Raw genomic sequence first — 57,671 nt, 5'->3', positions numbered from 1 at the left:
TACTTTCGCCGCAAGATGGAAAGATAAGTGTTGATATTTCAGGAGAAGCAAGTATAGTAGATAAAATAACAGCTGCTCAAATAACAGCGGTAATTAATCTGCAAAATGTATCTCCAGGAACGAAAGATATTTCAATTCAAGTGAGTGGTCCTGGTAATATTTCAATAGAGCCAAAACAAAAAAGTGCTAAAGTTACTATTGTGAAGAAAGAAAAACCAGATAAAGAAGTACAGGGTAACGGTCAACAACCGGATTCAAACACCGATCAAGAAAATCAAAATGAGAAACCAAAAAATCCTGAACCTGATTCAGAAAAAGAACAGGAAAAGAATCAAAACCAAAATCAAAATCAAGATAAAGATAAAGAAACGAGTCAAGAACCAACAGTAGATAATCACAATCAAAAAGAGCAAGAAAAAGGAGCGAATCATAATGGGTAAATATTTTGGTACAGATGGAGTACGCGGAGTTGCAAATAAGGAGTTAACACCTGAATTAGCTTTCAAAATTGGACGTTTTGGTGGTTATGTATTAACAAAAGATACAGATCGTCCAAAAGTAATTATCGGTCGTGATACACGTGTATCTGGCCATATGTTAGAAGGAGCTTTAGTAGCAGGGCTATTATCAACTGGAGCAGAAGTAATGCGCCTTGGCGTTATTTCTACACCGGGCGTTGCTTATTTAACAAAAGCACTAGACGCACAAGCGGGTGTTATGATTTCTGCATCTCATAATCCAGTACAAGATAACGGTATTAAATTCTTTGGTTCAGACGGCTTTAAATTAACAGATGAGCAAGAAGCTGAGATTGAAGCTTTATTAGACAAAGAAGTTGATGAACTACCACGTCCGACAGGTACTAATCTTGGACAAGTGAGTGATTACTTTGAAGGTGGACAAAAATATTTACAGTACATTAAACAAACTGTTGAAGAAGATTTCTCTGGCCTACATATCGCTTTAGATTGTGCACATGGTGCAACTTCTTCTCTTGCTCCATACTTATTTGCAGACCTAGAAGCTGATATTTCAACGATGGGAACTTCCCCAAATGGTATGAATATTAATGAGGGTGTAGGATCTACACATCCAGAAGGCTTAGCTGAATTGGTAAAAGAAAAAGGAGCGGATATCGGACTTGCTTTTGATGGCGATGGCGACCGTTTAATTGCTGTAGACGAAAAAGGAAACATCGTTGACGGTGATCAAATTATGTTCATTTGTGCGAAGTACATGAAAGAAACTGGTCAATTAAAACATAATACAGTTGTTTCAACTGTTATGAGTAACTTAGGTTTCTACAAAGCACTTGAAGCAAATAATATTACAAGTGATAAAACAGCAGTTGGTGACCGCTACGTAATGGAAGAAATGAAGCGCGGAGGTTACAACCTAGGTGGAGAACAATCAGGCCATATTATCTTACTTGATTACATTACAACTGGTGATGGAATGTTAAGTGCACTTCAACTTGTAAACATCATGAAAATGACGAAAAAGCCATTATCTGAGCTTGCAGGGGAAATGACGAAATTCCCACAATTGCTAGTAAACGTTCGTGTAACAGATAAAAAATTAGCATTAGAAAATGAAAAAATCAAAGAAATTATTCGTGTTGTAGAGGAAGAAATGAACGGTGATGGTCGTATTCTTGTTCGTCCATCTGGAACAGAGCCACTTATTCGTGTAATGGCAGAAGCACCAACACAAGAAGTTTGTGATGCATATGTACATCGCATTGTAGAAGTTGTGAAAGCCGAAGTTGGCGCTGAATAATTAGCTGAATTTATATGAAAAAGGAGCACAAAAAGTGCTCCTTTTTCATATGTTTTATAGACGATGAAAAAAATTTCATTGACGGTTTATCCATGTTTGTTATAAGATGGTCTTGTTCTTTTTCTCAAAGGAAATATTGTAAATTATAAAAGCGCCAGAACTACAAATAGTGTAGTTGACGAGGTGGGGTTTATCGAGATTTCGGCGGATGACTCCCGGTTGTTCATCACAACCGCAAGCTTTTACTTAAATCATTAAGGTGACTTAGTGGACAAAGGTGAAAGTGTGATGAGAGAAGAGGAACGGATGAAAACTAGCTGTATAAGTATATACGGACTTAAACCCAATCGAGAGGAAGGTGAAAGCCGTTACAAGCTTACAGGGCTAGCAATATGTAATCCGTTTTTTAGTATAAATAAAAATGGTATCGGACTATGTCGTTACATGTTCGCAGAGCAGTGTAAGCATTTGTAACGGCGACTAAACATGTGTGGAATCGTAGGATTTATTGGAGAGCAAGATGCAAAGGAAATTTTATTAAAAGGTTTAGAAAAGCTAGAATATCGTGGATATGATTCAGCAGGTATTGCAGTACAAGCAGAGAACGGTGTTGTTGTATACAAAGAAAAAGGCCGTATCGCAAAACTTCGTGAAATCGTAGATGAGAACGTAGCAGCAAGCGTAGGTATCGGACACACACGCTGGGCTACACACGGTGTTCCAAGTAAAGTAAACGCGCATCCGCATCAAAGTACATCAAAACGCTTTACATTAGTTCATAACGGTGTAATTGAAAACTATGAATTAGTGAAAAAGGAATATTTACAAGATGTAACGTTCGTAAGTGAAACAGATACAGAGGTTATCGTACAGCTTATGGAACAACAAGTGAGCACAGGATTAAGTGTAGAAGAAGCGTTCCGTAATACGCTATCTCTTTTACATGGCTCTTATGCAATCGGATTACTTGATGCTGAAAATCCAAACATGATTTATGTTGCTAAAAACAAAAGCCCGCTATTAGTAGGTGTTGGTGACAACTTTAATGTTGTGGCAAGCGACGCTATGGCGATGTTACAAGTTACAGATCAATTCATTGAGTTAATGGATAAAGAAATCGTAATCGTAACGAAAGAAAGTATTACAATTAAAAACTTACAAGGTGAAACGATTGAACGTGCACCGTTTACAGCGGAATTAGACGCAAGTGATATTGAAAAGGGAACATATCCTCATTTCATGCTTAAAGAAATCGATGAGCAACCACTTGTAATCCGTAATATAATTCAAAAGTATCAAGATGAAAATGGCGAAATTGAATTAAATCAAGACATCCGCAATGCGATTTTAGATAGCGATCGTATTTACATCATTGCATGTGGAACGAGTTATCATGCAGGTCTTGTTGGAAAACAATTTATCGAGAAGTTTGCAAAAATGCCAGTTGAAGTACACGTGGCAAGTGAATTCTCTTACAACATGCCATTATTAACAGAAAGACCATTCTTCATTTACATTTCACAAAGTGGTGAAACAGCTGATAGCCGTGCAGTACTTGTACAAACAAATGAAATGGGTCATAAAGCATTAACAATTACAAACGTGCCTGGTTCTACGCTTTCTCGTGAAGCTGATTATACACTTCCGTTATACGCTGGACCAGAAATTGCAGTTGCATCAACGAAAGCTTACACAGCACAGCTTGCAGTACTTTCAATTTTAGCGGCTGATATTGCTAAAGCAAAAGGTGAAGTTCTTGATTTCGATTTAACACACGAACTAGGACTTGTAGCAAATGCAATGATAGAACTTTGTGATCAAAAAGAAGAAATGGACGCATTAGCAAAACAATTTTTAGCAACAACGCGTAACTGTTTCTTCATCGGCCGTAGCGTAGACTTCTACGTAGGATTAGAAGGTGCGTTAAAACTAAAAGAAATCTCTTACATCCAAGCAGAAGGATTCGCTGGAGGAGAGTTAAAACACGGTACAATCGCTTTAATTGAAAATGGTACACCAGTTATCGCACTTGCTACACAAGAGCACGTAAACCTTGGAATTCGTGGTAACGTGAAAGAAGTAGTAGCACGCGGGGCTAACCCATGTATCATCTCAATGAAAGGCTTAGAAATGGAAGGTGACAGCTTTGTATTACCAGCTGTACACGAAGCGCTAGCACCGCTAGTAGCAGTTATTCCATTACAACTTATCTCATACTACGCAGCACTTCACCGCGAGTGTGACGTTGATAAGCCACGTAACTTAGCTAAGTCTGTTACTGTTGAGTAGGAGATTGGTAGGTTAATAAATATAGTTATGCGTTTGAAATAAATTTTGATAGTTTATAAAAAAGTCTGATCGTTTATAATAAATTAAAACTAAGAAAAGAACTCTGTAAAAATCATTTTACAGAGTTCTTTTAGTTATTTATTGTTTTACATAACAAATTGTTACTTGTTCGTCTATGTGGAAAATCTGTAATGCTTTACCATCTAAATTTTTAACCTCATATGATGAATAAATAGGTCTTTCCAATTTCACTTCTTGACCATTTTGAGTTCCTTTTTCCACCATTAGCGTTAACTGATGGGAAGAAACGTCTGCTTGGTATGTTCCTGTTAAGTAATTATCTTTATTTGGATAAGAACCATTTGCATATGTTTCAAATGTCTTATCTGCTTTTAGGACTAACGTAGTTTTGACTCCGTCTCCGTAATCAATACCCCAATTACCTACAAGCTCTGTACCGTCTTTATAGTTGTTCTGTACATTCTTAAACTTAGCCGAATCCTCGTCTGGTGTATCAATTTTTCCTTTGAATATACCAGTTTTATTTTGGGTACTGTATGTTTTAACTGTATTACCACTAGATAAACTCGGTGAGTTAGAAGAACTAGTACCACTTGTTGTAGAAGTAGTTGTTGAACTACCCTTAGCTTCCGCTTTTAACTTATCAAATACAGGTTTCCAAATGCGTTTTGCTTCATCTAATTTATTGTTTGCTTTATCTATGATTGCATCATCCGTATCTTTAAGTGTTTTAGAGTAATCAAATAATTTCGATACTTCTTTGAAAGATTCTTTTAACTTTTGAACAGCTTTTACAATTTCCTTATGATCTTCCTTATATTTTCCTGGTGCATCTATACGCTCTATTTTATTAAATACTTTATCTAAGTCTTTAATACTATCTCGTACCTCTTCATTTGACTTACTTCCCTTTTTATTATCCCTCACAGAAGCATCATAGTAATCTAGACGTCTTAATAAGTCTTCTTCAATGTCTACCATAAGTTGTGGGTAATCCTCAGGTAAAACCATAATCATCTTAACATCTTTACTTTCTTCTTTTGAGTTAGTTGATTTTTCCTTTGTTTCAGATGATTTACCTTCTGTCTTAGTTTCTTTACTTTCTTGTTTACCAGATTCAGTATTTGTTTTTTCTTTTTCTCCAAATAAATTAGTTACACTACAAGCTGACATAGAAACTACTAATCCGGATGCTAGTAAAATTTTACCTGTACTCTTTTTGAAATTCTTCATATGATTTTTCAATTCTCCCTCTAAAAACATAAAATAGATGTGCTTTAGCCCCTTTAAAACTAAAAAACATACCCCTTCTATATTTATTTTATAATACCTTTCTATGTATAATATTTTACAATTAATTACAGATTCGGTCAAAATTTATCTTAGTTTAACGATGTTCACAAAAAAGATGCGAAGCTTTATTCTTCAAGTAAAGATTCTAAGTGAGTTTTGATTAAAATTTTTTTATGAAAATCTCATACTTAGTTAAAAAGAGTAATTCTATTTTGATCAATCGTTTTTTCAAAATGAATTTTTTTGTTGTTAAATAAAGATTTGTGACTTCATTTTTATCAAATTTTATTCCAAACCAACATATAGTTATAGCTTTAAAATAAATTTACAAATTTGTATCTAAAAGGGGTGTTTTTGTGTCGAAAAAGAACATCTAAAATTGATAAGCGGAAAGAGCCCTATAGATTAAAGTTTTACTTTATCGGATTCACTTTTATTTATCTGAATTTTCCGTTACTATTTTAAGTATCCGTGAACAATTTCCTTTATTACGACAAGAAGAGACGGTAGATTCATGGACATTACAAGGGGGCTTATTATATGAAAGTGAAAGCAAAAACATATTTAAGTATAGAAGAGATTATTTCATTACCAACCGTATCAAGTACAAACATAAGTGATGATGGTAAAAACGTAGCATTTGTTAAGAAGACGGCTGATTGGAAAGACAATACATATAGGAATCATGTATGGATATATGAAAAAGATAAGAAGCAGAGTTACCCATTATCAAATGGGAATATAGATAGTACACACCCATTATGGTCTCCAGATGCTAGGTGTATCGCATATCTTAGTCCAGTTGGTGATGGGGAAAATCAGATATTTGTTAAGTCGCTAGATGATTATAGCGAAGTTCAAATTACTGATGAGAAAGAAGGAGTCAGTACATTCGAATGGGGGCCTACTGGCAAGGAGCTTTATTATGTTACGCAGTCAAAAGAATGTGAGGAGATAAAGAAACGTAAGGACCTATATGGAGATTTTCAACATATTGGTAAGGAACACCAGAATAATTGTTTATATTACATTGAAATAGAAAAGGTGATACAAAGTGATACAGATGAACACGAGAACAGAGTTGTTTATCAATTAACGGATGGTAAGGATTTTCATATCCATGAATTTGATATTTCAAATGATGGTAAAAAGGTTGTATTTATGGCGACACCAAGCTCAAATATGGCAGATTATATAAATGGAGATCTATACATACTCCATATTAAAGCTGGAGAGCTACAAAAGCTAAATGTGGATAAATTGTTGGGAGGGAGTGTTTGCTTTTCTCCTGACGGCAGTAAAATATGTTACACAGCAAGCATAAGAGAGAAGGATTACTATAGAAACCATATACAAGATAGTACGTTAGAGATATATGATATAAATACCGGAGAGGTAATTCAACCTGTAACAGATTTTGATAGTACGGTTATGCCATTACAGTGGACAGCTAAAGGGATTTTAATTAGGTGGCAGAATAAAACGAATTATCTTATTGGATTGCTAGCCGAAGATGGCACTGTGGAAATATTAAGCGAAAAAGTAGATGGCTTTATAATGGATGCTTCTATAACAAAGGATGGAAATCATATAACCTATAATAAGGCTATAACAAATGAAACCTTTGAAATCTATTTAGACGATAAAAAAATAACGGATGAAAATAGCTTTTTCAAAGGGAAACTTAAAAGTAACAGGGAAATCATCTCATGGAAAAGTAGTGATGGTCTTGAAATAGAAGGTGTTTTATCAACGCCAGTAGAGTTTGACACTAATAAAAAATATCCTTTATTAGTAGTAATTCACGGTGGTCCGGCTTGGGCATCTTTTCCGATATTTTCAGACTGCTTCAATGAGAAATATCCGATTGAACAGTTTGTTGAAAAAGGCTTTATCGTTTTAGAGCCAAATTACAGAGGAAGTTCAGGTTATGGTAATGAATTTTTAAAAGCTAACTATAGAAAACAGGGGATTGCTGACTACGACGATGTTATATCAGGAGTTGATAAACTAGTTGATCAAGGGATAGTAGATAAAGATAGAGTAGGAGTTATGGGATGGAGCAACGGTGGATATGTATCAGCTTTCTGTTCTACATTTAGTAGCAGGTTTAAAGCTATTTCAGTTGGCGGTGGAATAACTAACTGGAGTACCCATTACGTAAATACAGATATACCTTACTTTATTAGAATGTATTTAGGAAATACTCCATGGAATGATCCAGATATATATACGAAGACATCACCTATGACGTATATTAAATCAGCTTGTACGCCTACCTTAATTCAACATGGGGAAAAGGATGCAAGAATTCCAATTACAAATGCATATGATCTATATCAAGGATTAATGGATATGGAAGTTGATACAGAATTAATTATATTTAAAGGAATGGCATATAGTTCTGACCAACCAGGAGTTCATGTGGCTATTATGAAGCAGAACTTGAGGTGGTTTTCACACTATATGCTTGAAGAGAGTATGGAGGGTTTTAGGACTTTGTAATAGATGTTTGTACAAGATATATGATCGAAACGGTCTTCATATTGAGATGATTTATTATAAAATATATACTTAAACTACTATCAGTACATATATCAGGGAGGACTAATATGACAGGAAATAAAAATGACTTATTAGTAGAAAAACGTGAAGAGTTATTGAAAGTATTGCAAGCTCGTTTTGAGAAAAACATGAACCGCCATGAAGGTCTTGAATGGGCTAAAGTTGAGGCGAAGATAGAAGCTAATGCTGAAAAATTATGGTCACTTAACGAAATGGAAGTAACTGGTGGTGAGCCGGATGTTATTGGTTATGATGAAGAAAAGGACGAATATACTTTCTATGATTGTTCAAAGGAGAGTCCTAAAGGCCGCAGAAGTCTTTGTTATGATCTTGAAGCGTTAGAATCAAGAAAAAAGCATAAACCAGAAAATAACGCTATTGATGTTGCCAATGCTATGGGCATTGAACTATTAACGGAAGAACAATATCGGGAATTGCAACAACTTGGAGATTTTGATATGAAATCATCGAGTTGGGTACAAACACCTTCAGATATTAGAGAGCTTGGTGGTGCTCTATTTTGCGATTATCGCTTTGGACATGTTTTCGTGTACCACAATGGAGCAGACTCTTACTATGCTGCCAGAGGTTTTCGTGGTTCGTTAAAAGTTTAAATTAGGATAAATAAGAAAAAGAGCCTATATTCAGGCTCTTTTTCTTATTTATATTTTAAAAGTAAATTCTTACTACGCAGTTTTACTTAATTTATATATTCCGTGGTTGTTTTTACGGAAAAGTTTAGGGAAAACATAGCCATCTAATCCAATACGTCCAGCGTTCTGCCCTGCAACTAAAATGAACATAGTCAAAATAAGCAGGTTTGGGTTTACACTAACAGTTCCGCTTAATAAAAATGAAAGATTCATTATGATTCCGAAAAATGCAGCTGTTTTTGTTAATCCGCCTAAAATTAAACCTAGACCTACTAAAATTTCTCCCCATTGAACTAAAAAGCTAAATAGGTCTGCGTTTGGAAGGACAAAATGTTGAAGGAAATCTGCCCACCAACTTTGTACTGCAGGGTGGTCCCCTGATGCTTGAGCAATAGCACCCTTTAGAAAGCCACTTGCGTCAAAAGATTGTCCGAAGACTTTGCCTATCCCAGCAGCGAACCATGTATATCCTATGTAAAGCCGTAAAAGTAATAATATGAAAGTAGCACGTTTATCAGTTCTTAAAAAATTGATAACCATTGAAATCCCTCCAATATTGTATTTACACGTTTATTATATATCCAATGTGAAAAGATTCACAATGGAGAGAATGTGAACAAGGATAGGTTGTGAATAATTGTTTTATTTTTTGTAACATTTTATCTGCTTTGATAAACTAAGAATAGAGATATATGTAAAGGAGACAAAGACTCAATATGTGGATGAACTTGTAATGATTAGAAACTACTAGATAGATAAATTTTGCTCTCATAAGCGAGGGTTTATTTAGTTATCTGTAAATCATTCAAGGAATGCATATTTGGCTTGTACATCCCTTTTATAAGGATAGGTGTCTATTTTATGTATCTGTCTTTTTTGTGGGAAAGTTTATATCTCTTATATAAAATATGCGTCCTTTAAACTTGGAGGAGTATATGATGAACCAATTAAAAAATAAAGTAGCAGTTATTACAGGGGTAAGTCGTCTAGATGGTATAGGGGCAGCGATTTGTAAAGAATTAGCTGAATCAGGATACGATATATTTTTTACGTATTGGACAGCTTACGATAAAGAGATGCCTTGGGGCGTTGATAAAAATGAACAAATACAATTAAAAGAAGAGTTACTAAAAAACGGTGTTAAAGTATCAAGTATGGAGTTAGATTTAACTCAGAATGATGCACCAAAAGAGCTTATAAATAAAGTTACTGAACAATTAGGGTACCCTCATATATTAATTAATAATGCAGCATATTCTACGAATAATGATTTCTCTACGTTGACTGCTGAAGAATTAGATAAGAATTATATGGTAAATGTTCGTGCGACTACATTGCTCAGTAGTCAATTTTCCCGGGGATTTGATAAGAAATCTGGTGGTAGAATTGTTAATATTACTTCGGGGCAATTTCAAGGTCCTATGGCAGGAGAACTAGCTTATGCGACAACGAAGGGAGCTATTGATGCTCTTACTAGTACGTTGTCAGCAGAGGTAGCTCATTTAGGAATAACAGTGAATGCAATTAATCCAGGACCAACCGATACAGGATGGATGACTGAAGAGATAAAACAAGGGTTAAAGCCGATGTTTCCTTTTGGCAGAATTGGTGAGCCAAGGGATGCAGCTAGACTCATTAAATTTTTAGTAAGTGAAGAGGCCGAGTGGATTACTGGGCAAGTTATTCATTCAGAAGGTGGATTTAAAAGATAAAAAAGAAGGCATCTCACCAGGGTGAGATGCCTTCTTTTTTAATCTTTCTTCAATCTTCGTGCAACACCATTCCCTAAAGACTGTAATCCTTGAACGAGGATAATTAAAATAAAGACGGTTGCATACATTACTTCAGGCTCGTAGCGTAAATGTCCGAAGCGGTATGCTAAATCCCCTAGCCCGCCAGCACCTACAAGGCCAGCCATTGCTGTTGCGCCGATTAAGCCGATCGTTGCGATTGTTAATCCGAGTACAAGGGAGGGACGAGCTTCTTTCACCATGACGTGCCAAATGATTTTTATAGTAGAGACTCCCATCGCTTGGTAGGCTTCAATGACACCGCGATCGACTTCTAGTAAAGCTGTCTCCATTAAACGTGCGATATAAGGGGCTGTGAAGACGACAAGCGGTACGATAACACCTTGCACGCCAATGGACGTTCCCATTAGAAATTTTGTAAAAGGTAAAATAAAGAATAATAGAATGATAAATGGAAGAGAGCGAATGATATTAATAATTGTATTAAGAATAGGATAGATGATTTTATTTTCACGCTGCCCACCAGGTCTCGTTAAAACAAGTGTGACGCCAAGTGGTAATGCAATAAGGATCGAGATGAGTAATGAGATAGATGTCATTTGAAAGGTTTGGATTGTGGCTTCCCATATGACTTTACCCCATTCATCCAAAAAGGACTTGTTTCCCATAATCTGTTCTACCTCCTTCTACGATGATTCCTTGCTCTTGTAAAAATGATAAAGCATGGTGGATTTCATTTTGTTCCCCTTGCATATGAACGACTAGTTTCCCATATGCTTCATGTTTTAACTGCGTAATATTACCGGATAAAATATTCGGATACACTTGGAAACGTTTTGTGGCAACGGCTAAGGCAGGTTCCCCTGAAGTAGTGCCAATAAATGAAAGTGTTACAATTTCTCCAGTACTTTGTAGTTCTTTCTGTACCTCTTTTGGAATTTTCGCTGCAAATGCGCTATTTACAAATTTCTTCGTGGTTACATGTTGTGGGTTTGTGAAAATATCTTTTACAGTCCCACTTTCGACTACAGATCCATGTTCCATAACAGCAACGCGGTCACATATACGCTGGATGACATTCATTTCATGTGTAATGAGTAAAATCGTAATTCCGATTTCTTCGTTAATCTTTAATAACAAATCAAGGATAGAATCGGTTGTTTCGGGATCTAATGCGCTCGTTGCTTCATCACTTAATAACACTTCAGGTTCATGTGATAGCGCACGAGCAATTGCAACACGCTGTTTTTGACCACCAGAAAGTTCGCTTGGATACGCATCTTTTCGATTAAAAAGATCGACAATGCGTAAATACTTTTCTACTCTTTTTTCAATTTCTGCTTTTGGAATGCCAGCAAGCCGTAACGGTAATGCGATATTTTCATAAACGGTAACAGTTTTAAGTAAATTGAATCCTTGGAAGATTATTCCGATTTTTTGTCTCGCTTTTGCTAGTTCTTTTGTCGATAACGTTGTTAAGTCTTGTTCGTTTACAATGATATTTCCTGTCGTTGGTTTTTCTAATAAATTTACACATCGAATCAATGTACTTTTACCAGCGCCACTATATCCAATGATTCCAAATACCTCGCCTTTTTCTACTTTAAGGGAAGTAGACTTAAGAGCCTCAACATTCCCTTTTTTTGTTGTAAATACTTTGGATATGTTTTTTAATTCAATCATTATCGTCAGCTCCTACCAAGATGGTAAAACTGAACCATCAAATTTTTTCTCGATAAACTCTTTTACTTCCTTAGACTGATAAGCTTTCTTTAATTTATTTACAACGGCATCATCTTTATTTTCAGTACGAACAACGACCCAGTTCACATATGGTGAATCTTTTCCTTCGCGGAAGATAGAATCTTTCGCTGGACTTAATTTTGCACCTAATGCAAAGTTTGTGTTAATTGCAGCTGCTTTCACTTCACTTAGTTGCGTTGGTAATTGAGATGCCTCTAATTCGACAATCTTTAATTTTTTTGGATTTTCAATTACATCTTTTGCAGTCGCTTTTTCTGTAGCCTTTGGATCAACTTTTAAAACCCCTGCTTTTTCAAATAATTTTAAAGCTCGAAGTTCATTCGTTGGGTCATTTGGTACAGCAATTGCGTCGCCCTCTTTTAAGTCTTTTACATCTTTTATATCTTTAGAATATACGCCCATAGGGAATGTTACTGTTGAAAATACTTCAGCTAATTTCATATTGCGTTCAGCTTTAAATACATCTAAATACGATTTCGTTTGGTAGCTATTTACATCAAGGCTTTTTTCATCTAAAGATACGTTTGGCGCTACATAATCATTAAATACTTTTATATCAATTTCGAGACCATCTTTTGCTGCAACTTCTTTTACCTTTTCAAAAATTTGTTCATGTGGTCCACCTGTTACACCGACAGTAATCTTTTTCTCGTCTAATGCTTTTACCTCTTTATCTGAACTCACGCTACATGCGCCTAATAATAATACTGCTCCGCTTACAATGCTTAATAATACCTTTTTCATCTATAAATCCCCCTTCATATACGTTCCAAAATAAAAAGCACCTCCCAAAAATAAGAGAGGTGCCGAATAGACGAAATAGATTCCTCTCTTATCTTCCAAAACGAAAACTCGTTTTGCAGGAATTAGCACCTTAGCTTATACGTCATAAGCTCGGTTGCTGGGCATCATCGGGCCAGTCCCTCCGCCACTCTTGATAAGAGTATGTGTATGTAGTTTTGAATATGGTACTAATAGTAAATCGTACAAAAAGAATTGTCAATGATATTTTCTGAATATATTTTATTTTAAGATAATCGAAACATTCCCCTTTTTATGTCCTTTTTCTACATATATATGAGCTTCAGCAATTTCTTCTAATCGGTAAGTTCTATCAATAACAGGTTTTAGCTTTCCTGTTTCAGCTAGTTGTTTTAGTAGGTTCATATCTTCTTTACTGACCTTTGCCATCATTCCGTTCACAGATACATATTTTCCATTAGGCATTAATGCATCTGTACAAAGAGACTTTTTATATTTTCCAACTGCATCAAATATAATATCGTAGTGCTCGCCCTGCTTAGTAAAATCTTCTTTCATATAATCAATTATGTTGTCTGCCCCTAAAGTTGTTACTAAATCGAAATTCGAACTACTACAAATGGCTGTGACAGTCGCCCCGAAGTATTTAGCAAGTTGTATGGCAGCTGTCCCTACTGACCCAGAGGCGCCGTATATAAGTACTCGTTGCCCTTTTTTTATCTGTCCTTTTCTAAGGAAGTGCAATGCTGAAGTTCCGCCGAAAGGAATAACGGCAGCTTCTTCATATGTCACATTGGTAGGTTTTAATGCTATTAATCCACTTTCATGCACGCATGTGTATTCCGCATAACCACCAAGGTTTAGTTCTGTTAATGCAAAAACTTGATCTCCTTTTTTAAATTGTGTTACATCTGTTCCAATGTCTTCGATTTCACCGGATAACTCTACGCCAAGTATAGGTTTTCTCGGTTTTCTGAAACCTAATATGATCCGCATAGGAATCCAAAATAAGAGGGGGCTATTAAAGCCACGTATTCTACAATCTCCAGTCGATACACTTGTTGCGTGAATTTTAACTAATACTTCATTTTTTTTAGGTTTAGGCTTTTCTACATTTTGAAGCTGGAGAACATTAGGTGGTCCGTACTTTGTACAAATAATCGCTTTCATAATGACCTCCTGAAATGAGTTGTTATTATTTACATCATATTTAAACTTTTTCTCAAACATGTTGTTATATAGGAAATAAATTTAAAGATAAATATTACGAATTATATAGATTTCATAGGAAAAGAGATGATATTATTTTTGGGAAGGAGGGGACGTTATGAAAAAACTTATTTTAATTTCAAGTTTAGTACTTGCAGTCGGTCTAGGAGTAGGGTGTAGTAATGAGAAAACAAAAAAGACTGACGAACCGAAAAAAGAAGCTGTGCAGAAAGAAAAGGAATTAACAGCGAAGGATGTTTTTAATAAAGCGAATGAAGCTTTTAAAAACGAAGAAAATGTAACGATGACATATGATGTGGGAATAAAGGCTGAAGGAACAGAGATGAATGTAATAAAGGCTAAAATGCAACTAGAGCCGAAGAAAAGAAATTCTCGTTCTGAAATGAATGTTTCTGGTACAGAGGTTGTTGTTTATGATGTGGGTGGCAAAATTGCTGGTCAGTTAAAAAATCCTAATACGGGTGAAATTATGTCTGTACCAGAGGAACAATTGAATGCTAACGGAATGAACGCGACTCAAGGAATGGTAGATAATTTAGAGATTCCATCGGAAATTTTAAATAAAGTGAAGATGGAGAAAATTGGAGATAATTATAAGCTGAAGTTTGCATTAAAAGGGCAAGAGACAGAGAGTATGCTAGCTAGTATGGATGAAAAGCAGAAACAAATGCTACAAGGCCAAAATGCAAAGATAGAAGAAATAGATGGGGAATATATTATTACAAAAGATTTTAAATATGAATCAGCAAAGATAGATATGGTTATGAGTAGCAATGGTGAGGATAAAGCGCACATTATTACGGATGCAAAGTTTACATCGTATGATAAATTTGATCCAATACAATTGCCAGCAGCAAAGTAATCACTGTCAAGAGAGGTACCTGAAAGAAAGGGTATCTCTTTTTGTTGCTAATAAGGAGAGTGTCCTTTGAAAAAAAGAAAGATAGCAGCGGTCATTGTCGCATATACGGTTTTGCTTGCAACGTCTGTACATACGTATAAAAAACAAATTGATCATCCTATTATGAGTGATGTAGGTAAATTGCTTCCGACAAAAATAAAACGTGTTGAAGGTGCTACGGAAGAGCACTCGTTAATAAAATTAGTGCGAGATGCAAAAGTTTCAGGAGAGAAAATTTCCATTGCAGGCATGCAACATAGCCAAGGAGGACAGACATATTATCCGAATGGCACGATGCTCGATATGAAAGGATATAATAAAATATTAGAATTTGATCCAGAGAAGAAGCGGATTACAGTTCAAAGTGGTGTCACCTGGAATGATATTCAGAAGAAAATAAATCCTTATGGCCTTGCGGTACAGGTCATGCAGTCTCAAAATATTTTTACTGTTGGCGGTTCATTAAGTGTAAATGTACACGGGCGTGATATTCGTCATGAGGCACTGATTGATACAGTAGATTCATTTAGATTGTTAATGGCAGATGGCACGGTACGTAATGTAAGTAGAGAAGAAAATGCAGAGTTATTTCCATATGTCATTGGGGGTTACGGTTTATTTGGAGTTATTTTAGATGTGACGCTGAAGTTAACAGATGATGAATTATATGAAATGCACACGAGAATGATAGATTATAAAGAATACGCATCTTATTTCAAAGAGAAAGTGAAAAGAGATGAGAATGTTCGTATGCACTTAGCGCGTATTTCTGTTGCTCCAAATTCATTTTTAAAAGAGATGTATGTGACAGATTATACTTTGGCACAAAATCAAAATATGAGAGAAGAGTACAGTGAATTAAAGGAAGAAAATATTATAGCTGCACCGAAATTTTTACTTGGTTTATCACGTTATAGTGATTGGGGAAAGAATACATTTTGGGATATACAAAGAGGTTATTTTGAACGTACAGATGGAAATTATGAGACGCGTAATAATGTTATGAGATCAGATAGTGCTTTTATGGAATATGAAAATCCAAATAGGACCGAAGTGTTACAAGAATACTTTGTGCCTATAGATGCTTTCACAGAGTATATAGATGATTTACGTAACGTATTAAATGAAGAAGAGTTTAATTTACTCAACATTACGATTCGTTACGTGGAAAAGAATGAAAATGCAGTTTTGTCCTATGCGAAAGATGATATGTTTGCGCTGGTTCTTTTGATTAACCAGGGACGCTCAGAGAGTGAGATAAAGAAAACAGAGGATGTCATTCGAAAGATGATTGATGTTACTTTAAAGCATAATGGTAGTTACTATTTGCCGTATTATTCTTATCCAACGAAAGAGCAGTTAAAGAGGGCATATCCTCGCATTGAAGAATTTCTCAAGAAAAAGAAGGAAGTAGATTCAGAAGAGAGATTTGTGAATTTATTTTATAGGGAGTATACGAAATGACATATAGAAGATTTGTGGCTTCGCAAAGTATCATCATGATGGCAGGAAGTATGGTATTTCCTTTTTATATATTATTGCTTCGAAACGTTGGAAATAGCTTCTCGCAATTTGGCTGGGCGTATGGCTTATTTGCTTTAACATCAGCACTTGTATATCCACTAGTGGGAAAGGTATCTGATCAAGTAGGGGATAAAAAATTATTAATCATATACGCTTGGTCCATGGCAATCTTAATGCTTTGCTTTCCAATTGCCACGGAAGTTTGGCATGTGTATATTCTTCAAATTGTAATGGGCGTTTTAGGTGCTGTGCAGCGTAATACTGAGAAGACTTCGTTAGCACGAAAGGTTGCGCAGGAAAAGGCTGGTTATGAGATTGGAAAATACCATGTGTGGACATCCATTGGCGGAGCAGTAGCGGTTATTGCCACGGGATATTTAGTAGATTTCTTTACAATTGGTACAATTTTTTATATTGCATCTATTTTATATGTAGTGAGCGGGATTGTATTAAGTAGTAAAAAAATATAACTATTCCTATTTTCACCTTAATACCCTTTATTTGTTATACTAAAAGGGAATACAAAAGAAAAGGGGACAGTGCCTTTGATGAAATTTGTAGTTTTAGCTATTCTTACTTTGTTTTTGATTCCATGGACAAGAAGTAGTAGTAAGCTTCGAGCAGTGGATAAGAAGGGAGATAAGAAGGTTGTAAAGGGTAAGAAATCATCTATTTTAGTTATTCCTGTTTTATTTTGGATAGGTATTGCAATCTATGAATACTTTTGGCTAATTGATGATCGAGTAGATTCGATTCTTACTCATTATTCTGTTGCAGTAGCAATTTTAATTGGGCTTGTTTTATTTTCACAAGATCAAATAGGGAAATTAGAAGGTACATTAAAAGGACTTCTAATGTTTATTTTACTCGCAAGTTACGGCTACTTTGGTTATTTGCACGATATAGTAATCTCGCAAAAGAAATATGATTCTGTTGTTAAGGTAGAGAAAGATATTTCAGAGCCATTTACTGAAAATGACCAGCCGTTTACAGTGCCGCCAAAGACAGCGGAGAATAAGATGAAAAAAGTATTTGGTGATATTCCAAAAGTAGCTTATTTTGAGCTAGGAGAATTAACGCCACAAATGGTAAACGGCGAAGCTTTATATGTAGCGCCGATTGAAGTTTCAGGTTTTTTTAAAGCACGTAAAGCTGAGACAATTCCAGGGTATGTAACGATGTCAGGTACGAATCCTGATGCGGAAGCGAAACTGCACCTCGGTTATAAAATGAAATATGTGCCAAGCATGTTTTTTGGTAATAATTTAGAGCGTGTGGTAAGGCAAGCAGAACCAAATTTAATCTTTAAAGGAAAACCTAAATTTGAGGTTGATGATAAAGGAAAACCATATTATACAATGACGTATGGTGAATTTATTTCAGGAAGATCTGGATTTGAGGTAGAAGGTGTTGTCGTAGTAGATGCACAAACAGGTGAAGTGAAAAGATATGATAAAGGAAAGGCACCTAAATTTGTTGATGGTGTATTAAATCATGAGACTGCATCTACGTTAAATACGTACTTTGGTAAATATATTCACGGATTTTGGAATACGAAATTTTCACAAACAGATATGAAAATTCCGACTGAGTGGGGAACGAAAGAAGGCGTGACCCCGATTTTTGGTAAAGATGGAACACTGTATTATTTTACAGACTTTACTTCTCCAAAAGAAGGAGTAGATTCAGCTCTAGGCTATTCATTAGTAGATGCACGCACAGGCAAGCTATATTATTATAATGGAAAAGAAGTAAAGGGGATTATGGATGGTTCAGCAGCTACAGAAGTAGTGGATAATTCCTTTAAGAGAGAGAAATGGCATGGGACAATGCCTGTCATTTATAACGTATACGGTAAACCAGCTTGGATTATTCCGGTTGTTGATGACGGAGGCCTAGTACGTGCGCATACAGTTGTATATGCTGCTAATGCAAAAATATTTGCGACAGGTTCTTCGCAGAAAGAAGCGCTTGAGAATTATAAAAACGTAATGAGCGGTAATGGTGATACATTTAGACCAACCTCAACAGGAAAAGAAGCGCAAAAAGAAGGTATTGTACAACGTGTATATAAAGAAAAATCTGGTGAAAATACAATCGTGTACGTACTTTTAGAGAATGAACAAAAGGTATTTATGATACCAGTGAAGAAATTTCCATATGCTATGTTTACAGAAGTAGGAGATCCAATTCAAATTACATATTTAGATACGGGAGAGACGATGGCCTCGGTATCTAAATTTACGAATAGCAATGTGAAAAAGTAAAGCGGTAGAATTTCTATCGCTTTTTTTACATTATGAAAGAGGAAAATGCACTGTACTTGACGTATGTTTATGATGTAACTATAATTGTTACGATTCAGTGTGTATAGGAAAGGGTGAATTGAAAAAGTGAATGAAGTTAATCACGAAATATATAAACCTGTAAAGGCAAACAGGTTGTGGATGATTCTTGTATTAGGGACACTTACGGCAATTGGGCCATTATCTATTGATATGTATTTGCCTTCATTACCGAAGTTAACGGATGACTTGCAAACAGGTGCATCCCTAGCGCAGCTTACATTAACAGCTTGTTTACTTGGGCTTTCAGTAGGGCAATTATTTGTTGGCTCAATTAGTGATATTTACGGAAGACGCAAACCACTTATTATTGCTCTTATTATTTATGTTGCTTCTTCTTTACTTTGTGCTGTTGCGCCATCTATTTGGACATTAGTATTATTGCGCTTCCTACAAGGAGCTTCAGGATCAGCCGGGATTGTTATATCACGTGCGATGGTAAGAGATATGTACTCAGGTTCTGAAATGACGAAGTTTTTCTCACTGCTTATGTTAGTAAACGGAGCAGCACCTATTTTGGCACCGATTATTGGGGGGCAATTGTTACAGTTTACAACGTGGCGCGGTGTTTTCATCGTTCTTGGAGCAATTAGCGTATTCATGTTAATCTCAGCTACTTTTGTATTACGTGAAACATTACCTCCTGAAGAAAGAGAAACGGGTGGTTTGTCAGGGACTTTGGCGACGTACGGAAAATTGTTAAAGGACCGTCTGTTTATGGGATATGCATTGTCACAAGGATTAGTAACAGCGGCAATGTTTGCATACATTTCGGGCTCACCATTTGTGTTGCAGAACATATACGGAGCATCACCACAGCAATTTAGTTTATTCTTTGCGATTAACGGCATCGGTATTATTATTGCTAGTCAGGTAACGGGTCGTTTAGCGGGGAAAGTGAATGAGAAGACATTATTTGTTGCGGGTATTATTATCGCAGCTGTTGGTGGTCTATCTTTACTACTGACAATCGTACTAGGAATAGGTTTAATTGGTGTTTTATGTTCGTTATTCCTTGTTGTATCAAGTGTCGGGGTTGTATCAACAACTGGGTTCTCATTAGCGATGAGAAATCAGAAACAAGCTGCAGGAACAGCATCAGCTTTATTAGGTTTATTACAGTTTATTTCAGGAGCTCTTGTTGCTCCGCTAGTAGGTATCGGTGGAAGTAATACAGCATTACCGATGGGTATTGTTATTGCGCTTTGTGAAGTAGGAGCAGTGTTATGTTATCTATTTATGGCCAGAAGAAGTGAGAAACAGTTTGAACTGCAACAAAAACAAAATCTAGAGGCTTAACAAAAAAGAACTGATTCAAAGGGAATGTTTGAATCAGTTCTTTTTTCATTTCTTTGAAATACCTCATACAGTTTTGTAAGGTGATGTAGTAAAGCATTGCAAAAATTATTTGTATAAAGTGACGATACTGTGACAAACATGTTGGTATATATATTACGGTGTCGTCTTAAGTGTAAAAAGTAGGATGTTCTCGGTATAATAACAAGTGGAGATAAAAGAAACTATAATGAGTAATAGTTGTAGATAAAAGGAGAAGAAGAGATGAAGAAGGTTTTGGGTATTGCCGTAATGGGAGGAATGCTCCTTCTAGCAGGATGTAATGGAAATAAAGATACGAAAGAACCGAAAGAAAAGGTAGAGCAATCTACAGAACAAACAGAAGAGATGAAAGAATACCGTGCAGTACATGAAAAATACGATATGAAAATGAATAAAGAAATTAATAAAGCACTGCAGTTATTTGAAGTAGCAAAAGAAAAGGGCGGTAAGGAAATAACGACTGCTACATATAAAGAAGATGTGCAAAAGGTAACAACGAGCATGTTAGAAGATATTGATCATATACGTAAAGAAATTCGTGTGCCGAAGTCGAAAGAGCAAGAACATGAAGTATATGTTGGTTTCTTGAATGAATCGGAGCAAGCAATGAAAAAATTACAGAAGTTAGCTAAAGAAGAAGATTCATCGTTGATTCGTGATATAGAAATTAATTTTGCAACAGCATCAACATACTATAAACGTTTTCAAGCAGAAATGAAAAAATAACCTTGCCTGTGCAAGGTTATTTTTTCTTCTTACTACCGCCTACTTCTTTATTTTATTTCTCTTTTGTATTCTTTTTTCGTTCCATCAGAGAAGACAACTTCTAAATCAAATTTTTGATAGTCTTTATCAAGTTTGAACACGTTCACTACTTGATCGATTACTTCTTGGTCAGCAGTATTTTTATCAAATTTTAATTCTTGTAAGAGTGGGCTTAATTTTGTGATAGCCTCGTCTCCTGTTAATTTTACATCTGCTTTATGATCTTCAATTTTTGCTTCCATTTTCTTATCAGCTGCTACATTTTTATAGTCTGCTTCGTAGTCTTTCTTTGTATCTTGGTAGTCTGCCTTTAAATCGAATTCATTGAAGTTTAGTTTTAAATCTGCAGGAGCCTCATTTTTTGCTTCTTCAGTCGTCTTTTTATTAGAAGTTGTGTCTTCTTTTGCAGGAGCTTTACATCCTGTTAATGCAGGTACTAGCATAAGAGCTAATAAAACTGATAGTAGAATTCTCATTATAAATTCCTCCTTATGTAAATTCGTTCTATACAAGTTTTTCCCAAAAACATGTAATTATGTATGTGTTGAAAATAAATTATTATTCTGTAGTTGCAAGGGCTAATCCGCAATTTAAATCAAAAAAGATTTGTATGTATATGGTAAATTGAAGTTGTGAGGAGGGGCTAAAATGCATGAAGAATATAAAGAGATAATAAAAAAATCAATTGAATATATAGAGAATCACTTACATGAGGAGCTTACAACAGAAAGAGTGGCATCTCACAGTGCAGTATCGATGTACCATTTTCATCGCATCTTTCAAAGATATGTTGGGATGAGTGTAACAGATTATATTCGAAAGAGAAGGTTAACTCATGCTGCGCAAGTTTTAGTGTCAACGGAGAGAGCTGTTATTGATATTGCAGTGCAATACGGTTTTTCCTCACAAGAGGCATTTACGAGAGCTTTTAAAAGAATGTTTCAATTGCCACCAAAGAAATATCGAAAGTACTTTCAGTCATTTTATATAGAAAGAGAGGGTGTTTCAATGCAAAAAGGTATACCGAAAGGATGGATCTTAAGTGGAAGTCATCCTGCTGAATATGAGATGGGTTTAGATTATGAAGTTGTCCATCAGGGGAAAGTATCTGCATACATAAAAGCAAAAGAGAATGTTACGCACGGAGGATTTTCAACATTAATGCAAATGTTCCGAGCGGATAAATATGTAGGAAAGAGATTACGTTTTACAGCATTTATTAAGAGTGAAAATGTAAGAGATTGGGCAGGATTGTGGATGCGAGTAGATGGAAAAGATACAGAACCGCTCGCTATGGATAATATGCAAAATCGCCCCATTAAAAATACGAATAACTGGCAATCGTACTCGGTTGTATTAGATATAAAAGAAGAAGCACTTGGTATTGCATTTGGTGTTTTATTATCAGGAGAAGGTTGTGTGTGGCTAGATAGTATTCGATTTGATGAAGTAGATGAAAAAATTCCTTCAACAGATTTGGCAGAGAACTTTTATGAAACACTTTTAGAAGAGCCAGTGAATCTACAATTTGAAGAAGTAGAAAAATAAAAAACAAGGAGAAAAGATATGCTCAAATATGTAAAACTAATAAGTATTAGTTTAGTAATATCGTCTTGTATTATGGGAATTAATTATTTAGTTAGCTATCTTTGGTCAGGGCATATACCTTCTTTGACGTGGAGAACATATTTGATGTTTGTGTTTATATTTATGATGAGTTTTGGTTCAATGCAAAAAGAAGGAAAAGAGGATTATTGACAATAGTCTTCTTCGCCTTTCTTTCATTAACACAAATGGTTGTAACTGTTTTTGGAGATGCAGGTATGATTTTCAATATCATCTCACTATCGTTACAACTTGTAAGTTTGGGTGTAATTGTACCACATGAAATGCTTTCTAAAACATATCAAACAATCGGTGAATTATTTCCTGCAATATATGCAGGAAATGGCTATTATACAATAATATTTGGAGGAGTTAGTTTAGAAAGAAATATTATTTCATTATTAGTTATTGTATTGGTTATACAATTAGTAGCAGGTATGATTTTAGCTATAAAAGGAATGGCAAAGGGAAGAGGAAGCTCTGTAGTTAAAGTTGTATAAAAGTAAAAAGGTATCCTTCATGGGATACCTTTTACTTTTGTTACTTTGCAACTTCTGTCCACTTGTAGTTAAACTCACCACCGAAGTCAGTTGTTACAAGTCCTTTAATGAAAGAGCGTTGTAAGTAAGAACGACCTTGTTGGTATAAAGGAGCGACAGCGCCGTCTTGTAATAGAATTTTTTCAGCTTGCTTCATTGCTTCAAAGCGTGCTTTTTCATCGCCAGCTAAATCTGTTTTCACTTTATGAATTAGCTCATCGTACTCTTTGTTAGAGTATTTATCGAAGTTATAAGCACTATCTGTTGTAAATAGATCTAAGAATGTAATTGGATCAGCGAAGTCAGGGCCCCAGCCGTCAATACCAATTTCATAGTCACCACTTAATAGTAGTTTTAGCTGTTGTTTACGTGGTTGTGGTTTTAAATTCACTGTTAATCCGTCTAAGTTTTTTTCTAATTCACCTTTTAAATATTCACCAGTCTTTTTAGCTAAAGCATTGTCACTTGTTAATAGTTCGATTGTTACTTTGTCAGTACCAAGTTCTTGTTTTGCTTTTTTCCAGTTTTCTTTCGCTGTTTTCACATCATCCTTGACTAGATTTCCATTTTCTTTACGGAAGTCGTTGCCTTCTGGGCTCTTTGCGAATTTCGCAGGAACCATTCCTTCAGCTGGAACAGCGCCGTTATTTAAAATTGTTTCTACGTAAGCTTTTTTATTCATTGCGCCGTTAATAGCAAGGCGTGCATGTTGATTTTTTAATGTTTCATTTTTCTGATTTAGTCGTAAGAATTGAATGCCGACTTCAGCGCGTTCCTTGAAGTTTGGATCGCTCTTATATTTATCAACAAACTCTGCAGTTAAAGCAACGCGATCAATTTGTCCTGAATCATATAAGTTCACTTCTGTAGACTTATCTTTAACGACATTGAAGTTGATTTCTTCTAATTTTACCGTTTTAGCATCCCAATAGTTAGGGTTTTTCTTCAATTGGAAGCTTTGTTCATGTTTCCAGTTCTCTAATGTGAAAGCACCGTTGTAAATTAAATGATTTGTTTCCAAACCATATTTATCACCTTGAGATTTTAAGTACTCTTCATTAATTGGTAAGAATGTTGAGAATGTCGTTAAGCTTAAGAAGTAGGGAACAGGACGGTCTAGTTGTACTTCTAACGTTTTGTCATCGACAGCTTTGACCCCTAGTTGATCAATTGGCAATTGTTTTTGGTTTATTTGTTTCGCATTCTTTATATCGAAGAATAAGAATGCGTATTCAGCTGTTGTATCAGGATTTACGGCACGTTGCCAAGCGAAGGCAAAGTCCTTTGCTGTAACAGGAGTACCGTTTGACCATTTTGAATCACGCAGATGGAATGTATATTTTGTTTTATCGGGACTAATGTCAACCGACTCAGCGACACCAGGAACCGGTTTATTATCTTCTCCCATTGCATATAACCCTTCAAAAACATTGCGCATTACGTTCATGGATTCCCCATCCGTTGCTTTTGCAACATCCATTGTTGGAATTTCTGAAGCGAATGATAAGTTAATTGCCTGTTTATCAGGTGCTTTATCGTTTGCTTTCGCTCCGCTTGCATTATCTTTATTTCCCCCGCAAGCAGTTAGTAATAGACTTGCCCCTAAAACAGATGCAACAACAGGTATAACTTTTTTCTTCATTGTTCGTTCCTCCCTAAATGTGTTGTTCGTAACGTCATAATGTCCATGTCTGAAGTAGCTATAGAAGGAGATAAAACCTATTATAAATATTTGTTTATAGGTAATCAGGTGTTCTATATGTATATACATGTTGATCTATAATCTATCGTTATATGTTTCAATGTAGTAGACATTATATTTTGATGGTGAAATATTTCGTTTCTTTGATTATTTAGAATATTAACACTGAAAAGAACTATATGTCAATAATAAAAATAGATTGTTAATTTCTTAGAATAATATATTGAGAAAGCATATTCTCATGTGTGAGAGAACCTATTTTAAATATATTTTGCTAAAAAAACAATTGGTGTGGGCTAATAATAAGTGGGGATGAAGAAATCCCCACTTATTAAAGTTTCACTTTATTTTTCAATTTTTGCCCACTTGAAGTTTAATTGACCTGCAAAGTCTACTTGCACAATTCCTTTCACATAAGAACGTTCTAAATAAGATTCGCCTTTTTGGTAAAGAGGAGCGATAACAGAGTCTTTAAATAATATTTTCTCGGATGCTAGTAATGCTTCCCAGCGAGCTTTTTCATCACCAGCTAAAGTTGTTTTCACTTTTGCTATTGTTTCATCGAATTCCTTATTAGAGTAATGATCTAAGTTATAAGGGTTATTCGTTGTAAATAGCTCAAGGAATGTAATTGGATCCGCAAAGTCAGGGCTCCAGCCATCAATTCCGATTTCGTAGTCACCTTTTAATAAAAGCGAAACTTGTTGCTTACGCGGTTGCGGTTTTATATTTACTGTTAATCCATCTAGATTCTTTTCTAGTTGTCCTTTTAAGAATTCACCAGTTTTCTTATCAAGGTCAGCATCACTCGTTAATAATTCTAATGTTATCTTTTCAGAACCAAGCTCTTGTTTAGCTTTTTTCCATAACTCTTGTGCAGATTTTGTATCAACTTTTGTTAAATCGCCATTTGCAGTACGGAAGTCTTTTCCTTCAGGTCCTTTTGCAAAGTTTTTTGGAACGAGACCAAATGTTGGTGTAGATCCATCATTTAATAACGTATTTACAAAGGATTTTCTATCAATTGTTTGATCAATTGCTTGGCGTGCAGAAACGTTTTGAAGCACTTTGTTTTGTTGATTCATACGTAAAAATTGTACGCCTACGTTTGGACGTTCTTTAAAGTTAGCATCCTTTTTATATTTATCGACGAAGTCAGATGTTAGTTTTATACGATCTAATTGTTTTGACTCGAATAAATTTACTTCTGTTGATTTTTCTTTTACGACGTTAAAATTGATTTCTTCTAGTTTGACAGTATCTTTATCCCAATAGGTAGGGTTTTTCTTGAATTTAAAGCTTTGTTCGTGCTTCCAATCGCTTAGTGTAAAAGCCCCGTTGTACAAGATTGTATTATCTTCTAAAGCGTACTTATCACCTTGTGCTTTAAAGAATTCCTCGTTAATTGGTAGAAATGTTGGGAACGCTGTTAAGCTAATAAAATACGGAACAGGACGCTCCAATTCTACCTCAAACGTATGGTCATCAACTGCTTTTACACCAAGTTGGTCGGCTGGAAGTTCTTTGTTGTTAATTTTTGTTGCGTTTTTAATATCAAAGAATAGAAATGCATATTCAGAGGCTGTTGCTGGATCTACGGCTCTTTGCCAAGCGAACACAAAATCTTTAGCTGTAACAGGAGTGCCGTTTGACCATTTTGAATCTCGCAAATGGAATGTGTATTTCGTTTTATCGCCACTTACTTCATGAGATTTTGCAACACCAGGAACAGGTTTGTTACCTTCACCAAGATTATACAAACCTTCAAATACGTTTCTCATTACTTGACCAGAATCAGTATCTGTAGCACGAGCCGTATCCATTGTTCGTATTTCAGTAGGTGAAGATAAGTTTAAAACCTGTTTACTAGGTGCCTCGTCTTTTGCATTTGCTCCGCTTGCTTCGTTTTTATAACTACCGCAACCAGTTAATAAAATACTTACTCCTACAACTGATGCAATACCGGGTACAAACTTCTTTTTCATTTGATTTTCCTCCTAAATAATTAAGTTTGGATGATGATGAGGGAAATGAAAAATAAAAAATCCCTCTTTTCATATTGAGAAAGAGGGATTTTTACGTACAAGTTATGCACCCGTATATAAACGAAGTCCCTCATTCTATCTTTCAAGCATAAAGCTTGCAGGAAGTGGCACAGTATTCAAAATGAACCTGTTGCCGAGGTTTCAAAGGGCCAGTCCCTCCACCTCTCTTGATACAATGAGTAAACGAATAAATTTTATTAATTTTTGTGTTTCTTTGATAATTCAAAATCTTACACCTTGAATAATGAAGTGTCAACTAAATGAAATATAGTTTAAATTTTCAGTTTTCTTAAACAAAAAAACCACTGCATAGGGCAGTGGTTTTTCTACTAGAAGTTAAAGTTATCTGGATCTGGACCAACGCGACGATCTTCATTTAAAGCTTGAATTGATTTCATATCATCAGCACTTAATTCAAAGTCGAAGATGTTTGCATTTTCAATAATGCGATGTTCTTTAATTGATTTGGGAATTGTTACAACTTCGTTTTGTAAATCCCAGCGTAAAATAATTTGCGCAGTTGATTTATTATATTTTGTCGCAATTTCTTGTAATGTTGGATTATCTAGTAGTTGTCCTTGCATTAATGGTGACCAAGCTTCAAGCTGAATATTATGTTCTTTACAGAATGCATGTAACTCTTCTTGTGCTAAACGTGGGTGGTATTCCACTTGGTTGACCATTGGCTTAATTTCAGCAATTTCAAATACGTCTTGTAAGTGGTGAATGTGGAAATTACTCACACCGATAGCGCGAACACGGCCATCTTTATAAAGTTTTTCTAATGCTTTCCATGATTCGGTATATTTCCCTTTTACAGGCCAATGTACTAAATATAAATCTAAATATTCTAGACCTAATTTCTCTAATGTAGTTTCAAATGCTTGAAGTGTTGTTTCATATCCTTGATCGCTATTCCATACTTTTGAGGTAATAAATAATTCTTCGCGTGAAACACCGGATTCACGAATCGCTTGTCCAACGCCTTCTTCATTTTGATAGATTGCTGCAGTATCGATGCTGCGGTAGCCATTTTTAATTGCTGCTTTTACAGAATCAATTACTTCTGAACCATCTTCTACTTTAAAAACACCTAAACCAAACCAAGGCATTTTTACACCGTTATGTAATGTTGTATAGTCTTTTAAACTTGTTAAAATCATATTATTTCCCCCTAGCTTTTTTGTTTGTTGCTTCTACTGCTTTTTGAATTGCCTCTGAAAAATTATATTCGTATAAAGTTTTGAGACCCTCAGCTGTGGAACCACCTGGCGTTGTTACTTGTTCGCGGAGGTTAGCTGGATTTTGCGTTTGTTCGAGCATAGAAGCAGAGCCAGAAATCATTTGAATGACAAGATGTTTTGCGGTTTCTTCATCGACTCCATAACTTTTTGTTGTTTCAATTAAGCTTTCAGCAAAGTAATAAAGGAAGGCTGGTGCACTTCCAGTAACTGCAGTAAGCTGATGAACTTCTTCCTCAGTACAAAGTTGCGAAGTACCAATACCTTTTAAAAGCAGTTGCAGGGTTTCTTGATGCATCTCATTTACTGATTGTCCCATTGTATATAAGGAGATAGATTTTCCAATTTCAGCAGCTGTATTAGGCATAATCCAAGCAACAGGCGTGCCCTTTGGGAGTCTAGCTTCTAAATAAGATGGTCCAATGCCAGCTGCGACTGTTACGACTAGTTGATTTGATATTAACGGAGATAGCTCAGCTAATAACTCTTCATGAGCAGAAGGTGGCATTGCTAAAACAACCGTATCAACAGATGTAACATGCTGTTTCCAATCTGTTGCAGTAGACACATTATATCGATGTTGTAACTGTTTTAGCTTTTCTACGTTGCTTCGATTAGAGACGATAATTTCTTCGATGTACTCTTTGCTTGTTTTAAGTAATCCGGAAAATATAGCTTCTGCCATACGACCGGCACCAATAAATAAAATTCGATGTTTAGTTAGCATATTCTTTATTCCTTTCTAGTAGAGATATGTTATAAAAACGATATCATCTTTAAGAGAATGTTGTAAAAAGAAAAGACTTACCGTAGATGGAATGGATAATGAGAAGGCGGAAATTCATGCTAATATTAACTGTTATTAATCTCTTTATATGTGTAGCTGGTTTGCTAGAGTGGAAGAGCAATTATAAGGGGCAAGAACATACAAATAATTATATCTAGAAAATAATTAGAATTGAAAAACCCCTGAAGCATATATGCTTCAGGGGTTTACTAATAGAATATAAGATTATGCTTTTGTCATACCAAGTAATACAGCGCCGCCGATAATTAAAACACTACCTAGTGCAATAAAGATCAATTGACGTTTTGTTTTCTTTTCACCTAAGAATACAATCGCACCGAATGTTGAGATAACGATTCCAGTTTGAGATAATGGGAAGCTTGTTGCTACTCCAACACGTGGTAATGAAAGAAGTAAGAATAAGTTTCCAGTTCCCCATAGTAAACCAGACAAAGCATTACGGATTGCATATTTGTTAAACGGTTTATGTTTAGACGTCAGTACAACCGCACCAACAAACATACCAACTGCTTGTGGTAAAATAGCAGACCAACCATCAATATTATACCAACGAATAATAATTACATATACAAGATAGCCGAAAGTAGAAACAATTAAAGTAAGAAGTCCTTTTTTCAATTGTCCAGGTGGCTGAGCATTTTCTTTATCATCTAATGATGTGAATACAACACCAACTACAATTAATAGGATTGCAATCGTTCCCAGAATGATCGTTGTAGTAGTAGTCCACTCACGGAAAGCGATAACCCCAAAGATAGAAGTTGCAACAAGTTGCATACCAGTAGAAATCGTTACAGTAGTTGAAACACCTAGTTTTTCAACTGTTTTTAATTGGTTTACTTGTCCTAAAGCCCAGAATAAACCTGAAATAAAACCAACAATTAAGATTGTCATTGTTAAAGCTGGTTGAGTAAATACATACATAATTGTTGCGAAGAATAGAGCACCGATTGTCATACCTACCGTTTGGCTATATGCACCACCGCCCATTTTTACGCTTACTAATAAGATGTTTCCCCATGCAATTGCAGGAAGAAGCGCTAATAAAATGTCCATTACAAGACTCCCTTCGGTTTGCTATACCAATATAGTTACATATCGTTCTAACGATCGGTAATGCCCCACTAATAGAGTAGAAGATTACCGATCGCTAAAACAGGATGAAGAATTCACAATATAAATGCGTTTTCATTTCTTCATTTTTTGAAACACCTCCATATAATAACAGGAAATTGCCTATTTTAGAAAGTGAATTCAAATAAAATGTATATTTAAATAAGAGGTAAAATTCAGTTATTTCCCATTGGTATATTTTATTTCCTAAGAAATAAAGAAGCAGCTTCGACAAAAGCTGCTTTAAGAGTTAGTAATTCTTTTATTAATAAGTTGAATACATAGTAGAAATACGAGTGACATACCGATAGTAATAACTACAAGTGTCCAGGCGAGTTGCATATTACTTGCATCAATAGCCATGTAAATTGCAGTTGGGATTGTTTGTGTTTTACCAGGAATGTTCCCGGCAAACATGAGTGTAGCACCAAACTCACCGAGCGCGCGGACAAAGCTCAAAATCATCCCGCTTAGTAAGGTAGGAAATGCGAGTGGAAGTGTAACGTGCAGAAAAACTTGATATTCACTTGCGCCAAGGTCACGAGCACTTTCTTCAATTTGTACATTTGCGATAGAAAATCCCGTTTTCGCTGATTGGTACATAAGCGGAAATGCAACAACTGTAGAAGCGATAATCGCAGCAGTAGATGTGAACATAATAGACTGCTGAAATAATGATTCAACCCACTTTCCGATCGGGCTGTTGTTTCCAAAGATGATAATGAGAAAGAAGCCGATAACAGTTGGTGGAAGTACCATTGGTAATAAAAATATGGTTTCTAATAGTACTTTATATCGCCATGAGGAGCGAGCTAGTGCTCGCCCGACAATTGTCCCTAAAATTGTAACGAGAATAGTGGCGCACGCAGCTACTCTTAAAGATAGAAAGACAGGCGATAAAATAGCATCAATGCTCATAGTGATTACGACAGAACTGTAAATCCATATTTCTTAAAGATAGATTGTGCATCTTTTGACTGCAAATACTCATAAAATGAAGTCGCCTCTTTCTTATGTTTAGATTCCTTTATAACACCTAAAGGATAGTGGATTGGCTCATGAGAAGTAGCTGCTGCTGTCTCACCAATCTTTACTTTATCCGAAATGAGAGCATCTGTTTTGTATACGATGCCAGCATCGACATTCCCTGTTTCTACATATGTTAACACTTGGCGAACATCTTTTGTAAATACGACTTTATTTTGAACATCATTCCAAAGGTTTTCGTGTGTTAGAGAAGCCTTTGCATATTTGCCAGCAGGTACAGATTCAGGTGTACCAAGTGCAATTTTTTTGATTTTCTCATCTTTTAAATCTTGAAATTTTGTAAGTGAACTATCTTTAGGGATGACTAGAACTAGTTCATTTCCAAGAAGATTTTTCCCTTCTTTTTCACTAATGAATCCTTTTTTTACAAGGGTTTGGAATTTATCTTCTGCTGCAGAGAAGAATAAATCAGCAGGTGCACCTTGTTCAATTTGTTGTTGAAGTGCTCCAGAAGCACCGAAGTTAAAAGAAAGTTTGATATTTGGCTCTTTTTCTTTATATTGTTTCTCGATTTCTTTTAATGCATCTTGTAAGCTTGCAGCAGCTGAGATAGTCAGTTCAACTGTTTTATCCTCTTTAGCAGCTGACTTTGTATGCTTTTCCCCACTTGTACAAGCAGCACTAAATATAAGAAGGAAAGAAAGTATAAGTGCCCCGATGGAACGTAATGTAAATTTATTCATAAAAAAATCCCCTTTCGTTTTGATACATCTAATTATAACTAATTATATCTAAATATAACTAGTTATAATTGAATGTAATTTGAACATATATCTATTTTTAAAAAATAGGAGAAATATTCTTTTCTTTGTTACAATGAAAGGAGAAAGTGAGGAATCGTCTATGGATCATCATTCCTACACAACGGAAGAAGTAGCAAAGCGATTAAAAGTATCAAAATTAACTGTATACGACTTAATTAAAAAAGGAGAACTTCCTTCTTATAGAGTTGGTAGACAGATGCGCATTGATGCAGCAGATTTAGAACAATATATAAAGCAAATGAAAACAGGGAAAATACAAGGTACTCCTGTAAAGAGCGAAGATAGTAGAGGCTTGGATACATGTATTATTAGCGGACAAGAACTAACGTTAGATATGTTGGCAAAACGTATAGAAAATCGCCTGCCAAGTTCAAATATATTAAGGGCATATCAAGGTAGTTTAACGAGTTTAATAAAAATGTATCAAGGAGAAGGAAGTATCGTTAGTCTTCATTTGTTTGATGGAGAAACGGGTACATATAATGTTCCTTACGTAAAACGTATTTTAGTTGGACAACCATGTACTATGATTAATTTATTAGCAAGGAACGTTGGGTTTTATGTGCAAAAGGGAAATCCTAAAAATATAAAAACATGGGCCGATTTATCTCAATCATCTATACGATTTGTAAATCGAGAAAAAGGTTCTGGTATTAGGGTGTTAGTCGATGAACAATTGCGCATTCAAAAGTTAAATAAAGAACGTATTAGTGGATATGAATGGGAAGAATCGAATCATCTTGGTGTTGCCACGCAAGTTGCAAATGGAAAAGCTGATGTAGGAGTAGGTTCAGAAAAGTTTTCGCAAATTGTAAATGTGGACTTTATTCCAATCATGAAAGAACAGTATGATTTAGTAATTTTGAAGAATAAAGAAAATGAAGAGTTGATTGAAGTTGTAAAAGACATTCTGCAATCGGAAGAATTTCATAATGAATTAAATGCGATTGGCGGATATGATATTACGAAAACAGGTCAAATTGTATGTGAAACAAACTAAAAAGCTGCTTGTCTATAAGACGAGCAGCTTTTTCTATATATAAAGGGGGTTGGAGAAACAAAGTGTTAAACAAGACCTTGAGCAAGTGTATAAATGAAAGCCGTAAGAAGAGTAGCTCCACTTGCAAGTCCGATAAAGTCTGATTTGTTGAAAGTAATGTTGTTCATTATAAACTCTCCTTATTTGTTTAATGTAGTTGCAACAGCTTTTGCATCGACAAGTGCGGATAGCACCATGCCCATTGTATTTAAAAATTTATTTGATTTCATATTGTTCATCATGCGTATCCGCTCCTTTTCGAATTGTTGTTGCCCTGCTTATGTCTTAATTATAGGAAATATGTCCACTTGCAACTATCGAATTAGCTTACGAAAGACTTACACTTTTGTAAGAAAAAAAGACATTCATGTAAGAATGTCTTTCACAGCATATTGATATGATGATGGTCTTCAATTGTTTTTAAAAAACTACGCATTGAATTCGTCATATAGCTATCTTTACGGCATATGAAAACCGTTGAAATACTGCCGTATTTTTCAGGGATTGCATGACAATGTACCTTACCTGCTTTAGAAAGATGATGGACAGCAGACTGTGGTACGAGTGTAATTCCGAGGCCGAGTGCAACGCTGTTTAATATTGTCTCTAATATATTGAATTCCATAATTCTTTTTGGTAGCAAACCTTCGTCTTTCAGCCATCGTTCTAGTTTGGAACGGTATCCGCATCCTTGGTTAAAAACGAGTAGAGGCGTTGTTGTAAATTTTTCTATATGAAAAGCTTTATTTTGTGTTACAAGCATTAATTTTTCTGTACTAACATCGTATTGTTCGATTAGTGGATGTTTAATAGGACCTGATATAAAGGCACCATCTAATTGATGATCAAGTACTTCTCTAATTAATTCTTCTGTTAGACCCGCTTGTAATGATAAATCGACATTCGGATAGCTTTTATAGTAAGAAGATAAAATGGTAGGCAGTGTACTTACTGTTTCGACTGTACCGATTTTCAATATACCGGAGGGTGTTTCGCTATCTAAAAATACTTGTTTTAGTTCGTCGACATCTTGCAAAATTTTACTAACATAAACGAGCATTTTTCTTCCTTCAGCTGTTAAAGTCATTCCTCGTTTATGGCGGTAAAAGAGTGGGGTTTTTAATTCGTTTTCTAGTTGTTTAATACGTGCAGTTACATTTGATTGTACATAATTTAATTCCTTTGCTGCGCTACTTACACTACCCTGGTCGGCAACGCTTTTAAAGATTTGTAAGTCTCGTAATTCCATTTTGTAATCCCCCTTGATGTTAACTATCATTATAAATGATAGTTAACATCATTTTGAATCATTTTACGTGATATATTTTTTCTTTTACAATTCTCTTTGTGCAAATAGAAAGAAACGGGGGATTGCGGTGAGAAGAGGTCAAATGATAATAGGGGCTTTAGCGTGTTTAATTGCGAGTATGTCATGGGGAGCGATGTTTCCAGTTGCTGATCATGCGCTAGAATACATAGATCCATTTTATTTTTCGCTTATTCGCTATGGAGCAGTGGCGATAATGCTGATTGTATTGTTGTTAATGAAAGAAGGAAAACAGGCATTTCGTTTAGAGGGAAGAGGAAAGTTACTCGTCTTTTTTGGAACGATGGCATTTACAGTATATAATGTCCTCATATTTTTAGGGCAAATGTTGATGGGTAAGTCGGGTGTAATGGTAGCTTCCATTATGGAATCACTTATGCCGATGATTTCTATTTGTATTTTATGGGGATATAAGCATATAAAACCGAAGAAGTATATGATAACGAGTATGGTTATTGCTTTTGTAGGAGCTGTGTTTGTTATTACAAAAGGTGACATGAGTTTCTTTGTAACATTGAAAGATAATATGTTCTCATTAGCATTTATATTTATTGGTGTTGTAGGCTGGGTTATTTATACGATGGGTGGTCAAACGTGTAGTGATTGGTCAACATTACGTTATTCTACGTTGACGTGTGTATTCGGTACGACTGTTACAGGAATTATAACGGTAATTATTACGTCGCTTGGATATGTTTCAGTTCCTAGTATGGGAACGATTTCTATTGTGAAGTATGATTTGTTATTTATGATGACATTGCCAGGTATTGTAGCGCTACTTGCTTGGAACTATGGTGTGAAAATTTTATCATCCATTAATGGGATTTTATTTATTAATTTTGTACCAATTACGACTTTAGTTATTATGATGATGCAAGGGTATCAGATCACAATGTTTGATATTATAGGGACTGTACTTGTTATTGCAGCGCTTATTCGCAATAACGTTTGCCAGAGAAAAGAAGAAAATATAAATAAGAGAGTTTTACAAGAAGAACAATTACGTCAAGCTGTTTAATAGGCAAATGGAGGATTTCACATGTTAGAAAGTTTATTGTTTTTCTTCGCCGTCGGAGTTGCTTGTGAGCTTGCAGCAATTAATCGAAATGGTCGTAAAAAGATAAAACAACAAGCTGAGCTGATACAGCTTTTAAAAGAATTGAAAGAAAGAAAAAATTAAAAAGACGACCGGGCATAGACGGTCGTCTTTTTCTATATAAAGGGGAAAGGGGACACAAAGTTATACAAGCGTAGCAGCGTAAATGAAAGCAGTAAGAAGAAGAGAGCCGTTAGCTAATCCTAAAAAATCTAATTTGTTAAAAGTAATGTTATTCATAATACATTCTCCTTACTTGTTTAATGCAGAAGCAACAGCTTTTGCATCGAAAAGAGCCGATAATACCATGCCCATTGTATGTAAGAAATTGTTCGTTTTCATTTTGTTCATCATATTGATCCACTCCTTTTCGAATAATTGTTGCCCTGTTTCTGACTTAATTGTATGAAATATAGTAAGAAGTAACTATCGAATTAGCTTACAAGAAAATTACACTTTTGTAAGAATTGAAATTTAACAATTCATCCTTAATTTTATTACCAACTCCTAAAACTTAGTGTTATAATTATTGTAAGAATATGATTATACTTCGGATGTTTAGAAAGGAACGAAATAAATGTATAAACCAATTACATTTTTGTTGAAATATATATTTAAAACAGCTGGGAAAGTAGAAGTGCAAGGAAGAGAAAAGCTACCAGAAGGTGGTCCGTATGTTGTTGCGTGTACACATACAAGTTTTATGGATGTATTAATGTTAGCTACAGGGATGTACCCAACTCAAATTCATTACATGGCAAAAAAAGAATTATTTGAAGGGAAATTCAAAAATTGGTTCTTTAAAAATGTAAATGCATTCCCTGTAGATCGTGCGAATCCAGGACCAAGTACACTTAAAATTCCATCACGTTTATTAAAAGAAGGAAAGGTAGTAGGGATTTTTCCGAGTGGAACAAGATCAGCGGAAGATGTTTCATTAAAAGCGGGTGCTGTGACAATTGCGATGCGTTCTAATGTTCCGTTAGTACCAGCAGCTTATGTTGGTCCATCAAGTGTAAAAGAATTAATAAAGGGGAAAAAGGCGCAATTGATTTTTGGAGATCCAATTCAAATTGAGGGTGGAGAACAAATAGATCGAAAAACCGTTATGAAAATGATGACAGATCAATTAAATGAGAAGTTTGAGGAGTTAAAAGAAGCTTTGCAATCAAATCAAAAATAAGAAAAGACGACCGGGCATAGACGGTCGTCTTTTCTATTACTATTTATAATAAAGGGGAAAGGGGACACAAAGTTATACAAGCGTAGCGGCGTAAATAAAAGCAGTAAGAAGAAGCGAGCCACTAGCTAGTCCTAAAAAATCTAATTTGTTAAAAGTGATGTTATTCATAATATATTCTCCTTACTTGTTTAATGTAGAAGCAACAGCTTTTGCGTCGATAAGAGCGGAAAATATCATGCCCATTGTATGTAAGAAATTGTTCGTTTTCATTTTGTTCATCATATTAATCCGCTCCTTTTCGAATAGTTGTTACCTTGTCTCTGACTTAATTGTATGAAATGTTGCGGAAATTCACTATCGAATTAGCTTACAGAAAAATTACACTTTTGTAAGAGAAACGAATGAAGGTGTAATGATAAGAAGATTTGACATATGTTCATGAGATTCATTAACTTAAAGGTAGAGGTGAGTGTATGGCTAATATTAAAGATATTGCAAAGATGGCGGGAGTTTCAGTTACGACTGTTTCGAGAGTGTTGAATGATCACCCATATGTAAGTGAAGAAAAAAGGAAAGCGGTTATAGAGATAGTTGAGAAATTGAATTACTCGCAAAATGCAAATGCTGTTCATTTATCAAAAGGAAAAACGAATATTGTTGGTGTGATTTTACCTTATATTAATCATCCGTGTTTTGATGCGATGGTGAGCGGAATGATGGAGACTGCGTTAGCGCATAATTACAGGGTGCTACTTTGCCAAACGAATTATAATAAAAAAGAAGAAATGAAAAGTTTACATATGTTAAAAACAAAACAATTGGATGGTCTTATTATTTGTTCACGTGCAAATGATTGGGAAACGATAGAACCGTATGCTTCTTACGGCGCAATAATTGCTTGTGAAGATAATGATATTTCAAACATCTCAAGTGTATATACGAATCATTCAGCGGCCTTTCAATTAGGAATGGATTATTTGATTGAGAAAGGTTATAAAAAAATTGGTTATTGTACGGGAAGAAAATTAGGGCCGAGTAGTCAAAAGCGTTTTGATGTTTATAAACAGCAATTACAATCTATAGACGAAGAGGTTAATGAAGAATGGATTTTTACAGAATGTTTTACACTAGAAGATGGTGTAAAAGTGGCTCATAAGTTAAAAGAGATGCAGGATCTTCCTGAAGCATTAATAGTAGCAGGTGATGAAGTTGCGATTGGGGTTATGACAGAGGTTGAAAAATTAGGGATTCAAGTTCCTGAGGATTTAGCGATTATTGGCTTTGATAATCAACCTATCTCGCAAGTGTTACAATTGACAACTATTGATCAAAATTTAAAGGAGATAGGGAAAACTGCTTTTGAAATGTTGCATAGAAAAGTGAATGACGAGAGTTCTGAACAAGAAAAGCTGGAAATTCCATACGAACTTGTGGAACGCTCTACGGTTTAATTTTAATCCGTTATGTGTATAATCGCATAACGGATTATTTTTTTGAAATATCTTTGACAGGAAACGCGTTTCATACTTTATAAAGGAGTTAAACCGGTTTGTAATAATCCATGGATTCTTTTCAAGTGTTAATGCAATGAATAGAATTTGGAGGAATATGCATGAATGAACTTTTATCGAGTATGAAAAAGTATGTAGATGATGATGAAAAGATTCTGGCTTTTGTGGTAGGGATATTTGAGAAGGATAATTTTATATTATCGTATCAACATGGGGTTTTTGTTGCCACTACTAGACGTCTCCTTTTTTACGGGAAATTCCCGTACTATTCTTCAATATTTAAAGAGTATTCATATTTGCATATAGATAACATAGATTTTCATCCGTATTTTGAATTTACTTGTAGTCATGAAAGCATTCGCGCTAAGTATATTCAGAAAGGGAATGTGGAGCAATTTGTCCGTGCAGTTAGGGCAAATATGAATAATTAATCAACCCTCTGTTTAAACATAATATTTCAATTTTTAAGAGGGAAAATGCGGAATAAAAACCACTTCTAAACCTCTAGGAGATAGTGATACAATGTCAAATGGGGGGAGGGTATGAACTATGGTTAATCAACGTATAAAGGAAATAACACTAATTACAATTGGTTCATTATTATTCGCAATTGGTATTAATTACTTTGCAATTCCAAACCGTTTATCGGAAGGTGGAATTATTGGTTTAACGGTTGTTACGTACTACTTATTTGATTGGTCACCAGGGATTGTGAATTTTGCTATAAATGCAATTTTACTAGCTATTGGTTATAAATTTTTTGATAAGAAAACAATGATTTATACAATTTTAGGGATTGTAGAAACATCTTTGTTTTTATACGTTACAGAACATATTGAGTATCATGTAAATAGTGATACATTATTAGCAGCTTTATTTGCTGGTTTATTTGTGGGTATTGGATTAGGCTGTATGTTCAAAGCCGGAGGTACATCGGGAGGGTCAGCAATCTTAGCTCGGTTAGCAAATCAATATTTAGGTTGGAGCGTAGGTAAAGGCGTACTAATTATTGATATTGTTGTAATTGCTGGTTCTGTATTTATAATAGGGCAAGAAAAGGCAATGTATACACTTGTAGCTGTGTTCATCGGAGCGAAGGTGATTGATTTCATTGTAGAAGGAATGGATACAAAAACGGCTGTTACGATTATTTCGAATCAACCAGATTTAATTCGTGAAGCTATTACGAAAAATATGACACGCGGTGTTACTGTATTAGAAGGGCGCGGCGGATATACTGGTAAAAATAAAGAAGTTTTATATGTTGTTATTAATAAACAAGAGCTTGTTAAGTTAAAACAAGTTATTAGCCGGGTAGATGAAGATGCTTTCGTTGTTATACATGATGTACGTGATGTACTTGGCGGTGGCTTTAAAGCAAGCTAAAAGGTGAACGAGTAAATTCGTTCACCTTTTTTAATTCTTACAAAAATGTAAGTGTAATGTAATGAGATTCAATAGTAGATTTTATTCCCCCTTTTTAAAATGGATGTATATATATCCTGCAGAGGAGGAATGTTTATTATGAAGAAAAAAATGATCACTACTATAATAGCGATGATAGTGATAGTAGTAATGTTACTGCCTACGAAATTTGGACCGGTTATCGATAAATATAATCCATTTTATAAGACGAAAGAATACTATACGGTTGTGAATACAATTGGTCAGCATATTGGTGATGAGTGGTATGAATATGAATTTATTGCATTCGATGAACGTGGTAGAGAGCAGAAAATAAAGAAAACGGTTAAGCATATGTTAAAGAGAGATGAAGCATTAAAGGTTTTTGCGAAAGGACGTTACGGTGAATCGATTGAAGAGATTGAGGTTGCAAATATTCCTATAAATGCGAAGAGTAAACTTTTAACGATGAGATAGTGAAATATACCCCCAGCTATTTTTTGTCGAAAATAAAAATACTGGGTAAGGGTATTTTAGTGGTTAGCAAAAAAGCCTTAGTCCATATAGACTAAGGCTTTTTTATTATATAAAGGGGAAGGGGGTACATTGTAGTAGCATGGTTGAAAGGTATAAGAAGAGTAGCTACTAGCAATGCAATTTGGTTATGTGATTGTTCTTCTTATTTGGCTTACTTTCTAACTTTATTGTACGAAATATAAGTAAGGGAAACTATCGAATTACATTACACATAACTTACAAACATGTAAGTCTTCTGTAATGTAATTCGATAGTTAAAAGATAGTAATTTTTATATAGTGTAACTAGAAAGTCTTAATGTATTACTTTCTGTTTGTAATGAAGAATGAAAAACCAACTAATTTTTAATAATCCTCATCTGAATAAAGATGAGGATCCTTTTTTAAACCTTACAACATTGTAAGGTTTACGTAAGTTAATTCGATAGTAAATTTGTCATATTTTTTGCATAATAGATACAGATAGAAAAATAATTAGGGATCTAGTAAGAAGGGAGAAAAATGGGATGCGTAAAGAAGAAGTAGTGAAGTTACCAATTAAAGATTTCTGTAGCTACTTTACTGTTGCCGTAGTGTGTATTGGATTATTTGATATCATAACAAACTTAATTGTTAAATAATATAGATGCTAAAACAAGAAAGGAAGTCCTTTCTTGTTTTTTTTATGGGGGCATAAAGATGAAATGGATTGATAGTCATATACATGTTGATCAATATAAGGATGAAGAGAAGAACAGATTACTGAAAGAGGTGGAAAATAGTAATGAAATAAAGGGGCTTATTGCTGTATCTATGAATTATCAATCTTGTAAGGAAACGTTATCTTTAGCGAAGAAGTATTCCTTTATATATCCAGCGATAGGGTTTCATCCAGAGCAACAGATTCATAAAGAAGAGTGTGAACAGATTTATAAACTTATTGAACAGAACGCAGAGGAAATTGTTGCGATTGGTGAAGTAGGTTTGCCCTATTATTTGAGGAAAGAAGATGAAAGCATTGCTGTAGATCCATACATAGCTGTATTGAAAAAATTTATAGAACTAGCTAGTAAGTATAATTTGCCGATTATATTACACGCAGTTTATGAAGATGCTGACACTGTATGTGATTTGCTAGAGAAATATAAAGTTTCACGTGCACATTTCCATTGGTTTAAAGGAAGTGATGAAACAATGAAACGGATGATGAAGAATGGTTATTATATTTCGATTACACCGGATGTTTTACATAAGGAGAAGATTAGAAAAATTGTTTCGTATTATCCGCTTGAATATATGATGGTAGAAACAGATGGACCGTGGGAATTTCAAGACGATGTTATGACGCACCCGAGAATGATTCGAGATGTATTAAAGGAAATTAGTGTTATAAAAAACATATCTGTTGATCAGGTTGCAGAAACAATATATGAAAATACCATTCGATTTTACCCCGCTATTTGCCGGGGATTAAGACCCTGACTGATTAAGGTTTCGCTTTATTTGAAAGGATAGGAGAGGTACTCTTATTCTTTTTATTATGGATATTTTTTCTAATTTTTTCTATAATTTATGATGTGTTTAATTTGATGAAGGAAGTAGGGGAGAAAATGGGGAAAGCACATAAAAAAATAGCTATTACAATGATGATCGGTGCACTTTCAGTTGCAGCGTTTGGTTGTGAAGCAGAAAAGAAGGCTATAAATCCCAACGCAACGCAAGAAAGTAAAGAAGAACAAATTGATCCAGTAGTTGAAAAACAGATGAAAGAAACTGAGAAAAACGGGAATTCGGTTGGAAACAGTTCTAATAAAGGGAAGATGGCAGAGAGTAATGGATGGGTTTACTATGCGGTAAATGGTGATAAAAATACAGGAGGCATTTATCGTACGAAAGATCAATTTCAGACTTCGGAACGTGTAGTGGAAGGTGTAAATGCTTCTTACATAAATATAAAAAACAAAGCTTTATATTTTATTCATACGGATGAAGAGAAGAATGCGGGATTATCTTCTTTAATGAAGTATGATATATCAAATAAAAAGTTAGATACGTTAAAAGCGGATACAAATTATGTTTATATAAAAGATCAAACTTTATTTTATCCGAAAAAATATTCTGAGCATGGTGGTTTTGATATTGTAGGGATCGCAAAAATCAATTTGAAGACGGGACAGGAAGAAGAAGCGGCATTTAAAAATTCTGGTTGGTCTCGAACGATAGATGATAGTATTCTACATTGGAATAAAAATCGTGGAACACAAATGACAAAAGATAATAAAACTTGGTCAAAAGAAAATTATGCCACAATATCTAGTGCTACGTATAATAATGAAAAATTATATGCTGTTGTCGACTTTTCGTTACCTTTTGAAACAAATGAAGCTGAGCATGGCATATATGAAATAGACGTTCAACAAAATAATGAAAAGTTATTGGTAAAGGATGCCTTGCAGATGAATGTGAAAGGGGATATTTTTTATTATTTAAAAAAGGATGGAGTATATAAGAAGAAAATAAATGGTGGAAATGAAAAGGTAATTTATAATAAAGCGGTTGAACCAACTAAATCCTATTTATATTTTGTAGCAGGAGATATGTATCTCTATACGGATAATGGAACTATCATGAATTTGGATACAAAGAAATCAAATGAAGTAAAAGATAAGAAGCTAGCAGATAACGTTATGTTACAGAAAGTATGGAATGCACAGAAGGAACTGACTAATGTTCAAATGGCTGCACTAACAGGAAACCCAAAACGAGTAGGGGATTTTTCATACGGGGAATTAGTGAACCCTATTTATAATAAGAAAGATAATTTAGAGACTACGCTATCTACGTACTTCTCAAAATCATTTATTGCACAGTATATGAAGAGTAAATATATTAAAGAGTTAAATGGAAAAATGCACTATGCTATTGGAGATCCAGGGTCAAAAGCAGCAACTAAATTTACAAAAATTATTTCTGCCGAGTTAAAGGATGGGAAAATAAAAGCGCAGGTAGAAACGTATAATGACTATGATAATGTAACGGAAAAAGTAGAAGTTGAATTTATTTATGAAAATAATCAATGGGTTATTAATAACATGCCACGTTTTGGTTTAAGTTAAAAAAACCACCAAGCAGAATGCTTGGTGGTTTTGTATTAGGATTCTAATTTCTTCGCACGTTTTAATAATAAAAGAAAGACAATGATAACGAACCCCAGTATAAGTAAGAAGCCATATTGCTTTATATAATCAATTATGTCATTCGCACTGGTTGGTTTTTCAACGTGAATGCCGTCTTTATTCGTCGTAATATGAATATCTTTCATTTTTACTTCATTCTTTTCCTTTTGTAAATCAATCCATTCTATATTTGGAATACTTTCTAGATCTTTTAACACTTCTTTTAATGGTTTCACACCTAAGTAAGGATGATAGAATGCACCAATAATTCCATCGGATAATTTAGAAACAGATAGAGCACGTTCTTTCATTTTAGCAATAGTTTGTGGCGTATCTTCTTCAATAAATCCGACTGTTTCAGGCAATAGTTTCATTCCATGTAAAAATGACGGAGTACTTGTATAATATGGTGAGTGCATGGATTTCCAAGTTGTATCATTTAACTGTAGTTGTCCTACATAAGTTGAAAAGTACCTTGATAATATTTCATATCCTTTTTGAGACATCGTGTAATGAGGTGCTTCAAAGGCAACAGGATATAGTTTAGCATCTACAAGTTCTTGAATTCCTTTTTCAATATGATCTTTCATATATTTTCCCTCGAATTCTTCCCCTTTTTTTACATATTGGTTATATGCCTCTATATTTGGAAAGTCATCTTTTGTCTTCGGTTTTTCATGCTTCGGTTGGCGAATTGGTTGATCTGTTTTGACATCCCAAAATTCAAAGCCCTCACCTGTTTCACTGTCATAAAATTGGTGAGTATAACCATGCATAATAATTGCTGCACCATCATCTTGCATAGAGCGTAAAAGATCAACTAGTTCTGGTTTATCTTTTAAATGTATTATCTTTCCTGTATCTGGATCTTTATATACCGGAATAACAGTAATCATGTAAGGCATCTTTTTCTCTTTTAGTAATGTAGCAATTTCTTTTAATTGATTTATATCTGCTGCTGGGTGAACATCCTCAAGACGTAAATAAGCTTCAACTTTATTTTTCGTTGGTTTTTGGCTGAAATAAGAAAATAACATTTCACCGACGTAATGAGACATCCAGTCAAAGAGGTTAGGTGTTGCAACATAATAAGATATTTCATGCTGAACGATTAGTGGGTTAGTGTTATTTGAGCTTAAAGCGTTAGCAAGCACAGTTCCATTCGTATCAAATGATTGAATTAATCGTTCCTCTTCTAAGGTATTTTTTAGCTTCTTTTCTGGATATTCAATTTTATTAACTCGTATATCGTCACTCTTCAATGTAATGAAAGAAAAACGCTTAGATAATTGTTCAACATTTTGTCCTAATACTAATACAGGGCCGGAGAAGTTTTCTAGAAATTGTTTCGTTTCATCAGAAAACGCTTCTTTTGTTTCACCGATATAAACAATATGTGTATAGGAGGATACGTTATTAATTGAAGTTGCTTCTTTTAAGTTTTTTACGGTTATATCATTTGTAAAATGTCCTAATTGAGTATTAAGGATTTGAACATTATTTGAAACTTTATCGTCTTGTGTACTATACAAAACAAGTACTTTTGGTTTTGATGATGTTTGTGCAGAGGTGTAGGTAGGGATGAGTAGTAAAATGCTGAACAAGAGTGTTAGGCATTTTTTCATTTTGTACGCTCCTATTCTATATATAGAGTTCAGTTTACAATTATATACAATAAATGCGTTATAGTCTATGAAAGTTACATTTTTGCACGTATTTACCAGCTGTTTTTTCACAAAATCGGTCTAAAGCATGATGATAATACGTATAGTTATTTGCTATGATAAAAGAGTAATAGAATGTAGGTAATTGTAAAGGGAAGGCTGAAAGGGGACAAATTTCAGCGGAGAAAGAGGTAGAGGTAGTGAAGAAATTCTTTGTAGGATTTTTAGTTGTTCTTGGAGTATATTTATATTTCCAAGGAAAGTCTGAAGGAATGGATAAGCTAGTGAATGGAACAAGCTATGTTGATTCAGAAGAAGCAAAACAGATGAAACAAATCATTATAGAGGAAGCGAAGAAAGTAAATCTTCCGGAATGGATACCTCTTGCAATTGCCGAGCATGAAAGTCGATTAAATCCAAGAAGTGTTGGAGATAATGGAACTTCATTTGGATTGTTTCAACTACACCGCGGCGGCGGGCTTGCACCAGAACATTTAACTGATGATGAGCTGAAAGATCCACGTACAAATGCGCAAATTGCAATGCCGCATTTAATGAAAGGATATAAGCGTGGGGTGCAAAAAGGTTTGACTGATTTTGCATTACTGAAATATATAGCGAATACATCTGGATGGCCAGGGAATTTAGGGCCAGAGTGGACGGATAATAACATGAAGTATAACATCGGACTAGAAGATGTGTACTATCGAAATAAAGGCGTAATAAAGTGAAACTTTAATCAGTGGGGGAGTCTGTTCATCCCCCGCTGATTATTAGTCTTCACCAATCGGGCTTTTACGAGCAGTTAATCTTCCGCCTAAATTCTAGCGTTTTCCGGATTTTGAGGTGGAAGTTTTACTGCTCGTTAATGCGGGGTAACAGAGTAGGTTTTCTATACCTACTCTGTTTTTTTATGAATAATTTCATCCTTTTCTTTCGTGAAATACTGCGTGAGTTGTATTTTCACCTCTTCTAGTTTTGTAGAAACTTGCGGTATTTTATATCCTACATACAATGGTGAAACGACAAATCTAGGTACAACTTTACAAATGATTTTTCCATTTAAGTAATAGAAGAATAAGTTATAACTACTGCATCCTTTATGGAAATCTATCAGTATGTAACGTACAGTTTGCTGAATGTAATTTGCCATTTCATCTATATATGAAATATTATCAATGATTATATTGAATTCAGTGAAGCCAATAATGGGACGCTCTGAAATATTAAGCTCAATGCGTTCATTTTTTTGAACAATTACCCCTTGAAAATTTTCTTCTTCAATATTTTCAAGATAATCTACATATTTCATTCCGATAATTTGCATGTGTGCATGATGCAAACTTCCACCTGAAAATGGACCGTGATTTTTGTATAAAATTACAGATGCAAATTCTTCGTTCTTCTGTAAGTGTAACCAATGTTGAATAGAAAATTGCATTAATTTTCGCATATGTTCTTCTGTATATGTTGCGATATGATCTTCGCAATTATCTGTTTCAATCAGCACCGTTTGAAATGTATCTTGTAATGTAGGAAATTTATTTTTTAACCAAATAATAGAACCATCAGTTGCTAAAATATCCGTTAAATGTTCTTTATCGCAAAATGGACATGCAGCGCTTCTATTCCGAATACTTTCTGGTTTTTGTTTACCGATATCGTTTAAAAAATATAGTTGTTGTGTATCCATTTGTATATATGCCCCTTTAAAATATGTGTAAAAATCCCGCTTAATACATTCGGGAAAAGGAGAAGGAAATCCTCTAAAGACAATATGGAAAAAATAAAAGACAAGATATCCTCATTACGATAGGGTACCTTGTCTTTTATTTTTTCTCTAATAGTGTGTATGGATAATATAGAACATTTTCATTATTTTTCTTTTTTCTATTTTTTATTGTGTATAAAGTGATTGCTGTGCTTGCAATTATAATAATGGCTTTCTTCATATTCATATACCCCTTTTTATTGTTGGTTTAATTCTTGGCTAACTGCTTTTGCATCGACTAAAGCGTGTAAAAGCATTTTCACCATGTTCATCATATTTCTTCACTCCTTTTTATAGTTCATTTAGTTCTTTTACAACTGCTTGTCCGTTCACTAATACCTTAAAGATTGCTTTTACGATTTCTTTCATCATGTTTGTTTCCTCCTTGTGTTTGTCACTCTTGTTTTACATCTTTATTGTATAGGGAGGCATCTTTTCGTACTATCGCTTTCCATTACGTGAACATAACAGTTTTGTAAGATTTGATGTCACTTATTGAAATGTTTAGTCTATCTTCATTATTTTCAGAAAAATGACTATTCAAACATGAAATTGGAAAGTATAATAAAGAAGTAAGTATTAAATTCCGTACGAAAGGGGTGAATGAGATGAAACGTTCTTTAGCTGCGCGTGCCAAATTTTTAGATTTTATCTATTTTTGTCGTGCGATTTTTCATGATGTAGTTGTTAACGGGATACGTATGCCCTTTTTTAACAATTGCATAGTGACTATTGAACGATAGAAATCTCTTCACCCATTTTTAATAAACGTGTGAAAAGGGAGCTATTTGGCTTCCTTTTTCTATGCCGAAAACCATGGGGAATGTTTCTTTCTCATGGTTTTTTATATTGAAAGGAGTACGGAAAATGACTATTTGTAGTGTAAATAATGTGACGAAATCTTTTGGTGGAAACATCATATTTGAAAATATATCGCTTGAAATAAAGAATGGTGAACGTGTTGGGTTAGTTGGTCGTAACGGTAGTGGGAAGACAACAATCTTTGGGCTTCTAACGGGAATGGAGAGTTTGGATGCAGGAGCCATTCATATGAAGAAAGGTACACGTATTGGTCATGTCGCACAAATTCCGAAGTTTGATGAGGCCATGACTGTATATGATGTATTGAGTTCCGCTTTTAAAGTAGAAAAGGAATTAGAAAAAGAAATGCATGCTCTAGAAAAAAATATGGCGGAGGAGCAGGAACAATCTGCTTTGCAAAAGCTAATGGAGAGGTACGGAGTAATTCAAGAAAAATTTGCATTTCTCGGTGGTTATGAAATAGAGGCAAATATAATGAAGGTAGCAAATGGCTTACAAGTCACAAACTTATTTCCAAGAGTATTTACGGAATTAAGTGGAGGAGAACAGACGAAAATAAGCCTTGCATATATGCTATTGCAGAAACCAGATTTACTACTATTAGATGAACCAACAAATCATTTAGATTTGTTTGCAGTTGAATGGTTAGAGAAATTTTTAAAAGAATATAATGGAACAGTTATGGTTATTTCACACGATCGCTATTTCCTTGATGAAGTTGTAACGAAAATTTTGGATTTGGAAGATGGAGAGATTCACGTGTACCATACGAATTATTCTCAGTTCGTTGAGGAGAAGGAAGAAAGGTTACTTCAAGAGTTTCAAGCTTATCAAGAGCAGCAAAAGAAAATAAAGAAAATGAAAGAAGCAATTAAGCGCCTACGTGAATGGGCAAATCAAGCGAATCCTCCGAATGAAGGATTGCATAAAAGAGCGAGGAATATGGAACGTGCGTTAGAGCGTATAGAGAAATTAAAGAGGCCAATTTTAGAAAGAAAACAGATGGGTCTTCAGTTTGAAGGGCAAGAGAGAAGCGGAAAAGATGTTGTTGTAATGAAAGAAGTGAGTAAAGGTTTTGCTGGCCGATCTTTATTTGAACAAGCGAATTTACATGTTCGTTTTCAAGAGCGTGCTGCTATCGTTGGTCGTAATGGTACAGGGAAGACTACATTATTAAAACTACTATTAGAAGAAATAAATCCAGACGTTGGTGAAATTCGAATTGGTAGTAGTGTCAAAATTGGTTATTTATCACAACATGCATATGAAAATATGAAGAGTAATGTATTGGAAGCATTCAGAGAGAATGTGGCTGTAACAGAAGGAGAAGCAAGACATATATTAGCTAAGTTTTTGTTTTATGGTCCAGCAGTATTTAAGAAAGTAACGCAACTTAGTGGTGGAGAAAAAATGAGATTAAGACTTGCGCAACTTATGTATCAAGACATCAATTTTCTAATTTTAGATGAGCCGACAAACCATCTTGATATTGAATCAAGGGAAGTTTTAGAGGAAGCCCTTGAGCAATATAACGGGACGATTTTAGCTGTTTCACACGATCGATATTTTTTAAATAAGTTATTTGAAAAGACGTACTGGATTGATAGATGCAAATTATTTGAGTTTGCAGGAAACTATGCATGGGCTCGTCAAAAGTGGGAAGAAAAGCTTGAGGAGGAAGTAATAAAGCATAAGCACCATGGAAGAAAAAGTGTTGAAGCAATCTCTATAAAAAAGAAAGATTCTAGAAGTTTTGCGGAGATTGAAAACGAGTTAATGCATATAGAAGAAGATATATATGCATTAGAAAGTGAAATGGAATATGTAGCTGATGTTGAAAAACTTGAAAAATTATATGAGGAAAAAACGAAGAAAGAGTTGTTACGAGCAGATTTATATAATGAATTAGAGAATATGGTGGAGTAATGAGTAGAAAGCCACTTCCTTTCAGTTTTGCTGGAGGAAGTGGCTTTTTTCATAATGATATTTTGCTTTAAAGGTTAAATGAAGCGATGTGTTTCACGTGAAACAGTAACTTAGATAAATCCATTTTCCTCAATTTGCATAGTTTGTGAAACATATGAAAATGATAAGGTAAAAAATAAATGTCATTAGTGGTTTTTCGATAGGAGTAATTACAAAAACAAAGGCTAATTATTTCCCGAGAGATAAAGTGAGGGCTTTTACGGGCACCCCGACCCTGACCTAACTTCTTTTGCTTTCGCTGAATTTTGAGGTGGGGGTCTTACTGCACGGCAAATAGCGGGATAAATATGTGTAACAGAGACTAGTGAATGAAAACAAAAAGAGAGCAAAGTTACAGCTTTATGCGCTGAACTTTGCTCTCTTTTTGCGTGGCATCTTCTCTCGTTGAAATTATAATAGCAATCCCGAGCATGATAAAAAAAGCTAAAAAGAGGACGAACTTTGGGAAGAACGGGAATAGTAATAGCGCTCCGACTATCATAATTGTTAATAATACGTAGTGCAGGACGTGTTGGAATAGGTTGTCCATATTTTCGCCCCCTTTTTGGTAATTGGTTATTAGTATTCTATGTTTCATGCTGAAGGAATAGAAGTAGATTTTTAAGTTTTAATACGAATTATAGCTGAGTTTTCTTAAAGTATAAATGTAGAGTAATAATTTTGGGAAAATTCTCAAAATATTTATTTAGAAAGAATTGACAAAACATAATGAACGATATAAGCTAATAACCATAAAGTCTACCGGAAAGGTCGGAATAAGATTGTTACCCCTCAAAAACATCTATTTTTTTCTGATTAAAACCGACTTTTCCGATTGGCTATAAATGTGCTGTGGGAGGCATACATAAGCTAATAAGTTCAAAGAGTATAACTATTAAACAGTTAGGGTGGGGACAATGAAGAAAAAGACAAAAAAATGGGCTGGTGTATTTTCAGTATTACTGAGTAGTTCGCTTGTGTTATCTGCTTGTGGGGGACAGGAGGATACGGCTTCTACAGAACCAGTAAAAAAGCAGGATTTAAAAGACTCTAAGATTGAATCAATTCCAGCTACAGATAAAAAGAAAAGTCCAGAGAAAGCAAATCAACGAAAAGATACTTTCATTACAGCCATTTCTAAGCCAGGGGGAGTTTTCCTTCCGTATTTCCAAGATAATGGTTGGGATGGAAATGTAACGTCGGTTATTTTTGCTTCATTAGTAACAACAGACAAACAAGGTAAACCTATTCCGGATCTTGCGGAAAAATGGGATATTTCTGCTGACCAGTTAACATATACATTCCATTTACGTAAAAATTTAAAATTTAGTGATGGGTCGCCTCTAACAGCGGATGACGTAGCATTTACATTAACACTACTTCATGATAAAGCGTATGAAGGTGGATTGGATATTGCTCAGTATGCTGTTAAAGGTGGGAAAGAATATAAAGAAGGAAAAGCAACTTCTATTGAAGGAATCCAAGTTGTTGATCCACAGACAATTAAAATTACAACTGAAAAAGTTAATTCACAGGCGCTAACGAATTTAGGTGGCCCAGTGCTATCAAAAGCTTATTATGGAAAAGATTATAAACAAAATACAAGTTTAGACTATTTAAAAGCATTATATGGGCAACCAATTGCAGCGGGTCCATATAAATTTGAAAAATATGTTCCAGGTCAAGAAGTCCGCTTTGTTGCTAACGAAAATTATTATGCAGGTAAACCAAAAATTAAAAACTTTATTTACAAAATCACATCAGGTGATACTGGATTCCAATTATTCCAAACAGGTGAACTGGACTATAGTGGGTTTAGAGCGAACCCTGAAAATATAGACCAATTAAAAGGATTAGAGTTTGCAAATATTAATCTTGAATCATCAAGTGATATTGCTTATATCTATGTAAATAATAAGAAGTCGTATTTGAAAGATAAAAAGGTACGCCAAGCACTTACTTATGGATTAGACCGTAAGAAGTATGTGGATACAGCTTTACAAGGCTATGGCTCTGTGGCTAACGTACCAATTGCTCCAGTTTCATGGGCATATACAGAAGAAGGTATTAATAAATATCCGCATGACGTAGAAAAGGCTAAAAAATTATTGGATGAGGCTGGTTGGAAAGTAGGTTCTGACGGGGTTCGTGAAAAAGATGGTCAAAAATTAAAATTAACATACTACGCATCAAATACAGGTAAAACAAATGATATCTTTATTCCGATTGCAAAAGAAAGTTACAAAGAAATTGGTGTTGAATTAAATCCAGAGTTGATGGACTTTAATACGATGCTTTCAAAAGTAGGAAAAGGTGACTACGATTTAGCGGCAGTTTCAACACCAGGAATTAGTGATCCAAGTGAAGTTGTAAGTGAGTACTTATCAACTAATCCAAAAAGTGATACGGGTTATAATAATCCGAAAGTAGATGATTTGATTGTAAAAGGTATAGGAACGACAGATATTGAAAAACGTAAAGCGATTTATAAAGAGCTGTATAAAGAGTTAAGTGATGATCCACCAGTTATTTTATTAAACTATCGTAAACTACTTTATGCTCATAATGCACGTATAAAAGGAATTGATCCAGAAAAGTACGATAGCATCAGTTCCAACTTACCAGTGTTATCTATTGAACAATAAGGGTTGACCTAAATAATAGAAGACGTTTTTTCACACAGCAATGGAATGGTAGCTGTTTTGAAAAAATGTTCTTCTATTTTTAAGTAAATAGGATTGGGGAGACAAAAGGTGAAAACATATATCATTCGTAGGTTTCTACAAATGATTCCTACATTGTTTGGTACGTCTATTATTATCTTTTTCTTATTTGCACTCTTACCGGGTGATTATATCGATTCAAATCCAAAATTAACACCAGAGAGAGCTCAAGAATTAAGAGAGTTGTACGGTTTAAATAAACCGATTATTGAAAGGTATTTTCATTGGTTAGTGAATGCTTTGCATGGTGATTTTGGATTTTCTTTACAGTATCAAGAACCGGTAACTTCATTACTTAATAAATTCATTTGGAATACATTTATTGTTGCTGCTGCAGCTTTATTTTTCACTTGGATTATTGCTCTTATTATTGGGGTTATTTCTGCAACAAAGCAGCACTCTTGGTTTGATAGATTGGTAACAATCGGTGTCTTTGCAGCAATGTCATTTCCATCATTTTTTATCGGACTATTTTTAATTAAATTATTAGCAGTTGATTTAAAGTTATTACCTATTGGTGGCATGATTGATATTGGGAGTAACTCAACAGGGATAGCATACATATTAGAAGTATTACGTCATATGATTCTACCTGTATTTATTTTAACGCTTCTTGGTGTAGGATCGTTAACACGCTATTTTAGAACTGGCATGTTGGATGTTATTAGGCAAGATTATATTCGTACTGCTCGTGCAAAAGGTTTAAAAGAAAGGACCGTTATTTATAAACATGCATTGAAAAATGCAATTTTGCCAGCAATTACATTACTCGCTTTTGAATTACCGGGTTTATTTTCAGGAGCTATTATTATTGAACAGATTTTTAATTGGCCAGGGATTGGGAGTATTCAATTAGAAGCATTAAACTTCCGTGACTATACGGTATTAATGGCCTTTACAATGTTTCTTTCTTGTTTAACAATTATGGCTAATTTCTTAGCTGATATTGTATATGCGTTTGTTGATCCAAGAATTCGATTGAAGTAAGGGGGGAAAGATATGGAGACTATTACACCCATAATAGAGAAAAAGAAAGAACGGAAAAAAAGAAATGAATCATCACCATGGCGCCAAGCGTATAAAAAAATCAAGAAAAATAAGATGGCACTGTGTGGCTTATACGTTTTAATATTTATGTTTTTATTTAGTTTTATCGGTCCAATCTTTTCACCGTATGCTGATGGGAAAGTACAAGTAACACAAATTAATAAACCACCCAGCCTGTCACATTGGCTTGGGACAGACCAGTTGGGGCGGGATATTTTAACTAGACTTATGCAAGCAGGGCGTATTTCATTAACAATCGGTTTAGCGTCGATGCTACTATCCGTTATACTAGGAGCTCTATTAGGAGCAATTGCTGGTTTTTATCGAGGAGTTGTAGATCATTTAATTATGCGTGTTGCAGATGTGTTAATGTCCATTCCAGGATTACCACTACTTATTATAATGGGAGCAATTTTATCAGAATGGAAATTACCATCGGAGTACCGTTTATATGTTGTAATGATTATTTTAAGTTTAGTAGGATGGCCAGGACTTGCCCGTCTTGTGAGAGGACAAATTTTAACATTGCGGGAGCAAGCCTTTATGCAAGCGGCAGATGTATTAGGATTAAAAGATTCTCGAAAAATCATTCATCATCTAATTCCTAACGTTTTTCCGTTACTTATTGTTGTAGCAACTTTGGGTGTGGCTGGATCTATTTTAAGTGAGTCCGCACTAAGTTACTTAGGCCTCGGAGTCGTTCCACCTACACCATCATGGGGGAACATGATTAGCGCAGCTAACTCATTAATCGATTTCCAAAAGCGTCCATGGTTATGGATTCCGCCCGGTTTTGCAATCTTTATAACAGTTGTATCAATTAATTTACTTGGTGATGCACTTCGTGATGCGTTAGATCCAAAGATGAGACGGTAGGTGAGAAGATATGAGTAAAGCGGTAGTAGAGCTGAGAGACTTACAAACACATTTTCAAACTGACGAGGGGACAGTAAAGGCTGTGAACCATGTTAGCTTTGCGGTTCGAGAAGGGGAAACAGTTTGTGTAGTAGGAGAATCAGGTTGCGGAAAGAGTGTAACAGCTTTATCTATTATGGGGCTTATTGCTGAATCTGGTAGTGTAGTGGGTGGAGACATTTTATATGAAGGAAAAAGTCTTTTAGGAATGAAAGAGAAAGAACTTCGTAGTTTACGAGGCAATGATATTGCAATGATTTTCCAAGAACCGATGACATCGCTAAACCCCGTCTTCACTGTAGGGGAGCAAATTGTAGAAACGTTAAGAGAGCATGAATTACTTAGTAAAAATGAAGCATATAAGAAGGCAATTGAGTTAATTCGTAAAGTTGGCATAGCCCGCGCTGATGAAATCGTCCATTCTTATCCGCATGAACTGAGCGGTGGGATGTTACAACGTATTATGATTGCTGTTGCGCTTAGTTGTAATCCTAAGTTATTAATTGCAGATGAACCAACAACAGCTCTTGATGTTACCATTCAGGCTCAAATATTGGATCTACTAAGACAAGTGAAAGAAGAATTTAAAACGTCGATTTTATTAATTACACATGACTTAGGTGTCGTAGCGGAAATGGCTGATTATGTTGTCGTTATGTATGGCGGGAAAGTTATTGAAGAAGCCCCAGTACTAGAGATATTCCAAAATCCAAAACATCCTTATACGAAAGGATTATTGAAATCAAAACCAGTAATGGGAAAACGAATAGATAAACTATATTCTATTCCAGGGCAAGTTCCGAATTTAGTTGGTTTAGGTGAGTTTTGTTACTTTAGTGGGCGTTGTGAGCATTGTATGGAAATATGTGAAAAAGAAGCCCCAAATCTAAATGTAAATGATGAAAATCATAAAGTAGCTTGCTGGTTATATGAGGAGCGTGCGGAACAATGAGTGAACCATTATTAGAGGTGAAAAACCTAAAAGCATATTTTCCAATTAAGGGTGGCGTATTTAGTAGAACAATTGGGCATGTAAAAGCAGTTGATGGAGTAAGTTTTACTATTAATAAAGGTGAAGTGTTTGGTCTCGTTGGTGAATCAGGGAGCGGGAAAACAACAATAGGAAAAACAATTTTACGCCTCGTTCAAAAAACGGAGGGAGAAGTGAAGTTTAAAGGAAAAGATGTTCATTCTTTATCCAAGGATGAATTAAGAAAACATCGCCCTAATATGCAGCTCGTTTTCCAAGATCCATTTAGCTCATTAAATCCGAGAATGAGAATTGGAGAAGCGCTTGGAGAGCCAATGTTGGCCCACGGATTAGCAACGAAAGAAAATGTGCGTGAAAAGGTAATTGAAGTATTGGAGTTATGTGGATTAGCTCCTTATCACATTGACCGGTATCCCCATGAGTTTTCTGGTGGACAACGTCAGCGTATCGTAATCGCAAGAGCTATGGTATTAAATCCAGAATTCATTGTAGCTGATGAACCTGTAGCGGCACTAGATGTATCTATCCAAGCACAAATTATTAATTTATTTAGTGAGTTACGGGAGAAAAAGGGATTATCTTATTTATTCATTTCGCATGATTTAAGTGTAGTAGAACACTTATGTACGAAAATCGGAATTATGTATTTAGGTACGATTGTGGAGACAGCACCGCGTGATGAGTTATTTACCAATCCGCTACATCCTTATACGAAAGCATTGTTATCAGCTGTTCCAATACCAGATCCAACAGTGAAGCGAGAACGAATTATACTAGAAGGGGATATTCCAAGTCCAGCAAATCCACCTTCGGGCTGTCGTTTTCATACACGTTGCCCATTTGCAACGGATGTTTGTAAAAAAACAGTACCAGAATTCCGTAATGTTGGTGTAGAGCATTTTGTTGCTTGTCATCACGTATAAAAAAGGACTCTTTCAAATTGAAAGAGTCCTTTTTTTATTTACTAGATGAAGTTTGTTTCAATACAAATTGCTCGATTGCGTGAGCAACACCATGTTCATTGTTTGTTAGTGTTACAACATCACATAGCTTTTTTACATCTTCTTCAGCGTTGCCCATTGCAACAGATAAGCCTGCTACTTCTAACATTGGTACATCATTAAAATTATCACCAATAGCAACTGTATCTTCAATTGGGATATTAAAATGAGCTGCCATCTGCTGTATCCCGTTTCCTTTATGTCCATTCTTATCCATAATTTCTAAGTTAGTAGGAGCCGATGCTGTAACCATAATATCAGCATCTTCTTGTAATATACTTAATAGCTGTGCGCGATGCGCTGCATTAAACGTTAAAATGAAGAATTTAGATATTTCTAGTTCTTGGTTATTTACAACATCTTCTATTTTTTTGAAATCAGTAATTAGGTTCGATTTCTTTTGCTTTTCTGTAATTCGTTCAAGTTCCTCTAATGTAACATCAAGCGCATGCTTATTTTCTTCGAATGCTTGCATCACTTGATCTTGCCATGTATATGGAGAATAAACTCCTTTATTTGTATATAGCTTATATGGGAAACCTTCAGATTCTAGTAATTTTGCAAGTTTGTACACTTTGTCGTTTTGTATACAACGCGAGTTAATTACTTTTCCATCCACATAAACAATAGCCCCATTGCTTGCTCCGACTGGAAGAGATAATTTATATTCTTCCAATAGCTTTAAAGCATCCTCTTTCGCACGACCAGAACAGATCATTACAATATGACCGGCTTCTTGTGCAGTTTGGATTGCTTGTAGGTTTTCTTTGGAGATTTCAAGATTAGATGATAGTAGTGTACCATCCATATCTAATGCGATTAATTTCAAAATGACCACCTCTTTGTTTTTATTATACATAGTTATATAGAGGAAACATATAAACTTATCTTGGAAAGACGGTATTTTATCTCATATTAAAAGTAAGTAAAGATTAGATAGGTTTAGTGGCACTAAATAAACAATTTGTAACAAAAATAGAGAGGAATATGACTACATTTCACTTTATGACTGTAATGTTACACGAATGTTACAAACGTGAACTTAGTGAAAAACGCATTAAATAAAGGTTTTTGAGGGTTATTATAAAAAAACGTAAAAAAAATGTAATAAATTTTACGTAATTATATTGCAACGTAATAATAGTTATGTTACATTAATGTTACAAACGTTACGTTATCAAATTTAATGTAACGTTAACATAAAAACTATGAAATAAACATTTCTTAGAAATTACATATAGATAACTTATAAAAAGGGAGGATAAATGACATGAAAGAGCAAGTATTACAAGTAACAAAAGGTGACTTCGTAGGATCAGCAAGTGGAGCGGTAGTATTAACAGCATTAATCGTATTTTTATCAAGCGCATTAGTATAATAGAAGTTTTGTAATAAAAGAAGAAGAGAGGAGAATGAAAGATATGAAAGAGCAAGTATTACAAGTAACAAAAGGTGACTTCGTAGGATCAGCAAGTGGAGCGGTAGTATTAACAGCGTTAATCGTATTTCTATCAAGCGTATTAGTATAATAGAAGCTTTGTAACAAAAGAAAAAAGGAGGATAAATGATATGAAAGAGCAAGTATTACAAGTAACAAAAGGTGACTTCGTAGGATCAGCAAGTGGAGCGGTAGTATTAACAGCGTTAATCGTATTTCTATCAAGCGTATTAGTATAA

General features: G+C 34.8%; 60 protein-coding genes and 2 riboswitches (1 of these 62 running past the window's edge). Of the genes, 37 read left to right on the top strand and 23 right to left on the bottom strand.

Annotation, left to right across the window (positions count from 1 at the left end):
* From ACTFR8_RS29055 to glmS, 4 genes are all read left to right on the top strand, one after another.
* Positions 1 to 440, top strand: the 3' end of a protein-coding gene (locus ACTFR8_RS29055; protein ID WP_000359598.1) for a CdaR family protein. Its footprint begins 1,048 nt before the window's first position; only the last 440 of its 1,488 coding nucleotides appear in the window; the start codon falls outside the window, past its left edge; its stop codon occupies positions 438 to 440.
* A complete protein-coding gene (gene glmM, locus ACTFR8_RS29050) occupies positions 433 to 1,779 on the top strand; it encodes a phosphoglucosamine mutase (protein ID WP_000521476.1) in 1,347 nt (448 codons plus the stop codon). Before ACTFR8_RS29055 ends, glmM begins: the two co-directional genes overlap by 8 nt.
* Before the next feature lie 288 nt (positions 1,780 to 2,067).
* Positions 2,068 to 2,253 (top strand): hypothetical protein, encoded by a 186-nt coding sequence (locus tag ACTFR8_RS29045; RefSeq protein WP_001206405.1) that lies wholly within the window; start codon positions 2,068 to 2,070, stop codon positions 2,251 to 2,253.
* Between the two features lie 12 nt (positions 2,254 to 2,265).
* Positions 2,266 to 4,068, top strand: coding sequence for a glutamine--fructose-6-phosphate transaminase (isomerizing) (gene glmS, locus ACTFR8_RS29040; protein ID WP_000334163.1), 1,803 nt, complete (start codon positions 2,266 to 2,268; stop codon positions 4,066 to 4,068).
* A 138-nt stretch (positions 4,069 to 4,206) separates the two neighbouring features.
* Here the strand turns inward: glmS and ACTFR8_RS29035 are convergent, their stop codons facing one another.
* Complete coding sequence (locus tag ACTFR8_RS29035) at positions 4,207 to 5,334, bottom strand: DUF3994 domain-containing protein (protein ID WP_076775315.1); 1,128 nt, start codon at positions 5,332 to 5,334, stop codon at positions 4,207 to 4,209.
* Positions 5,335 to 5,922: 588 nt separating this feature from the next.
* On the opposite strand from ACTFR8_RS29035, the gene ACTFR8_RS29030 reads away from it, so the two are divergent.
* Positions 5,923 to 7,887, top strand: coding sequence for a S9 family peptidase (locus ACTFR8_RS29030; protein WP_252209751.1), 1,965 nt, complete (start codon positions 5,923 to 5,925; stop codon positions 7,885 to 7,887).
* A 107-nt stretch (positions 7,888 to 7,994) separates the two neighbouring features.
* The gene (locus tag ACTFR8_RS29025) at positions 7,995 to 8,561 is read left to right on the top strand and encodes a DUF4256 domain-containing protein (RefSeq protein WP_000147389.1); all 567 of its coding nucleotides are present in this window, start codon (positions 7,995 to 7,997) and stop codon (positions 8,559 to 8,561) included.
* A 72-nt stretch (positions 8,562 to 8,633) separates the two neighbouring features.
* Here ACTFR8_RS29025 and ACTFR8_RS29020 read toward each other — a convergent pair whose 3' ends face one another.
* On the bottom strand, positions 8,634 to 9,140 hold the full coding sequence (locus tag ACTFR8_RS29020; protein ID WP_000236358.1) for a DoxX family membrane protein: 507 nt from the start codon (positions 9,138 to 9,140) through the stop codon (positions 8,634 to 8,636).
* A 395-nt stretch (positions 9,141 to 9,535) separates the two neighbouring features.
* Here ACTFR8_RS29020 and ACTFR8_RS29015 point away from each other — a divergent pair, with 395 nt between their 5' ends.
* A complete protein-coding gene (locus tag ACTFR8_RS29015; RefSeq protein WP_252209752.1) occupies positions 9,536 to 10,312 on the top strand; it encodes an SDR family oxidoreductase in 777 nt (258 codons plus the stop codon).
* Positions 10,313 to 10,350: 38 nt separating this feature from the next.
* Here ACTFR8_RS29015 and ACTFR8_RS29010 read toward each other — a convergent pair whose 3' ends face one another.
* The 4 genes from ACTFR8_RS29010 to ACTFR8_RS28995 all read right to left on the bottom strand — a co-directional run bounded on the left by ACTFR8_RS29010 (position 10,351) and on the right by ACTFR8_RS28995 (position 14,047).
* The gene (locus ACTFR8_RS29010; protein ID WP_000527151.1) at positions 10,351 to 11,019 is read right to left on the bottom strand and encodes a methionine ABC transporter permease; all 669 of its coding nucleotides are present in this window, start codon (positions 11,017 to 11,019) and stop codon (positions 10,351 to 10,353) included.
* On the bottom strand, positions 10,994 to 12,034 hold the full coding sequence (locus tag ACTFR8_RS29005) for a methionine ABC transporter ATP-binding protein (RefSeq protein ID WP_000571308.1): 1,041 nt from the start codon (positions 12,032 to 12,034) through the stop codon (positions 10,994 to 10,996). The genes ACTFR8_RS29010 and ACTFR8_RS29005 overlap by 26 nt, the downstream gene beginning before the upstream one ends.
* 12 nt (positions 12,035 to 12,046) lie before the next feature.
* A complete protein-coding gene (locus tag ACTFR8_RS29000; protein ID WP_000756992.1) occupies positions 12,047 to 12,859 on the bottom strand; it encodes a MetQ/NlpA family ABC transporter substrate-binding protein in 813 nt (270 codons plus the stop codon).
* An 85-nt stretch (positions 12,860 to 12,944) separates the two neighbouring features.
* Positions 12,945 to 13,059: riboswitch (SAM riboswitch) on the bottom strand.
* A gap of 79 nt (positions 13,060 to 13,138) precedes the next feature.
* Complete coding sequence (locus ACTFR8_RS28995) at positions 13,139 to 14,047, bottom strand: NAD(P)-dependent alcohol dehydrogenase (protein WP_252209753.1); 909 nt, start codon at positions 14,045 to 14,047, stop codon at positions 13,139 to 13,141.
* A gap of 157 nt (positions 14,048 to 14,204) precedes the next feature.
* Here ACTFR8_RS28995 and ACTFR8_RS28990 point away from each other — a divergent pair, with 157 nt between their 5' ends.
* From ACTFR8_RS28990 to ACTFR8_RS28965, 6 genes are all read left to right on the top strand, one after another.
* Complete coding sequence (locus tag ACTFR8_RS28990; protein WP_000733615.1) at positions 14,205 to 14,969, top strand: hypothetical protein; 765 nt, start codon at positions 14,205 to 14,207, stop codon at positions 14,967 to 14,969.
* A gap of 66 nt (positions 14,970 to 15,035) precedes the next feature.
* Complete coding sequence (locus ACTFR8_RS28985) at positions 15,036 to 16,472, top strand: FAD-binding oxidoreductase (RefSeq protein ID WP_242785326.1); 1,437 nt, start codon at positions 15,036 to 15,038, stop codon at positions 16,470 to 16,472.
* Entirely contained in the window at positions 16,469 to 17,002 is a 534-nt protein-coding gene (locus ACTFR8_RS28980; protein WP_000222367.1) for an MFS transporter, read from the top strand. Before ACTFR8_RS28985 ends, ACTFR8_RS28980 begins: the two co-directional genes overlap by 4 nt.
* Positions 17,003 to 17,080: 78 nt before the next feature.
* On the top strand, positions 17,081 to 18,799 hold the full coding sequence (locus ACTFR8_RS28975) for a DUF3981 domain-containing protein (RefSeq protein ID WP_000674048.1): 1,719 nt from the start codon (positions 17,081 to 17,083) through the stop codon (positions 18,797 to 18,799).
* Positions 18,800 to 18,916: 117 nt separating this feature from the next.
* Positions 18,917 to 20,176: a multidrug effflux MFS transporter gene (locus tag ACTFR8_RS28970; RefSeq protein WP_223153447.1), complete on the top strand. Its 1,260-nt coding sequence runs from the start codon at positions 18,917 to 18,919 to the stop codon at positions 20,174 to 20,176.
* A 261-nt stretch (positions 20,177 to 20,437) separates the two neighbouring features.
* Positions 20,438 to 20,941 (top strand): hypothetical protein, encoded by a 504-nt coding sequence (locus ACTFR8_RS28965; protein ID WP_000756516.1) that lies wholly within the window; start codon positions 20,438 to 20,440, stop codon positions 20,939 to 20,941.
* 47 nt (positions 20,942 to 20,988) lie between these two features.
* Here the strand turns inward: ACTFR8_RS28965 and ACTFR8_RS28960 are convergent, their stop codons facing one another.
* Positions 20,989 to 21,456, bottom strand: coding sequence for a YusW family protein (locus ACTFR8_RS28960; protein WP_001221553.1), 468 nt, complete (start codon positions 21,454 to 21,456; stop codon positions 20,989 to 20,991).
* A gap of 172 nt (positions 21,457 to 21,628) precedes the next feature.
* Here ACTFR8_RS28960 and ACTFR8_RS28955 point away from each other — a divergent pair, with 172 nt between their 5' ends.
* From ACTFR8_RS28955 to ACTFR8_RS28945, 3 genes are read left to right on the top strand one after another with little or no spacing between them, the layout of a single operon-like run.
* Positions 21,629 to 22,528: a helix-turn-helix transcriptional regulator gene (locus ACTFR8_RS28955; RefSeq protein WP_000544203.1), complete on the top strand. Its 900-nt coding sequence runs from the start codon at positions 21,629 to 21,631 to the stop codon at positions 22,526 to 22,528.
* Positions 22,529 to 22,546: 18 nt separating this feature from the next.
* A complete protein-coding gene (locus tag ACTFR8_RS28950; protein WP_000922547.1) occupies positions 22,547 to 22,738 on the top strand; it encodes a hypothetical protein in 192 nt (63 codons plus the stop codon).
* Complete coding sequence (locus tag ACTFR8_RS28945) at positions 22,735 to 23,085, top strand: hypothetical protein (protein ID WP_000156941.1); 351 nt, start codon at positions 22,735 to 22,737, stop codon at positions 23,083 to 23,085. The genes ACTFR8_RS28950 and ACTFR8_RS28945 overlap by 4 nt, the downstream gene beginning before the upstream one ends.
* A gap of 40 nt (positions 23,086 to 23,125) precedes the next feature.
* Here ACTFR8_RS28945 and ACTFR8_RS28940 read toward each other — a convergent pair whose 3' ends face one another.
* The 7 genes from ACTFR8_RS28940 to modA form a co-directional block, all read right to left on the bottom strand.
* On the bottom strand, positions 23,126 to 24,766 hold the full coding sequence (locus ACTFR8_RS28940; RefSeq protein WP_000730945.1) for a peptide ABC transporter substrate-binding protein: 1,641 nt from the start codon (positions 24,764 to 24,766) through the stop codon (positions 23,126 to 23,128).
* A 404-nt stretch (positions 24,767 to 25,170) separates the two neighbouring features.
* Positions 25,171 to 26,811, bottom strand: a complete 1,641-nt coding sequence (locus ACTFR8_RS28935; RefSeq protein ID WP_000726474.1) for a peptide ABC transporter substrate-binding protein — start codon at positions 26,809 to 26,811, stop codon at positions 25,171 to 25,173.
* Between the two features lie 132 nt (positions 26,812 to 26,943).
* Positions 26,944 to 27,048, bottom strand: a riboswitch (SAM riboswitch).
* A gap of 152 nt (positions 27,049 to 27,200) precedes the next feature.
* Positions 27,201 to 28,034, bottom strand: a complete 834-nt coding sequence (locus ACTFR8_RS28930; RefSeq protein ID WP_000604197.1) for an aldo/keto reductase — start codon at positions 28,032 to 28,034, stop codon at positions 27,201 to 27,203.
* Position 28,035: 1 nt separating this feature from the next.
* Positions 28,036 to 28,839 carry a pyrroline-5-carboxylate reductase gene (proC, locus tag ACTFR8_RS28925; RefSeq protein WP_000956278.1) on the bottom strand — a complete coding sequence of 268 codons (804 nt, stop codon included), beginning with the start codon at positions 28,837 to 28,839 and terminating at the stop codon, positions 28,036 to 28,038.
* A gap of 285 nt (positions 28,840 to 29,124) precedes the next feature.
* Positions 29,125 to 29,976: a GRP family sugar transporter gene (locus tag ACTFR8_RS28920; protein WP_000353544.1), complete on the bottom strand. Its 852-nt coding sequence runs from the start codon at positions 29,974 to 29,976 to the stop codon at positions 29,125 to 29,127.
* A 300-nt stretch (positions 29,977 to 30,276) separates the two neighbouring features.
* Entirely contained in the window at positions 30,277 to 30,951 is a 675-nt protein-coding gene (gene modB / locus ACTFR8_RS28915) for a molybdate ABC transporter permease subunit (protein WP_153582486.1), read from the bottom strand.
* Between the two features lie 5 nt (positions 30,952 to 30,956).
* Complete coding sequence (gene modA, locus ACTFR8_RS28910; RefSeq protein WP_001032229.1) at positions 30,957 to 31,763, bottom strand: molybdate ABC transporter substrate-binding protein; 807 nt, start codon at positions 31,761 to 31,763, stop codon at positions 30,957 to 30,959.
* Between the two features lie 133 nt (positions 31,764 to 31,896).
* On the opposite strand from modA, the gene ACTFR8_RS28905 reads away from it, so the two are divergent.
* On the top strand, positions 31,897 to 32,844 hold the full coding sequence (locus tag ACTFR8_RS28905; RefSeq protein WP_000675609.1) for a substrate-binding domain-containing protein: 948 nt from the start codon (positions 31,897 to 31,899) through the stop codon (positions 32,842 to 32,844).
* A 65-nt stretch (positions 32,845 to 32,909) separates the two neighbouring features.
* On the opposite strand, the gene ACTFR8_RS28900 is transcribed toward ACTFR8_RS28905, so the two are convergent.
* Positions 32,910 to 33,011, bottom strand: a complete 102-nt coding sequence (locus ACTFR8_RS28900; protein ID WP_001060018.1) for a DUF3948 family protein — start codon at positions 33,009 to 33,011, stop codon at positions 32,910 to 32,912.
* 254 nt (positions 33,012 to 33,265) lie between these two features.
* Positions 33,266 to 34,132, bottom strand: coding sequence for a LysR family transcriptional regulator (locus ACTFR8_RS28895; RefSeq protein WP_000423033.1), 867 nt, complete (start codon positions 34,130 to 34,132; stop codon positions 33,266 to 33,268).
* Between the two features lie 127 nt (positions 34,133 to 34,259).
* On the opposite strand from ACTFR8_RS28895, the gene ACTFR8_RS28890 reads away from it, so the two are divergent.
* Positions 34,260 to 35,228 carry a DMT family transporter gene (locus tag ACTFR8_RS28890; RefSeq protein WP_002004285.1) on the top strand — a complete coding sequence of 323 codons (969 nt, stop codon included), beginning with the start codon at positions 34,260 to 34,262 and terminating at the stop codon, positions 35,226 to 35,228.
* Between the two features lie 21 nt (positions 35,229 to 35,249).
* Positions 35,250 to 35,390: a YrzO family protein gene (locus ACTFR8_RS28885; RefSeq protein ID WP_000894065.1), complete on the top strand. Its 141-nt coding sequence runs from the start codon at positions 35,250 to 35,252 to the stop codon at positions 35,388 to 35,390.
* Positions 35,391 to 35,450: 60 nt separating this feature from the next.
* Here ACTFR8_RS28885 and ACTFR8_RS28880 read toward each other — a convergent pair whose 3' ends face one another.
* The gene (locus tag ACTFR8_RS28880) at positions 35,451 to 35,546 is read right to left on the bottom strand and encodes a DUF3948 family protein (RefSeq protein ID WP_252209755.1); all 96 of its coding nucleotides are present in this window, start codon (positions 35,544 to 35,546) and stop codon (positions 35,451 to 35,453) included.
* 337 nt (positions 35,547 to 35,883) lie between these two features.
* Here ACTFR8_RS28880 and ACTFR8_RS28875 point away from each other — a divergent pair, with 337 nt between their 5' ends.
* Entirely contained in the window at positions 35,884 to 36,489 is a 606-nt protein-coding gene (locus ACTFR8_RS28875) for a lysophospholipid acyltransferase family protein (RefSeq protein ID WP_000277780.1), read from the top strand.
* Between the two features lie 72 nt (positions 36,490 to 36,561).
* Here ACTFR8_RS28875 and ACTFR8_RS28870 read toward each other — a convergent pair whose 3' ends face one another.
* Positions 36,562 to 36,657 carry a DUF3948 family protein gene (locus ACTFR8_RS28870; RefSeq protein WP_001060007.1) on the bottom strand — a complete coding sequence of 32 codons (96 nt, stop codon included), beginning with the start codon at positions 36,655 to 36,657 and terminating at the stop codon, positions 36,562 to 36,564.
* A 305-nt stretch (positions 36,658 to 36,962) separates the two neighbouring features.
* Between ACTFR8_RS28870 and ACTFR8_RS28865 the strand changes: the two genes are divergently transcribed.
* The 6 genes from ACTFR8_RS28865 (at position 36,963) to ACTFR8_RS28840 (ending at position 43,035) form a co-directional block, all read left to right on the top strand.
* Positions 36,963 to 37,940, top strand: a complete 978-nt coding sequence (locus ACTFR8_RS28865) for a LacI family DNA-binding transcriptional regulator (protein WP_001273903.1) — start codon at positions 36,963 to 36,965, stop codon at positions 37,938 to 37,940.
* Between the two features lie 161 nt (positions 37,941 to 38,101).
* On the top strand, positions 38,102 to 38,431 hold the full coding sequence (locus ACTFR8_RS28860; protein ID WP_001004240.1) for a PH domain-containing protein: 330 nt from the start codon (positions 38,102 to 38,104) through the stop codon (positions 38,429 to 38,431).
* A 118-nt stretch (positions 38,432 to 38,549) separates the two neighbouring features.
* Entirely contained in the window at positions 38,550 to 39,386 is an 837-nt protein-coding gene (locus tag ACTFR8_RS28855) for a YitT family protein (RefSeq protein ID WP_000248040.1), read from the top strand.
* Between the two features lie 138 nt (positions 39,387 to 39,524).
* On the top strand, positions 39,525 to 39,881 hold the full coding sequence (locus tag ACTFR8_RS28850; protein WP_000728420.1) for a YxeA family protein: 357 nt from the start codon (positions 39,525 to 39,527) through the stop codon (positions 39,879 to 39,881).
* 737 nt (positions 39,882 to 40,618) lie between these two features.
* A complete protein-coding gene (locus ACTFR8_RS28845) occupies positions 40,619 to 41,401 on the top strand; it encodes a TatD family hydrolase (protein ID WP_000871067.1) in 783 nt (260 codons plus the stop codon).
* A 128-nt stretch (positions 41,402 to 41,529) separates the two neighbouring features.
* Positions 41,530 to 43,035 (top strand): DL-endopeptidase inhibitor IseA family protein, encoded by a 1,506-nt coding sequence (locus ACTFR8_RS28840; RefSeq protein ID WP_000513542.1) that lies wholly within the window; start codon positions 41,530 to 41,532, stop codon positions 43,033 to 43,035.
* 35 nt (positions 43,036 to 43,070) lie between these two features.
* Here the strand turns inward: ACTFR8_RS28840 and ACTFR8_RS28835 are convergent, their stop codons facing one another.
* A complete protein-coding gene (locus ACTFR8_RS28835) occupies positions 43,071 to 44,720 on the bottom strand; it encodes a DUF2334 domain-containing protein (protein WP_000710611.1) in 1,650 nt (549 codons plus the stop codon).
* Between the two features lie 239 nt (positions 44,721 to 44,959).
* Between ACTFR8_RS28835 and ACTFR8_RS28830 the strand changes: the two genes are divergently transcribed.
* The gene (locus ACTFR8_RS28830; protein ID WP_000713248.1) at positions 44,960 to 45,490 is read left to right on the top strand and encodes a transglycosylase SLT domain-containing protein; all 531 of its coding nucleotides are present in this window, start codon (positions 44,960 to 44,962) and stop codon (positions 45,488 to 45,490) included.
* A 167-nt stretch (positions 45,491 to 45,657) separates the two neighbouring features.
* On the opposite strand, the gene ACTFR8_RS28825 is transcribed toward ACTFR8_RS28830, so the two are convergent.
* Complete coding sequence (locus ACTFR8_RS28825) at positions 45,658 to 46,452, bottom strand: DUF4931 domain-containing protein (protein WP_002004289.1); 795 nt, start codon at positions 46,450 to 46,452, stop codon at positions 45,658 to 45,660.
* 136 nt (positions 46,453 to 46,588) lie between these two features.
* Entirely contained in the window at positions 46,589 to 46,717 is a 129-nt protein-coding gene (locus tag ACTFR8_RS28820; RefSeq protein ID WP_001998915.1) for a hypothetical protein, read from the bottom strand.
* A gap of 421 nt (positions 46,718 to 47,138) precedes the next feature.
* On the opposite strand from ACTFR8_RS28820, the gene ACTFR8_RS28815 reads away from it, so the two are divergent.
* Together ACTFR8_RS28815 and abc-f are read left to right on the top strand one after the other, a co-directional pair.
* Entirely contained in the window at positions 47,139 to 47,273 is a 135-nt protein-coding gene (locus ACTFR8_RS28815) for an RAxF-45 family protein (RefSeq protein ID WP_000830643.1), read from the top strand.
* 124 nt (positions 47,274 to 47,397) lie between these two features.
* On the top strand, positions 47,398 to 49,278 hold the full coding sequence (gene abc-f / locus ACTFR8_RS28810; protein WP_000150883.1) for a ribosomal protection-like ABC-F family protein: 1,881 nt from the start codon (positions 47,398 to 47,400) through the stop codon (positions 49,276 to 49,278).
* Between the two features lie 391 nt (positions 49,279 to 49,669).
* On the opposite strand, the gene ACTFR8_RS28805 is transcribed toward abc-f, so the two are convergent.
* A complete protein-coding gene (locus tag ACTFR8_RS28805) occupies positions 49,670 to 49,867 on the bottom strand; it encodes a hypothetical protein (protein ID WP_252209756.1) in 198 nt (65 codons plus the stop codon).
* A gap of 367 nt (positions 49,868 to 50,234) precedes the next feature.
* Here ACTFR8_RS28805 and ACTFR8_RS28800 point away from each other — a divergent pair, with 367 nt between their 5' ends.
* From ACTFR8_RS28800 to ACTFR8_RS28780, 5 genes are all read left to right on the top strand, one after another.
* A complete protein-coding gene (locus ACTFR8_RS28800) occupies positions 50,235 to 51,962 on the top strand; it encodes an ABC transporter substrate-binding protein (RefSeq protein ID WP_000730672.1) in 1,728 nt (575 codons plus the stop codon).
* A 108-nt stretch (positions 51,963 to 52,070) separates the two neighbouring features.
* Entirely contained in the window at positions 52,071 to 53,027 is a 957-nt protein-coding gene (locus ACTFR8_RS28795) for an ABC transporter permease (protein WP_000860687.1), read from the top strand.
* A 12-nt stretch (positions 53,028 to 53,039) separates the two neighbouring features.
* Positions 53,040 to 53,963, top strand: coding sequence for an oligopeptide ABC transporter permease (opp4C, locus tag ACTFR8_RS28790; protein ID WP_000447957.1), 924 nt, complete (start codon positions 53,040 to 53,042; stop codon positions 53,961 to 53,963).
* Positions 53,964 to 53,973: 10 nt separating this feature from the next.
* Complete coding sequence (locus ACTFR8_RS28785; protein ID WP_000030801.1) at positions 53,974 to 54,954, top strand: ABC transporter ATP-binding protein; 981 nt, start codon at positions 53,974 to 53,976, stop codon at positions 54,952 to 54,954.
* The gene (locus ACTFR8_RS28780; RefSeq protein ID WP_252209757.1) at positions 54,951 to 55,916 is read left to right on the top strand and encodes an ABC transporter ATP-binding protein; all 966 of its coding nucleotides are present in this window, start codon (positions 54,951 to 54,953) and stop codon (positions 55,914 to 55,916) included. The genes ACTFR8_RS28785 and ACTFR8_RS28780 overlap by 4 nt, the downstream gene beginning before the upstream one ends.
* 34 nt (positions 55,917 to 55,950) lie before the next feature.
* Here ACTFR8_RS28780 and ACTFR8_RS28775 read toward each other — a convergent pair whose 3' ends face one another.
* Positions 55,951 to 56,823: a Cof-type HAD-IIB family hydrolase gene (locus tag ACTFR8_RS28775; protein WP_000766421.1), complete on the bottom strand. Its 873-nt coding sequence runs from the start codon at positions 56,821 to 56,823 to the stop codon at positions 55,951 to 55,953.
* A gap of 432 nt (positions 56,824 to 57,255) precedes the next feature.
* Between ACTFR8_RS28775 and ACTFR8_RS28770 the strand changes: the two genes are divergently transcribed.
* Genes ACTFR8_RS28770 through ACTFR8_RS28760 form a run of 3 tightly spaced genes read left to right on the top strand, consistent with a single transcriptional unit; the run spans position 57,256 to position 57,671 of the window.
* On the top strand, positions 57,256 to 57,372 hold the full coding sequence (locus ACTFR8_RS28770; protein ID WP_097807566.1) for a DUF3948 family protein: 117 nt from the start codon (positions 57,256 to 57,258) through the stop codon (positions 57,370 to 57,372).
* A gap of 34 nt (positions 57,373 to 57,406) precedes the next feature.
* Entirely contained in the window at positions 57,407 to 57,523 is a 117-nt protein-coding gene (locus ACTFR8_RS28765; protein WP_000654250.1) for a DUF3948 family protein, read from the top strand.
* Between the two features lie 40 nt (positions 57,524 to 57,563).
* Positions 57,564 to 57,671, top strand: a complete 108-nt coding sequence (locus ACTFR8_RS28760) for a DUF3948 family protein (protein ID WP_000664237.1) — start codon at positions 57,564 to 57,566, stop codon at positions 57,669 to 57,671.

It is taken from the genome of Bacillus cereus group sp. MYBK15-3, from assembly GCF_051916765.1.
Lineage (GTDB): Bacteria > Bacillota > Bacilli > Bacillales > Bacillaceae_G > Bacillus_A > Bacillus_A cereus.
The sequence above is the reverse complement of the archived record's forward strand: the minus strand, read 5'-3'. Positions and strand labels throughout refer to the sequence as shown.

Excerpts from the sequence above, each read along its gene's own strand:
- ACTFR8_RS28935 (WP_000726474.1), bottom strand. The coding sequence starts at position 26,811 with ATGAAAAAGAAGTTTGTACCCGGTATTGCATCAGTTGTAGGAGTAAGT.
- ACTFR8_RS28955 (WP_000544203.1), top strand. The coding sequence starts at position 21,629 with ATGCATGAAGAATATAAAGAGATAATAAAAAAATCAATTGAATATATA.
- opp4C (WP_000447957.1), top strand. The coding sequence starts at position 53,040 with ATGGAGACTATTACACCCATAATAGAGAAAAAGAAAGAACGGAAAAAA.
- ACTFR8_RS29025 (WP_000147389.1), top strand. The coding sequence starts at position 7,995 with ATGACAGGAAATAAAAATGACTTATTAGTAGAAAAACGTGAAGAGTTA.
- ACTFR8_RS28835 (WP_000710611.1), bottom strand. The coding sequence starts at position 44,720 with ATGAAAAAATGCCTAACACTCTTGTTCAGCATTTTACTACTCATCCCT.
- ACTFR8_RS28820 (WP_001998915.1), bottom strand. The coding sequence starts at position 46,717 with ATGAATATGAAGAAAGCCATTATTATAATTGCAAGCACAGCAATCACT.
- ACTFR8_RS28885 (WP_000894065.1), top strand. The coding sequence starts at position 35,250 with ATGTTAGAAAGTTTATTGTTTTTCTTCGCCGTCGGAGTTGCTTGTGAG.
- ACTFR8_RS28930 (WP_000604197.1), bottom strand. The coding sequence starts at position 28,034 with ATGATTTTAACAAGTTTAAAAGACTATACAACATTACATAACGGTGTA.
- ACTFR8_RS28965 (WP_000756516.1), top strand. The coding sequence starts at position 20,438 with ATGAAGAAGGTTTTGGGTATTGCCGTAATGGGAGGAATGCTCCTTCTA.
- abc-f (WP_000150883.1), top strand. The coding sequence starts at position 47,398 with ATGACTATTTGTAGTGTAAATAATGTGACGAAATCTTTTGGTGGAAAC.
- ACTFR8_RS28980 (WP_000222367.1), top strand. The coding sequence starts at position 16,469 with ATGACATATAGAAGATTTGTGGCTTCGCAAAGTATCATCATGATGGCA.
- ACTFR8_RS28855 (WP_000248040.1), top strand. The coding sequence starts at position 38,550 with ATGGTTAATCAACGTATAAAGGAAATAACACTAATTACAATTGGTTCA.
- ACTFR8_RS28870 (WP_001060007.1), bottom strand. The coding sequence starts at position 36,657 with ATGAATAACATCACTTTTAACAAATTAGATTTTTTAGGACTAGCTAGT.
- ACTFR8_RS28875 (WP_000277780.1), top strand. The coding sequence starts at position 35,884 with ATGTATAAACCAATTACATTTTTGTTGAAATATATATTTAAAACAGCT.
- ACTFR8_RS28900 (WP_001060018.1), bottom strand. The coding sequence starts at position 33,011 with ATGAACAACATTACTTTCAACAAATCAGACTTTATCGGACTTGCAAGT.
- ACTFR8_RS28920 (WP_000353544.1), bottom strand. The coding sequence starts at position 29,976 with ATGGACATTTTATTAGCGCTTCTTCCTGCAATTGCATGGGGAAACATC.
- ACTFR8_RS29010 (WP_000527151.1), bottom strand. The coding sequence starts at position 11,019 with ATGGGAAACAAGTCCTTTTTGGATGAATGGGGTAAAGTCATATGGGAA.
- ACTFR8_RS28805 (WP_252209756.1), bottom strand. The coding sequence starts at position 49,867 with ATGGACAACCTATTCCAACACGTCCTGCACTACGTATTATTAACAATT.
- ACTFR8_RS28845 (WP_000871067.1), top strand. The coding sequence starts at position 40,619 with ATGAAATGGATTGATAGTCATATACATGTTGATCAATATAAGGATGAA.
- ACTFR8_RS29005 (WP_000571308.1), bottom strand. The coding sequence starts at position 12,034 with ATGATTGAATTAAAAAACATATCCAAAGTATTTACAACAAAAAAAGGG.
- ACTFR8_RS28880 (WP_252209755.1), bottom strand. The coding sequence starts at position 35,546 with ATGAATAACATTACTTTTAACAAATTAGATTTTTTAGGATTAGCTAAC.
- ACTFR8_RS28800 (WP_000730672.1), top strand. The coding sequence starts at position 50,235 with ATGAAGAAAAAGACAAAAAAATGGGCTGGTGTATTTTCAGTATTACTG.
- ACTFR8_RS28975 (WP_000674048.1), top strand. The coding sequence starts at position 17,081 with ATGAAATTTGTAGTTTTAGCTATTCTTACTTTGTTTTTGATTCCATGG.
- ACTFR8_RS28780 (WP_252209757.1), top strand. The coding sequence starts at position 54,951 with ATGAGTGAACCATTATTAGAGGTGAAAAACCTAAAAGCATATTTTCCA.
- ACTFR8_RS28815 (WP_000830643.1), top strand. The coding sequence starts at position 47,139 with ATGAAACGTTCTTTAGCTGCGCGTGCCAAATTTTTAGATTTTATCTAT.
- ACTFR8_RS28840 (WP_000513542.1), top strand. The coding sequence starts at position 41,530 with ATGGGGAAAGCACATAAAAAAATAGCTATTACAATGATGATCGGTGCA.
- ACTFR8_RS28860 (WP_001004240.1), top strand. The coding sequence starts at position 38,102 with ATGAATGAACTTTTATCGAGTATGAAAAAGTATGTAGATGATGATGAA.
- ACTFR8_RS28760 (WP_000664237.1), top strand. The coding sequence starts at position 57,564 with ATGAAAGAGCAAGTATTACAAGTAACAAAAGGTGACTTCGTAGGATCA.
- ACTFR8_RS29015 (WP_252209752.1), top strand. The coding sequence starts at position 9,536 with ATGATGAACCAATTAAAAAATAAAGTAGCAGTTATTACAGGGGTAAGT.
- glmM (WP_000521476.1), top strand. The coding sequence starts at position 433 with ATGGGTAAATATTTTGGTACAGATGGAGTACGCGGAGTTGCAAATAAG.
- ACTFR8_RS28940 (WP_000730945.1), bottom strand. The coding sequence starts at position 24,766 with ATGAAGAAAAAAGTTATACCTGTTGTTGCATCTGTTTTAGGGGCAAGT.
- proC (WP_000956278.1), bottom strand. The coding sequence starts at position 28,839 with ATGCTAACTAAACATCGAATTTTATTTATTGGTGCCGGTCGTATGGCA.
- modB (WP_153582486.1), bottom strand. The coding sequence starts at position 30,951 with ATGAGCATTGATGCTATTTTATCGCCTGTCTTTCTATCTTTAAGAGTA.
- ACTFR8_RS29000 (WP_000756992.1), bottom strand. The coding sequence starts at position 12,859 with ATGAAAAAGGTATTATTAAGCATTGTAAGCGGAGCAGTATTATTATTA.
- ACTFR8_RS28990 (WP_000733615.1), top strand. The coding sequence starts at position 14,205 with ATGAAAAAACTTATTTTAATTTCAAGTTTAGTACTTGCAGTCGGTCTA.
- ACTFR8_RS28785 (WP_000030801.1), top strand. The coding sequence starts at position 53,974 with ATGAGTAAAGCGGTAGTAGAGCTGAGAGACTTACAAACACATTTTCAA.
- ACTFR8_RS28960 (WP_001221553.1), bottom strand. The coding sequence starts at position 21,456 with ATGAGAATTCTACTATCAGTTTTATTAGCTCTTATGCTAGTACCTGCA.
- ACTFR8_RS28765 (WP_000654250.1), top strand. The coding sequence starts at position 57,407 with ATGAAAGATATGAAAGAGCAAGTATTACAAGTAACAAAAGGTGACTTC.
- ACTFR8_RS29030 (WP_252209751.1), top strand. The coding sequence starts at position 5,923 with ATGAAAGTGAAAGCAAAAACATATTTAAGTATAGAAGAGATTATTTCA.
- ACTFR8_RS28850 (WP_000728420.1), top strand. The coding sequence starts at position 39,525 with ATGAAGAAAAAAATGATCACTACTATAATAGCGATGATAGTGATAGTA.
- ACTFR8_RS28950 (WP_000922547.1), top strand. The coding sequence starts at position 22,547 with ATGCTCAAATATGTAAAACTAATAAGTATTAGTTTAGTAATATCGTCT.
- glmS (WP_000334163.1), top strand. The coding sequence starts at position 2,266 with ATGTGTGGAATCGTAGGATTTATTGGAGAGCAAGATGCAAAGGAAATT.
- ACTFR8_RS28905 (WP_000675609.1), top strand. The coding sequence starts at position 31,897 with ATGAAAGGAGAAAGTGAGGAATCGTCTATGGATCATCATTCCTACACA.
- ACTFR8_RS28895 (WP_000423033.1), bottom strand. The coding sequence starts at position 34,132 with ATGGAATTACGAGACTTACAAATCTTTAAAAGCGTTGCCGACCAGGGT.
- ACTFR8_RS29020 (WP_000236358.1), bottom strand. The coding sequence starts at position 9,140 with ATGGTTATCAATTTTTTAAGAACTGATAAACGTGCTACTTTCATATTA.
- ACTFR8_RS28995 (WP_252209753.1), bottom strand. The coding sequence starts at position 14,047 with ATGAAAGCGATTATTTGTACAAAGTACGGACCACCTAATGTTCTCCAG.
- modA (WP_001032229.1), bottom strand. The coding sequence starts at position 31,763 with ATGAATAAATTTACATTACGTTCCATCGGGGCACTTATACTTTCTTTC.
- ACTFR8_RS29045 (WP_001206405.1), top strand. The coding sequence starts at position 2,068 with ATGAGAGAAGAGGAACGGATGAAAACTAGCTGTATAAGTATATACGGA.
- ACTFR8_RS28825 (WP_002004289.1), bottom strand. The coding sequence starts at position 46,452 with ATGGATACACAACAACTATATTTTTTAAACGATATCGGTAAACAAAAA.
- ACTFR8_RS28865 (WP_001273903.1), top strand. The coding sequence starts at position 36,963 with ATGGCTAATATTAAAGATATTGCAAAGATGGCGGGAGTTTCAGTTACG.